The organism is Cupriavidus sp. FW216-B1, from assembly GCF_058789195.1.
Map to the genome: position 1 here is coordinate 225,152 of NZ_JBYTEL010000008.1, position 54,627 is coordinate 279,778.

Genomic DNA, 54,627 nt, shown 5'->3' on the forward strand with positions numbered 1-54,627 from the left:
GCGTCAGCGGCGTCTGAGGTGTTTAAGAGGCTGGCGCCGCCGGCCGCGGCCCAGCCCGCCGCCGCCGCCGACAGCGCGCGCGTCGAGCGCGGCCGCTACCTCGCCAAGGTCGCCAACTGCGCGGCCTGCCATACCGCCCCCGGCGGCGCGCCGTTCGCGGGCGGCCTGCCGTTGCGCACCGGCGTGGGCACGGTCTATTCCACCAACATCACGCCCGACGCCGAAACCGGCATCGGCGGCTACAGCCTCGCGGAGTTCGACCGCGCGCTGCGCGAGGGCGTGGCGAAGCACGGCAAGCGGCTGTATCCGGCCATGCCTTACCCGTCCTACGCCAGGCTGGCCGAGCCGGACGTGCAGGCGATCTACGCCTACCTGCGCGCCGAGGTGAAGCCGGTGCGCCGGGCCGCCGCCGCGCCCGAGATGCGCTGGCCGTTCGGCATGCGCTGGCTGCTGCGCGTGTGGAACTGGCTGTTCCTGGACGGCGGCCCGGCCGAGGCCGGCGCCGGCCAGAGCGCCGAATGGCGGCGCGGCGCCTACCTGGTGCAGGCCGTGGCCCACTGCGGCGCCTGTCACACGCCGCGCGGCACGCTGCTGGCCGAGCGCGGACTGGACGAGCGCAGCCGGCACTTCCTGGCCGGCGCCAGCGTGGACGGCTGGGCCTCCACCAGCCTGCGCGGCGACCCGCGCACCGGGCTGGGCGGCTGGTCGCGCGAGGACATCGCCGAATACCTGCACACCGGCCGCAACGCGCATGCCACCTCGTTCGGGCCGATGTCCGAGGTGATCGCCTCGTCCACGCAGTTCATGACCCGCCCGGACCTGGAGGCGGTCGCCACCTACCTCAAGTCCATTCCAGGCGCGCGCGGCGAGACGCCATACCGCTATGACGCCGCCACCGCCGAGCGGCTGGCCCAGGGCCGCTTCGACGCGACCGGCGCGCGCCAGTACGCGGAGTTCTGCATGCCGTGCCACGGCGCCGGCGGCAAGGGCTTCGCGCGGGTCTTCCCGCCGCTGGCGGGCAATCCGACCGTGATGGACCCGGACCCGTCCGCGCTGGCCAGCCTGCTGCTCGACGGCGCCGTCACGGCCCAGGTCGGCACCGCCGCCACCGACTATCACATGCCCGGCTACGGCTGGACCCTGGACAACCAGGAACTGGCCAACGTGCTGACCTTCATCCGCGCCGGCTGGGGCAACGACGCCAGCCCGGTCGGCGAGGCCGCCGTGGCCGCGCGCCGCGCCGAGCTCGACCGCCGCCGTCAGGCGGCCGGGCGCTGAGCCGCGCGGGCAGGGACACGCAGGGACCGGGCAAAGACAAGCAGCGACAAGCGAAGGCCACACCGACATGACCATCACGCGCAGGGATTTCTTCAATGGCGCCGCGCTCACCATCGCCGCCGGCCTCGCGCCGGGCCAGCTGCTGCGGGCCGCCGAGCGCGGCGCGGCGGTGTATCCGCCGGCGCTCACCGGGCTGCGCGGCAACCACGCCGGCACCTACACGCTGGCGCACAGCCTGGCGCGCGAAGGCGCCAGATACCCCGGCGTGCTCGCGCGCGAAGCGTTCGACCTCGTGGTGGTCGGCGGCGGCATCAGCGGGCTGGCGGCGGCGTGGTTCTACCAGCGCCGCTTCGGCGCCGGCAAGCGCATCCTGATCCTCGACAACCACGACGATTTCGGCGGCCACGCCAAGCGCAACGAATTCACCGTGCGTGGGCAGAAACTCGTCACCTACGGCGGCAGCGCCGATATGCCCGCGGCTGCGCTCGACAGCCGCGCGGTGGCCACGCTGCTGGCCGGGCTGGGCGTGGAGACGAAGCGCCCGCCGGCCGCGCCCGATCCCTACCGCGACCTCGGCATGGGCCGCGCGGTGTTCTTCGACGCCGAGCATTTCGGCCGCGACCAGCTGCTGGCCGGCGACCCGTTCGCCGATCTGACCGACGCGCGCAACGCCGGCAATACAGGCGCGGCGCCGCCGTCGGCCGACGCCTTCAAGGCCTTCCTCGACAAGACGCCGCTGCCGCCGCAGGACCGCGCCGCGCTGGCGCGCCTGGCCGACGGCGGCACCGACTACCTCGCGGGCCTGGGCGAGGCCGAGCGGCTGGCCTACCTCAAGCGCACGCCGTACGCCGCCTTCCTGCGCGACAAGGCCGGCCTGGGGCTGGCCGGCCAGCGCTTCTTCCGCAGCCGCGGCAACGATGCCTACGCGCTCGACGCGGACGGCATCTCCGTGTTCGACGCGCTCGCCATCGGCCTGCCGGGCGGCGCGAACATACCGCGGCCGGGCCGCGACGCGCGCCTGGGCAAGTCGCCGGCTTCCACGCTGTGGTTTCCCGACGGCAACGCCACGCTGGCGCGCCTGCTGGTGCGCAGCCTGATTCCCGGCGTGGCCGGCGGCGCGGGCGCCGATGCCATCGGTGGCGCGGCCTTCGACTACAGCCGGCTCGACACCGACGACGCCAAGGTCAAGCTGCGCCTGAACAGCACCGCCATCGCCATCGAGCCCGACCAGCGCATCACGCGCGTGACCTACGGCTGGAGCGGCAACCTGCACCGCGTGGAAGCCGCGCACGTGGTGCTGGCCGGCTACAACATGATGATCCCGTTCATCATGCCCGGCCTGCCCGAGCCGCAGAAGCAGGCCCTGCGCGCCGACGTCAAGGCGCCGGTGGTCTACAGCAAGGTGGCGCTCGACAACTGGCGGGCCTTCGCCGCGCTCAAGGCCCGCCGCATCCACGCGCCGGCGATGGCCTACACCGACCTGTGGCTGGAAACCCCGGCCGGCGCGCGGCCGTCCGACCCGGTGGTGCTGCACATGCTCTACGTGCCGATCGTGCCCGACAGCGGCATGTCCGCGCGCGACCGTTTCCGCGCCGGCCGCGCCTTCCTGCTCGGCACGCCGTTCGCCACGCTCGAAGCCGGCATCCGCGGCCAGCTCGACCGCATGCTGGCCGGCGGCGGCTTTGCCTCCGGCGACGTGATCCGCGGCATCACCGTCAACCGCTGGGCGCACGGCTACAGCTACCTGCCCAACAGCCTCTACGACGACGCGGCCGCGGCGCAGGCCGCGCTGGAACGGGCGCGCGCGCCGGCGGGCAACGTGGTCATCGCCAATTGCGACAGCGCCGGCAGCCCGTCGCTGACGGCGGCGATCGAGCAGGCGTCGCGCGCGGTGGGCGAGCTGCCCGGCTAGGCGCGGCGGCCCGCGCGGTATCGCACCGGGCCGCGGGAAGTAGGGAGCCGCCGTCAGGCGCGCTGGCGCGCGCGCGCGGCCTGGACCAGCACGAGCAGGAGGCTGGCCGCGGCCAGCAGCGCGCCGACCACCGGCACGGCCTGGTAGCCGAAGCCGGACGAAATGGCGGCGCCGCCCGCGGCCGCGCCGAGCGCGTTGCCGAGGTTGAACGCGCCCACGTTGACCGAGGACGCCAGGCCCGGCGCCTCGGCCGCCGCGCGCATCACGCGCATCTGCAGCGGCGGCACGATGGCGAAGGTGGCGGTGCCCCATACCAGCAGGCCGGCGGCCACGCCCAGGTGCGTGGTGGCCAGCCAAGGGAACACCAGCATGACCGCGCTCAGCAGGACCAGGAAGCCGATCAGGCTGCCTTCGAGCGAACGGTCGGCCAGGCGCCCGCCGGCCACGTTGCCGATCGAGAAGCCGATGCCGATCAGCATCAGCATCGCGGTGACGAAGCCGGGCGAGGCGCCGGTGATTTCCACCAGCGTCGGCGCGATATAGGTATAGAGCGTGAACATGGCGCCGGCGCCGAGCACGGTGGTGGCCATCGCGGCCAGCACCACGGGCCGCGTCAGCACGGCCAGCTCGCCGCGCAGGTCGGGCGCCCGGCCCGCCTGGCCGCGCGGCAGCGCCGACCACAGCCCGATCATGGCGACGACGCCGAGCCCGGCGGTGGCCGCGAACGACATGCGCCAGCCGAGCACTTGCCCGAGCCAGGTCGCGGCCGGCACGCCACCCACGTTGGCGATGGTCAGGCCCATGAACATGGTGGCCACGGCGCTGGCCTGCCGGTGGCGCGGCACCAGGCTGGCCGCGACGACCGAGCCCACGCCGAAGAACGCGCCGTGGTTCAGGCTCGTGACCAGCCGCGCGAGCAGCAGCGCCGTGTAGTTCGGCGCCAGCGCGGACAGCAGGTTGCCCACCGTGAAGATGCTCATCAGCGCGATCAGCGCCGAGCGCCGGGGCCAGCGCGACAGGAGCAGCGTCATCACCGGCGCACCGAGCATGACGCCGATGGCGTAGGCGCTGATCAGCATGCCGGCGGTCGGGATCGACACGTGGACGCCGTCCGCGATCACGGGCAGCAGGCCCATCGGCGCGAACTCGGTGGTGCCGATGCTGAAGGCGCCGGCCGCGAGCGCGAGCAGCGGCAGGGCGGAACGGGGCGCGGCCTCGACGGCGGGGGCGCTGGACGCGGTCATGAAATTCTCCTCGGTTGGGGGCGGATGCGGGGCCATGCCGCGCGGCAGGCGCTCGCCGCGCGTGCTTCGGCGAGCAAAGCGATGAGGCGAAGTCTGCCTGGCCCGCTTCGATTGAAAAACAGGAGTATCGGTGAAAATCTCTTGATTTTCAGTCAACAGTCGGGCTCGGCCGGCGTGTCCCGCTCGCGCCAGCCGATGCGGTGCGCCGCGCCCGTGGCCTGATGCCGCGCGTCGTCCTCGCTGTGCAGGTAGCCGCTGGTGGTGGCGATCGAGGCGTGGCCGAGGTTGTCGCGCACGAAGCGCAGGTCGACCTGGCTGTCGGTCATGTGCGAGCCGGCGGTGTGGCGCAGCCAGTGCGCCGAGGCGCTGGCCAGCAGCTCGGCGCGGCTTTCCCATTGCGGGCCGCGCGCGCGCAGGCGCTCCGCCGCCAGCGCGAACACTTCCTTGAGCACCAGGTGCAGCGCGCCGCGCGACAGCGGCCTGGGCGCGCGCGCCTGCCCGATCACGGGCAGCACCAGCGGCCGGTCTTCGCCCGGTAGCGGCGCCGGCGGCAGGCCGTGGGCGCGCCGGTAGCGCGCCAGTTCCGCCATCAGCTCGTCGCTGGCCGGCACCAGCCGCGTCTTGCTGCCCTTGCCGGTCACTTCCAGCCACCAGCGTTCCACGCCGCTGGCGTCGCGCCGGCTGAAGAACGCGCCCATGCTGGCGCCGGCCACTTCCGCCGCGCGCAGCCCGCCCAGGTACAGCACCGTCAGCAGCCAGCGGCAGCGCGCCGCGTGCAGCCGTTCGCGCTCGCTTTGCCGCGGCATGTCCTCGATGGTGTCCTTCACCGCCTGCCACAGCTCGTGGCTCAGGTAGCGCGTGATGCGGGGCTGCGCATGGCCGCGGCGCCGGCGCGCCAGCGAGAGCGGATTGCCGGCCAGGTAGCCGGCCTCGACCAGCCACGCGAACAGCGCATTGATGATGACCAGCGCGTGCCGCACGCTGGCCGGCGAGAGCGGCCCGGCGAAGGGCCGCCATGCGGGCGCGCCGCGCGCCAGCTTCTTGCGCGAGGCCATGATCCAGCGCGCGGCCGGCTGCGGATCGGCCAGGAAGCGCTCGTACAGCAGCAGGTCCTCGTGCGTCAGCGACGACAGCGGCTTGCCATGCTGCATCACCGCCCACAGCAGCAGGCGCTCGGCCTCGCGCCGGTAGCTCTGCAAGGTCGCCGGGGTGCCGGCATAACGCGCCAGCCACGCGGCGACGGCGGCCACGTCGTCGCGCGCGGCGATCTGCGGGGTGCCGCCGCGGGCGCGGTTGCGTCCTTCGGCGCCCGAGAGGTCGGCAGGCAGCCGGAGCTGTTCCAGCGGCATGGCCGGCAGCGCGGCGAGGGGCGGGGCAGGGACTGGCATGCGTGGGGAGCGATCCAACGGGCGATCCAAATGACGATCCAAAAGCGGTTTGGCCAGCAATTATAGACAGAAGCATAATTATGTCTAAAGTTATCTTGTGAAATCATGGAATATTACGTATTACGTAGTAATATTTGTGTATTCAGTATCTACACCACCCCCGACATGCCAATCCAGCCCGCATCGACCGAATCGCCCGAAACCGCCGGCGCCAGCCTGCAGGCCGACGTGGCCGCGCTGCGCGAGCGTTTCCCCGAAACCCGCGCGCTGTACCGCGAGGTCTGCGGCCTGCTGTTCTTCCGCTACGGCATCACGCCGACCGCCAACAAGCTTTATGGACTGGTGCGCAAAGGCAGCATGGGCACGCCGCTGGAGGTGCTGGGCCAGTTCTGGCAGGACCTGCGCGAGCAGGCGCGCGTGCGGATCGAGCATCCCGGCCTGCCCGATGCCATCAAGCAGGTCGCGGCGGATGCCGTGCAGCAGATCTGGCAGGCCGCCAGCGAGTCCGCCGCCAGCGAGCTGGCGGCGCTGCGCGACGAGGCAGGACGCCAGGCCGGCGAGGCGCTGGCGCAGCGCGACCAGGCGCGCGCCGCGGCGGCGGCCGCCGAGCGCGAGACCGCCGCGGTCGCGGGCGAACTGGAGGCGGCCCGCCAGGCGCTGGCCGCGCTGCGGACGGAACTGGATGCCGAGCGCCAGGCGCATGCCGCCACCCGGGCGCGGCTGGAGGAGGGCAGGAACCAGGCCCAGGCGCAGGAACGGCAGCTGGGCGAGTTGCGCGCGCAGTTCTCGGCGGAACTCGAGCGCGCGCGCGAGCAGGCCGCCGTGGCCCAGGAGCGGGCCGGCGCCACCGAGCGGCGCGCGCTGCGCGAGATCGACCAGGAGCGCACGCTGCGCCAGAAGGGCGAACAGGCGGCGGCGGACCTGCGCGCCGAATTGTCGGCCGCGCAGGCCAGGGCGCAGGAAGCGGCGGTGGCCGGCAGCGCGGAGCGCGCGCGGCTGCAGGCCGAAGGCGAGGCGCTGCGCCAGCGGCTGGCATCGGCGGAGCGGGAACTGGCCGGGAGGGCGCAAGCGCTGGACGCGCTGCGCGCCGAACTCGAAGCCGCCGCGCGCCGCGCCGGGCATGCCGAGGCGCAGGCCGCCGCCCTGCGGCGCAGCGAGACCGGCCGGCGCAAGGTGCCGGTGGCGCGGACCAGGTTCGCGCCCGGCAAGTTGTCGCCGAAGACCGGCGCATGAAGCATGGCCGGGCTTCGGCGCGCCGGCTGGCCGGAATGGCCGCCGCGCGCGGGCAGGGTCAGCGCGGCGCTTCCCCGGCTTCCCCGGCGTCGCCAGTCTCGTCCGCGCGCCGGCTGAAGCGCTGCTCCACCACCACGGTGCCCCACTGCGCGCCTTCCGCCTCGCCGGTCAGCCGGAAGCCGAACGACTCATACAGATGGCGCGCCGCGTCCAGGCCCTTGAAGGTCCAGAGATAGGTCTCGCCGAAGCGCGCGTCGACGAATGCCACGGCCTTGGCCAGCAAGCGCCGCCCGAGGCCCGTGCCGCGCAGCGAGGCGTCGACGATGAACCAGCGCAGATGGGCAACGCCGCCGGCCGGGTCCCCGTCGATGGCGAGCGAAGCCAGCGTCCTGCCGTTTTCCACGTAGAGCCAGAGCGCCTTGCCGGGGGCGGGCAAGGACGCCGCGAAGGCAGCCAGCTCGGTCGCCACCTTCCGCTCGAAATACACGCCGAAGCCCGACGACGCCGCGTAGTAGCGCGCGTGCAGGCCGGCCACGTCGCCGATACATCCGGGCTGGTAGCCTTCGACGATCCGCCCGTCGCCCTCGCTGCCCGCGTGCGCCGTCCTGGTGGCGTTGTCCTGCGCCAGCGCATCGGCGTACAGCGAGAGCGACCGCACCAGCGTCTGCTGGTCGGCCGGCATCAGCTTGCGCAGCGCGCCGGAGACCTGGTCGGTGGCGAAGCGGTCGATCTTGCGGCGCAGCTTCTGGCCGGCCTCGGTCAGGTAGAGCCGGGCCGAGCGCCCGTCGTCGCTCGCGGCCTCGCGCCGCAGCAGGCCGGCGGCCTCCAGCTTGGCGAGCTGCCGGCTGGTATTGGACTTGTCCAGGCGCAGCAGCAGGGCGAGATCGCGTGCCGGGAGGCCCGGCGCGAGGCCGATTTCGATGATGGCGTGCACGGCCGACGGCGAGAGCTCGCTGTCGGCCAGGGTGTTGCGCATGAAACCAAGCTCGCGCACCAGCTTGCGGGAGAACTCGCGCAGTTCCAGGATGGTGCGGTCGCGGGTCTGGGCGGGGAGGTCGACGAAGTCCATGGGCGCGGGATTGAGGTGGCGCGGTGGGCCGGGATACCGGGCTAGCGATCCGGCAATCGCAAGGTTGCGATCCGCAACCAATATACTTGCGATCCGCAACTTGTTCAAGGCGGGCCGGCGCCCGTTTCGAGAACACTGACTTGCGCCGACGGAGCGGCCGCGCCGGGCTCAGGCGTGCCCGTGCTTGTCGCAGGCCGCGCGGATCTCCGCGATCAGGCCGAGCAGCAGCGGCGCGTAGCGCTCCACGTCGCGCCGCTTCTCGCTGGCCTTGTGCGGGAAGCTGATGTTGAGCCCGTACCACTGGTGGTCCGGGCCCTGGAACGCCGCGCCCACGGCGGTCAGGTGGCCGGGCTGGTAGTTGGCCGTGCAGTAGCCCAGGGCCTGCGCCTGCGCGATGCCGCGGGCCACTTCCTTTTGCAGCACCGGACATGGCTCGCCGGCCTTCTCCGTGATCTCTTCCACGAGGTCCGCGCGCACCGCGGCGGGCAGCGCGGCGAGGTAGGCCAGGCCGATCGCGGTGGCTTCCATCGGCACGCGCGTGCCGGGCACCACGCGCCGCGTGCGCGACACGCTGTCGCCGCTGTGGCGCACCGAGGCCAGGTAGACCATCGCGGTCTGGTCGGCCACCGCCAGGCCCACGTTGACCTTCTTGTCCTCGGCGATCCTGCGCATCAGCGGCAGCGCGACCTCCGGCACCACGCTGGCGTGGCGGAAGGCGTCGGCCAGGCTCAGCATCACCGCCGCCAGCCGGTAGGCGCGCTCGGTGGTGTCGTAGCGCAGGAAACCCGCATCGACCAGCGAGCGCGTGAGGCGGCTCACGGTGGGCCGCGGCAGGCCGGTGCGCGCGGCCAGTTCGGCATTGGTCAGGCTGGACGAGCCGACGCGGAACGCGCGCAGCAGCATCAGCCCGCGCTCGAGCGACTGGCTGCCGCCGGTCTGGCGCGTGAAGCGGCCGGTGCTGTGGGTGATCTGGCGCGTGGAGACTGGTGGCGAGGGCGTTGGCATGCGGCCGGCGGCGATGTTGATGGGCCACCCATGATTTCGGTATCCGAAATTGTAGCGTAGCGCCGCGCGGGGCATCGGCGAATACTCTTGGCCAGCGATGCGGCGCCGGCATGTGGCGGCGCCGCGCTTCCTTCCTCACCGTTTACCCGGAGCCCACGCCATGACCCTGGCATCCCCGCCGGAGATCCGCCTGTCGCGCGACCAGCATGTCGCGCAGATCGAGATCTCGCGCCCGCCCCACAATTTCGTCGACGCCGGCCTGATGGGCCAACTGGCCGAAACCCTGCTGCGGCTCGACGACGACGACACCTGCCGCGCGGTGGTGCTGTCGTCCGGCGTGGGCGCCTTCTGCGCCGGCGCGGATTTCAGCGGCGCGGAGCAGGGCGCCGTGTCGCGCGACCCGTCGGCGTTCTACGCCCAGGCCATGAAGCTGTACCGCAGCCGCAAGCCGATCGTGGCCGCGGTGGCGGGCGCGGCCATCGGCGCCGGCATGGGCCTGGCGCTGGTGGCGGACTTCCGCGTGACCTGCCGCGAGGCGCGCTTCAGCGCCAGCTTCAACCGGCTGGGCTTCCACCCGGGCTTCGGCATGAGCGTGACGCTGCCGCGCCTGGTCGGCGAGCAGCAGGCCGCGCTGCTGTTCTACACCGGCCGGCGCATCGGCGGCGAGGAAGCGGTGCGCATCGGGCTGGCCGACGAACTGGTCGCGCAGGACGAAGTGCTGGCGCGTGCGCTGGCGCTGGCGCACGAGATCGCGGCATCGGCGCCGCTGGCGGTGGAAAGCACGCGCGAGACGCTGCGCCTGGGGCTGGCCGAGCGCGTGACCGAGGCCAACCAGCGCGAACTGGCCATCCAGCGCGGGCAGTTCGCCACCGCCGATTTCCGCGAAGGCGTGGCGGCGATGGCCGAGCGCCGCGCGCCCGTGTTCCGGCGCTGCTGAGGGAGGCCGCATGGACAAACCGACCTCGGCAGCAAATTCGGCAGCGGCGCCGGCCGGCCCGCTGGACGGCATCCGCGTGCTCGACCTGACCTCGGTGGTGCTGGGCCCGATGGCCACGCAGGCGCTGGCGGACCTCGGCGCCGACGTCATCAAGATCGAAGGCCCCGAGGGCGACCTGATGCGCGCCAACGGCGTCTCGCGCCATGCCGGCATGAGCTCGATCTACCTCGCGCTCAACCGCAACAAGCGCTCGGTGGTGCTGGACCTCAAGCGCCCCGAGGGCGCGGCGGCGCTGCGGCGCCTGATCGCGGGCGCCGACGTGCTGGTCCACAACATGCGCGTGGCGGCCATCGAGCGGCTCGGCTTCGGCTACGCCGCGGTGGCGGCGCTCAATCCGCGCATCGTCTACTGCGTGGCCACCGGCTTCGGCCAGGACGGCCCGCACCGCGACAAGCCGGCCTTCGACGACATCATCCAGGCCGCCTGCGGGCTGGTGGCGCTGGGCTCGTCGGTGGGCGAGCGCCCCGAGTACGTGCCCAGCCTGATCGCCGACAAGACCACCGGGCTGGCGCTGGCCAACGCCGTGCTGGCCGCGCTGCTGCACCGCGAGCGCCACGGCGCCGGCCAGTCGGTGGAGGTGCCGATGCTGGAGACGATGGCCAGCTTCGTCATGGCCGAGCACCTGGCCGGGCTGACCTTCGAGCCGGCCACCGGCGCCGCCGGCTACGCGCGCCTGCTGCAGGGCGGGCGCCGCCCGGCGCAGACCGCCGACGGCTGGATCTGCGCGCTGCCCTATACCGACCGCCACTGGCAGGCCTTCTTCCATGCCGTGGGCCGCGACGACCTGGCCGACAAGTACGACATCGCCAGCCGCGCCCAGCGCAACGCCAATATCCGCGCGCTCTACCGGCACCTCGGCGAGATCACGCCGGCGCGCACCACGGCGCAGTGGATGGCGCTGTTCGAGCAGCTGGACATTCCCGCCACGCCGATCTACACGCCGGACGAGCTGCCCGGCCATCCGCATCTCGCGGCGGTCGGCCTGTTCCAGCAGACCGAGCATCCCACCGAAGGGCCGCTGCGCGAGATGCGGCCGGCGGCGCGCTTCTCCGCCACGCCGCTGTCGCTGCGCCGCCATGCGCCGGCGCTGGGCGAGCACACCGCGGAGGTGCTGCGCGAAGCGGGGCTGGCGCCGGAGGCGATCGCGCAACTGGCCGGCGGCGTGCCCGCCGGCGCGGCATGACGCACACCACGCACGTCACGCATATCACGCACACCATCAAAACGAGAGGAGACGAGGCATGAACTTCGCGCTGGATGAAGAGCACCAGATGCTCAAGGACCTGGTCGCGCGCTTCGTGCGCGAGCAGCTGATTCCGCTGGAGGCGGACGCGCTGGCGCGCGAGGCGCAGGGCGGCCAGCTCACGCTGCTGCCGCACGACCAGGCGCGGCTCGACGCGCTGTCGCGCGAGCTGGGCCTGTGGGGCCTGGACGCGCCGGCCGAGATGGGCGGCGCCGACCTGCCGGTGGTGGCGATGGTCGGCGTCAACGAGGAACTCGGCAAGACCATCACGCCCTACGACCTGCCGCCCGACTCGCCCAACCTGCGCATGCTGCTCAAGACCGCCGACGCGGACCAGCGCGCGCGCTACCTGGAGCCGTATGCGCGCGGCGAGACCATTTCCGCGATCGCCATCTCCGAGCCCGGCGCGGGCGGCGATCCGGCCATGATGTCCACGCGTGCCGAGCGCGACGGCGACGACTGGGTGCTCAACGGCCGCAAGATCTGGATCAGCCGCGCCGCGCGTGCCGACTGGACCATCGTCATGGCCGTGACCGACAAGGCGCGCGGCGCGCGCGGCGGCATCTCGGCCTTCCTGGTCGACCGCGGCACGCCCGGCTTCAAGGTCGAGCGGCGCATCCCGATGATCGGCGGCGCCTCCACCTACGAGGTGGTGCTGGAGGACTGCCGCATTCCGCACAGCCAGCTGCTCGGCCAGGAAGGCAAGGGCTTCGCGCCGATGCAGGCGCGGCTGTCGAGCCGGCGCGTGCAGATGGCGGCATGGTGCATCGGCCGCGCGCAGCGCGCGCTCGACATGCTGTGCGAGTACGCGCCGCAGCGCCAGACCTTCGGCGCGCCGCTGGCGGACCGCCAGGCCATCCAGTGGTGGGTGGCCGATGCCGCCACGCGCATCCACGCCTGCCGCCTGATGACGTACGACGCCGCCGCGCGCATCGACGCCGGCGACGAGGCGCGCACCCAGGTCTCGATGATCAAGGTGTTCGCCACCGAGATGGCCTGGGACGTGATCGACCACGCCATGCAGGCCTTCGGCGCGATGGGCATGACCAAGGAAATGCCGCTGCAGCAGATGGCAAACGAGACGCGCCTGATGCGCATCTACGAAGGGCCCTCGGAAGTGCACCGCTGGGTCATCGCGCGCGACCTGCTCGGCCTCAGGCGCTAGCGCAGGCGGCCACGGCGCCGCGATTCAACGCCACATCCGCACCATCCGCACCGGGAGGACCCACTGCCGGGCGGAGCATCAAGGAGACAGCATGACCCGATTCGATACCCGATCCACATCCCGGCCCGCATCCCGGTCCACAACCGGGCCGCGCACGCTCTCGCGCCGCCGCTTTGCCAGCCTCGTTGGCAAGGGCGCTCTGGCCGGCGCCGCGCTGGCGGCCTTTCCCGCCGCCGCGCTGGCGCAGCCGCAGGCCTTTCCCAACCGTCCGATCCGCTTCATCGTGCCGTTCCCGTCCGGCAGCGGCACCGACACCACCGCGCGCATGTTCGCCAAGAAGATCGGCGAGCTGACCGGGCAGGGCGTGGTGGTGGAGAACAAGCCCGGCGGCAACGGCTTCATCGGCGTGCAGACGCTGCTCAGCGCGCCGGCCGACGGTTACACGGTCTTCATCGGCAGCAACTCCACGCTGTCCACCAACGCCGCCATTTTCCGCAAGCTGCCCTACGATCCGCTGACCGACTTCACGCCGATCACGCTGTTGTCGCGCGGCCCGTGCCTGATCATCGTGCCCGCGAGTTCACCGTACCGCACGCTCAAGGACCTGATGGAAGACGCCCGCAAGCGGCCCGGCGCGCTCAACTATGGCACCGGTTCGATGTCCTACACGCTGTACAGCGAATGGCTCAACGAGCAGGGCCGCATGAAGACCACCGCGGTGCCCTACAAGGGCGCCGGCGACGCCATCAACGGCGTGATGGCCGCCAACGTGGACTTCGCCGTGGTCGACGCCAGCGGCGCGATCGAGCTGGTCAAGGGCGGCAAGGTGCGCGGCCTCGCCTACACCGCGCCGCAGCGCTCGCCGCTGCTGCCCGGCGTGCCGAACGCGGCGGAGGCCGGCGTGCCGGATTTCCTCGCCTACAACTGGGTGGCGGCCGCGGTCTCGGCCAGGACGCCGGCGCCCATCGCGCGCCGGCTCGGCGAGCTGTTCGCCGCCGCCGGCGCGGCCGACGACGTCAAGGAGTACTACCAGCACCAGTCCACCGCGCTGATCCTGTCGACGCCGGCGGAGCTGCACAACTACCAGAAGGAAGAAATCGCGCGCTGGAAGCGGCTGGCCGAGATCGCGAAGATCGAGTTGCAGTAGGGCGTGCTGCGCGGCGGCGAATGGCAGGGGGAGCCGCGCCGGCTCAGTCCCTTGCCTGGCCCCCGGCCGCCTTCGCCAGCCGCGCCTTGCGGCTTTTCACCAGCGCCGCCAGCAGCTCGCGCGTCTGGTCGAGGATGACCGCCGCCACGCGCTCGGTTTCCTGCTGGCCGATGTTTTCCCAGCCCAGCATGCTGAGCACCTGCCGGCGCATCATGCGGAACACCAGCACCTGGCCGTCGATGGTCAGCGTGCGGATGCGCGTTTCCTCGTCGTCGGCCGGCTTGCCGAGCAGGCGGCCGATGAGGCCGGAGGTGGCCGCGAACAGCCGGCGGTTCAGTCCCTTGTCGATCACGTCGAACGAGGCCGCGGGGCCGAGGCCGGCGCGTTCGCGCGCCATGAACATGCGCCAGTGCACGGCTTCGGGCACGTCGCAGGCGAACGAGGCGAAGCGCGCCTGGATGCCCAGGTAGGCGTCGGTCAGCGCGCGGTCGCCGGCCTGGGCGTCGGCCAGCACGGCCTCGGCGTGCGACACCACGTCTTCGAGGTGTTCCCACACGCGCTCGACGAAAAAGGCGATGCACGCCAGGTAGACGCCTTCCTTGCTGTCGAAGTAGTACTGCAGCGCGGGCGCGTTGACGCCGGCTTCGCGGGCGATGTCGCGGGTGGACGCGCCTTCGTAGCCGCGCTCGCCGAACAGGCGCAGCGCCGCGTCCACGATGCGCGCGCGCGTTTCTTCTCCGCGCTGGTATCCGCCTTCGGCTGCGGGGCGGTGTCTGGCCATGCTCGGGTCTCCTTTGTTGCGTGATGGCGGGGGCGGCGCCGCTATTGTGCGGCATGTGGCCGGTTTGCCGTGGACGGATCGCCGGCCGGCGCGTATTCATGTTGGGGCGGTCCCGCCGGCGCGGCGGCGGGGACGGTGCGCAGGGACGAAAATATACCACTTGACACATTTTTTCCAAATGGAATAATTGCGCCGACGGAACCTGTGAGCACCTATGCCTGCCAACGCCCCCACCGCCGACTCGCTCGGCAACCCGCCGCCGCGCGGCGACGCCGCGACTTCTCCCCGGACCCGGCCCGCCAGCCGCCGCCGCGCGATCCTGCTCGGCCTGCTTGCCGTGCTGGTGCTCGGCGCGCTCGCCTGGGGCGTGCGCTGGTGGCTGGTCGGCCGCTTCATCGAATCGACCGACGATGCCTATCTCCAGGCCGACAGCGTCACCGTGGCGCCGAAGGTGGGCGGCTACGTGGCCGAGGTGCTGGTGCGCGACAACCAGGTGGTCGAGGCCGGCCAGCCGCTCGCGCGGCTCGATGCGCGCCAGTACCAGGCCGCCGCCGACGAGGCGCAGGCCACGGTCGCCGCGCGCGCGGCCGACGTGGCGCGCGCCGAGGCCGACCTGGTGCAGCAGAAGGCCAATATCGCGCAGGCCGCCGCCGAAGTGACCGGCGCGCAGGCCAACGTGCGCTACGCGGCCTCGCAGGTGGACCGCTACGCGCCGCTGGTCAGGACCGGCGCCGAGACCGAGGAGCGCACCGCCGAGCTGCGCAACTCGCAGACCCGCGCCGCCACCACGCTGGCCGCCAACGAGGCGGCGCTGCGCGCGGCGCAGGTCCGCACCGGCACCTTGCAGGCGCAGATCGAGCAGGCGCGCGCGCAGTTGTCGGTGGCGCAGGCCGCCGCGCGCCGCGCCGCGCTCGACCTGCAGGACACCGTGGTGCGCAGCACGCTGGCCGGCCGCGTGGCCGACCGCGCGGTGCGCGTGGGGCAGTTCGCCCAGCCGGGCACCCGCCTGCTGACGGTGGTGCCGGTGCAGGACCTGTACCTGACGGCCAACTTCAAGGAAACCCAGGTCGGCCGCATGCGTCCGGGCCAGCCGGTCGTCATCCACGTGGACGCGCTGCCGGACGGCGACCTGCACGGCAGCGTGGAAAGCCTGGCGCCCGGCACCGGCGCGCAGTTCGCGCTGCTGCCGCCGCAGAACGCCACCGGCAACTTCACCAAGATCGTGCAGCGCGTGCCGGTGCGCATCCACATGGACATCCCCGCCAGCGCGCGCCCGGCGCTGGTGCCGGGGCTGTCGGTGACGGTCGACGTGGATACCCGCGGGCACGAGGTGCGCAGCGCCCGCGCGCCCGCCGCCGGGGCCGCTCATGGCTGAGGCGGCGGCCTCGACCGGCGCCGCCGCGGGCAGCGCCCCTGCCGCGCGGGCCACGGTGGCCAACGCCTCGGTGGCGGACTGGATCGCCGTGGCGGCCGGCTCGCTGGGCGCGCTGCTGGCCACGCTCGACATCTCCATCACCAACTCGGCGCTGCCGCAGATCCAGGGGCAGATCGGCGCGGCCGGCACCGAGGGCACGTGGATTTCCACGGGCTACCTGATGTCCGAGATCGTCATCATCCCGCTCACCGCGTGGCTGACGCGCGTGTTCGGGCTGCGCCGCTTCCTGATGTGGAACGCGCTGCTGTTTACCGCGTTCTCGATGATGTGCGGGCTGTCGCATACGCTGGGCGTGATGGTGATCGGCCGCATCGGCCAGGGCCTGGCCGGCGGCGCCATGATTCCCACCGCGCAGACCATCGTGCGCACGCGGCTGCCGCGCCACCAGCTGCCGATCGGCATGTCGGCGTTCGGCCTGATCGTGCTGCTGGGGCCGCTGCTGGGGCCGGTGATCGGCGGCTGGCTGGCGGAGAACGTGGACTGGCGCTGGTGCTTCTTCGTCAATCTGCCGGTCGCCACGGTGCTGGTGGCGCTGCTGTACTTCGGCCTCAAGACGGACCGCGCCGACTTCAGGCAGTTCATCGACGCCGACTGGCTCGGCATCGTCGGGCTGACCATCGGCCTGAGCTCGCTGACCGTGGTGCTGGAGGAAGGGCAGCGCGAGCGCTGGTTCGAGTCGTCGATGATCGTGTGGCTGTCGCTGATCTCGGCCAGCGGCATCCTGATGATGCTGGTGGCGCAGTTCACCGCGAAGACGCCGATCGTGCGGCTGCGGCTGCTGCTCAACAAGAACTACGCCAGCGTGATCCTGATCGTGTCCACCGTGGGCGCGGGGCTGTACGGCGTGTCCTACCTGCTGCCGCAGTTCCTGGCGAGCATCGCCGGCTACAACGCCGAGCAGGCCGGCGGCATCATGCTGCTGTCCGGCCTGCCGGCCTTCCTGATGATGCCGGTGCTGCCGCGCATGCTCGGCCGCTTCGACATCCGCGTGCTGGTCATCACCGGGCTGCTGTGCTTCGTGGCCAGTTGCTTCCTGGACATCTCGCTGACCGCGCAGAGCGTGGGCCACGATTTCGCCGGCTCGCAGATCCTGCGCGGCTTCGGCCAGATCCTGGCGATGATGCCGCTCAACCAGGCCTCGATGGCGGCCGTGGCCACGCACGAGGCAGGCGACGCGGCCGGGCTCTACAACATGGCGCGCAACCTGGGCGGCTCGATCGGGCTGGCCCTGCTGGGCACGCTGATCGACCGCCGCAGCGCCTATCACGACGCCGTGATCCGCGAATCGGTCAGCGCCAACAGCCCGGTCGGGCAGGAGCACCTGGCCTCGAGCGCGGCGAGCTTCTTCGCCCAGCACGGCGACATGGCGCACGCCAAGCTGCAGGCGGCCGGCCAGATGGCGGCCACCATCGCGCGCGAGGCCGCCGTGATGACCTATTCCGAAACGTTCTACGCGCTCGGGGTGGCGCTGCTGCTGTGCATCCCGCTGGCGCTGCTGCTCAAGACGCCCAGGCAGGGCGCCCCTGTCTCTTCCGGTCACTGATCCATGAAGTTTCGCTTTCAACCCACGATGGCGGCGCTGGCCGTCGCGCTTGGCCTGGCAGGCTGCACCGTCGGCCCCGACTACCGCGGCGCGCCCGAGGTGGCCGGCACCGCCACGCGCGGCGCGTTCCCGCACGCGCCCGCCGGCGTGGACACGCAGGCGGCGCTGGCCGCCGACTGGTGGCGTGCGCTCGGCGACGCCCAGCTGGATGCGCTGATCGAGCAGTCGCTCGCCAACAGTCCCGACATCCGCGCCGCGCGGGCGCGCGTGCGGCAGGCCCGGGCCGGGCTGCGCGGCAAGCAGGCCAGCGAGCTGCCCAAGGTGGGCTTCGACGCGGCCATGCTGCGCACGCGCTCGCCGGACCTGAGCGCGCTCACCGGCGACGGCAGCGGCGGCGGGCGCGGCCCGCTCTCGCTCTATCTGGCCAGCTTCGACGCGAGCTGGGAAATCGACGTGTTCGGCGGCACGCGCCGCGCCATCGAGGCGGCCTCGGCCGAAGCCGACGCCAGCCAGGCCGAGCTGGCCGACGCGCACGTCCAGCTTGCCGCCGAGGTGGCGCAGGCCTACGTCAACCTGCGCGAGCAGCAATCGCGGCTGGACCACCTGCGCGACTCGGAGAAGCTGGAGGCCGACATGCTCGACCTGACCGAGCAGCGGCGCGGCCGGGGCGTGGCCTCGCAACTGGAAGTGGAGCGCGTGAGCACGCAGCTCGACGGCACGCGCTCCGACATGGCGCCGGTGCAGGCCAGGATCACCGAGCTGCTCGACGAGCTCGCCATGCTCAGCGGGCGCGAGCCCGGCGCGCTCGACGCGCAGTTGCGGGACGCGCGCGCCATGCCGGCGATCCCCGCGACCGTGGCGGTGGGCGATCCCGCGGCGCTGCTCAAGGCGCGGCCCGACATCCGCGCCGCCGAGCGCCGGCTGGCCTCGCAGCACGCCCAGATCGGCGCGCACGAGGCGGACTGGTTTCCCAAGCTCTCGCTGCTCGGCTCGCTCGGCTTCAGCGCCGCCGACCCCGGCCACCTCGCGCGCAAGGACAACGCCACCTGGCTGACGCTGCCGCGCCTGCAGTGGAACCTCCTCGACTTCGGCCGCGTGGCCGCCGGCGTGGCGGGCGCCGAGGCCGGGCGCGACGAGGCGCTGGCCAACTACGAAAGCACGGTGCTCAAGGCGCTGCGCGATGCCGACGTGGCGCTCGCGCGCTACGGCCACCAGCGCGAGAACGTGATCGTGCTGCGCCGCCGGGAGGCCTCGGCCGAGCGCGCCGCCGACCTCACGCGCCAGCGCTACCGCGCCGGCACCGCCACCATGCTCGAATGGCTCGACGCCGAGCGCACCCGCGTGCGGGCCCAGCAGGACCGCATCGCGGGCGACGCCAGCCTGGTCGGGGATTTCGTCTCGCTGCAGAAGTCGCTCGGACTGGGCTGGCGGCCGGCGGGCTAGCGCGGGCCGGCCCGTTCAGTTCAGCGACGACGCGCCGCCGTCGCCGTAGTCCTTCCACCAGTCGAACTGGCCGTCGCGCTGGTGGACGTAGAGCACCACGCGGTTCTCCTGCGCCACCGCGGTGCCGGCCTCGATCGCCGCTTCGCGCGAGACGCACGTGGTGACGCGGCCGACGCCTTCCACGGCGACGGTCCAGTATCCTTCGCTGCTCAAAACCACGTGCACATTCGAATTGGCGGACGTGTTCATGTCGGGCGGCCGCCGGGCCGCGGCGCGGGCATGCCGGGAAGCCCGCGTGGCGGGGCCGCGCCATGCGGGCGGAAGTGGTGTATCCGGGGTCTCAAGCCGTCGAGCTCCAGCGCAGGCGAACCGGCGGCTGCCGGTTCCAGATGACGAGTATAGGTGCTGGCGGCAAGTTCACGATCGTGCGCGCGCCCGGCGCGAGGTGGGTGCGAGACGGGTGCGAGACGGGTGCGAAACGGGTGCGAAACGTGCGGCATGCGCTGCTCCCCGGCCTCGCGGCGCCGCGTGCCGCGCCTGCCTTGTCGCAGAGCCCGGTCAGCCTGTGCTTTAGCCGGCCGCGAGCCGCGGATCGAAGTCGAATTCGATGCGGATGCCGCCGGGCTCGCAGATCATGGCGTGCCGCTTCGGCCCCGCGCCCAGCAGCTCGGGCGCGAACTCGACGGTCACGCCGGGCCACGCCGAGGCGCGCGCGAAGACTTCGTCGAGTTGCGCTTCGGTGGCCACGCGCAGCGCGAGGTGGTGCAGGCCCACGTTCGCCTTGCGGTCGAAGCGCGTGAAGGCCGCGGTGTCGGCGACCTGCCACAGCGTCACCAGCAGCTTGCCGTCCGAGACGAACGCCGCCGGGTAGTCCGGCTTCTCGCCGACCTGCTGCCAGCCCAGGCACCGGATGAAGAAGTCGCGCGTGCGCGCCAGGTCCGGCACGCTCAAGCCGATATGGTCGACGCCGAGGGTCAGGGATGCATCGTTCATGGTTCCGCCTTTCCAGGATGGCCAGCCCCCGAGGCGGGGGCACCCGTGCATCCTGTAGCGTCGGTGCGGCGGCGTCAAGGCGCCGCGGGGATCCGGCTGGCTACCGTTCGTCGTAGCTCACGACGACCCGGCTCGACACCGGGTGGCACTGGCAGGTCAGCACGAAGCCATCGTCGATCTCGCGCTGCTCGAGCGTGTAGTTCTTCTCCATCCTCACCTCGCCTTCGAGCACCCTGGCCCGGCAGGTACAGCACACGCCGCCCTTGCAGGCGTAGGGCAGGGCGAGGCCGGCCTTGAGGCCGACGTCGAGCACGCTGATGCCCTCGTAGGGCAGCCGCAGCCGGCGCGTCTTGCCGTCGATGACGAGTTCGAGGTCGGCGGCCGGCATGTCGTCGGGGATTGCCACCTGCGCCACGCCCGCCTGCGGCAGCGGCGTGCCGAAGCGTTCCACGTGCACCTTCCCGGGAGGCACGCCGGCGGCCTCGAGGGCGGCTTCGGCGGCGTCCATCATCGGCGCCGGGCCGCAGATGAAGGCTTCGTCGATCTCGGCGGCCGGCACGAGTGTGCGCAGGAACGCCGCGCACTTGTCCTGGTCCAGCACGCCGTTGAACAGGTCGACTTCCTGCAGGTCGTCGGACAATACGTGATACAGCGAGAACCGGCTCATGAAGCGGTTCTTGAGGTCTTCGAGCTCCTCCGCGAACATGATGGCGTCGACGCTGCGGTTGCCGTACACCAGCGTGAAGCGGCTGGTCGGCTCCATCTCCAGCGTGGTCTTGATGATGGCCAGCACGGGCGTGATGCCGGAGCCGCCGGAGAACGCGACGTAGGAGCGCGACAGGTCGGCGTTCAGGTGCGTGAAGAAGCGGCCGTCGGGGGTCATCACGTCGATCTCGTGGCCCGGGCGCAGCGTGTCGAAGGCGAAGTTCGAGAAGCGCCCGCCGCGCACGCGCTTGATGCCGATGCGCAGCTCGCCGTCGCGGTCGTAGTCGGTGACGCCGACGCAGATCGAGTACGAGCGGCGCGTTTCCTCGCCGTCGAGGTGCGTCTTGAGCGTGACGAACTGGCCTTGCGTGAAGCGGTACGCCTCGCGCAGCGCGTCGGGGACCTCGAACGAGACGGTGACGGCATCGGCGGTTTCGGGCCTTACCTCGCGGATACGCAGCGGATGGAATTGCGGAGTCGCCATGATGTCGGTCCAGGTCAGTACGGTTTGAAGTAGTCGAACGGCTCGCGGCAATCGAGGCAGCGGTACAGGGCCTTGCACGCGGTCGAGCCGAACTGGGCCAGGCGCTCGGTGTGGACGGAGCCGCATTGCGGGCAGGCCGGTGTGGCACCGGCGGCACCGGCGGCACCGGCGCGCGGCACGAAGCGGATGGCGGCCTCGGCGGGCGCGGGCTGGCCGGCGCAGTGGCCCAGCGGCGGCGCGATGCCGTAGCGGCGCAGCTTCTCGCGCGCCTCGGCGGTGATCCAGTCGGTGGTCCAGGCCGGCGCCAGCACGGTGGCGACGCGGTGCGGCACGATGCCCGCCGCGGCGAGCGCCCGCTCGATGTCCTCGGCGATCTGCGACATGGCCGGGCAGCCCGAGTACGTGGGCGTGATGACGACTTCGACCGCGCCGTCGGCGCCGCGCCGCACCGCGCGCAGGATGCCCAGCTCGCGCAGCGAGACCACGGGGATCTCGGGGTCGGACACCGTTTCCAGCACGGCCCAGGCTTGTTCCAGCGTGGCGTCCGGCCGGGCGGTGACGGCGGTGGCGATGGCGGTGATAGTGGCGGCGGCGTTCATGACGGCCTACCAGGTGGCGCCCGGGTGCTGGCGCGCCAGCGACTGCATCTCGGCCAGCAGGAAGCCCATGTGCTCGGAGTGCTCGCCGTGCTTGCCGGCGGTGACGTGCCGGACCGGGGCCGGCGCCGCGAGCGTGGCCTCGGCCAGCGTCGCCGCCACGTCCTGCTGCCACGCGGCCTGGAGGTCCGCGTTGAGCGGGCCGATGCCGGCCGCGGCCGCCGCCGTCTCCACGGCGTCGGCCGAGAAGAACTCCGCGGTGTACGGCATCAGGTAGTCGACCGCGGCCTGCGCGCGCCGGTGCGATTCCGCGGTGCCGTCGCCGAAGCGGACCAGCCATTCGCCGGCGTGCTGCAGGTGATAGCGGGCCTCCTTGAGCGACTTCGCGGCGATCGCCGCCAGCTGCGCGTCGGCGGAGGCGCGCAGCGCGGACCACAGGTGGCACATCAGCGCCGCGTAGAGGAAATTGCGCGTGATGGTCACGGCGTAGTCGCGCGCGGCGCGCGCCGTGCCGGCCAGCGGCCCGGCGTGCGGCAGCTCGGTCAGCGTGTAGTTGGCGAACTCGCGCTCGCCGCGGAAGTAGGCGTAGCTGTCCTCGGTCTTGCGCGCGCCGCCGGCGGCCTCCTCGAGCGCCGCCGCGTGGGAATACAGCAGGCGGGCCTGGCCGATCAGGTCCAGGCTGATGTTGGCCAGCGCGATGTCTTCCTCCAGCGCCGGGCCCTGGCCGCACCATTCGCCGTTGCGCTGGCCGAGGATCAGGGCGTTGTCCGCGAGGCGCAGCACGTAGGACAGATGCGCGGCGGCAGCCGTGGGCATGGTGGTCATGGTGTTCGTCGTGGGCATGGTGGTCGTGGCCCGCCTTACATGTGGTCGACTTCGGCGGGCAGCACGAAGAAGGTCGGGTGGCGGTAGATCTTGTCGCCGGCGGGTTCGAACAGCGATTCCTTGTCGGCCGGGTCGGACGCCGTGATGGCCGCCGACGGCACCACCCAGATGCTCACGCCTTCCTGGCGCCGCGTGTAGACGTCGCGCGCCATGCGCAGCGCGGTGGCGGCGTCGGCCGCGTGCAGGCTGCCGCAGTGCTTGTGGTCCAGGCCCTGCTTGCTGCGGATGAAGACTTCCCAGATCGGCCATTCCTTGCTCATTGCTGTCTCCTGTGCGGTTGCGGGCGGTTGCTGGCGCTGGCGGCTCAGGCGGCTTGCCTGCGCGCGCGCGCCGCCTGCTTTGCGGCGTAGGCCAGCGCGGCCTCGCGCACCCAGGCGCCGTCCTCGTGCGCCTTCACGCGGGTGGCGAGGCGCTCCTTGTTGCATGGCCCGTCGCCGTTGACGACGCGCCAGAATTCTTCCCAGTCGATGGCGCCGTAGTCGTATGCCTTGCGCTGCGCGTTCCATTTCAGGTCGGGGTCGGGCAGCGTCACGCCGAGAACCCTGGCCTGCTCGACGATGGCATCGACGAACTTCTGGCGCAGGTCGTCGTTGGAGATGCGCTTGATGCCCCACCGGAACGACTGCCCGCTGTGGATCGAGTCCTTGTCGCTCGGCCCGAACATCATCAGCACCGGCCACCACCAGCGGTCCACCGCCTGCTGCACCATGTCGCGCTGCGCCTGCGTGCCCTTCATCATCGCCAGCAGGGCGTCGAAGCCCTGGCGCTGGTGGAACGACTCTTCCTTGCAGATGCGGATCATGGCGCGCGCATACGGACCATAGGTGCAGCGGCACAGCGGGATCTGATTCATGATCGCCGCGCCGTCGACCAGCCAGCCGATCACGCCCACGTCAGCCCAGGTGGGGGTGGGGTAGTTGAAGATGCTCGAATACTTGGCCTTGCCGGCATGCAGCGCGTCCACCAGCTGGTCGCGCGACACGCCCATCGTCTCCGCCGCGCTGTACAGGTAGAGGCCGTGGCCGCCTTCGTCCTGCACCTTGGCCAGCAGGATGGCTTTGCGCTTGAGGCTGGGCGCGCGGCTGATCCAGTTGCCCTCGGGCTGCATGCCGATGATCTCGGAATGCGCGTGCTGCGAGATCTGGCGGACCAGCGTCTTGCGGTAGGCCTCGGGCATCCAGTCCCGCGGCTCGATCTTGCCGTCGGCGCGCATCACCGCGTCGAAGCGGGCCTGCTCGGGAGAAACCTCGGTGTTGTCCGCGGCGGCCGGCTGCTGGCCGCCCGGGAGATCAAGGGACTGGGTGTACATGGGGAAGCTTCCTGGGGGACTGGTGACTGAGTATATTGATAAGCCGACCGTTCGGTCGATGAATTATGAAAATTAAATGAGAGAAAACAATAGTTAGTGGCTCTTGCAGGTGAACCAACCGGCACCCAAAACCAGGGCAAGGCGCACGAAACGCCCCGCAAGTTGATTGTTTTTTGTCGCCGAATAAATTTCTATGACTGAATGAAACTAATTATCATTTAGAATGTGCTCCTTCTTTAGCGCCTCTTCAGGCGGGATCAGAGAAAGAAAGGGAGCGTAGTGATGATGGTTGAGAACAGTGTGGCGCAGGCGGCCTCGCGGCGGTTCGCGCGTTGCCTGACGGCGGCGGCGGCGCTTGCGCTGCTGGGGGCGCCCGACGCGCTGCGGGCACAGGAAGCCGGCACGCCGGCGCCGGGCGAGGGCGGCAAGGCCGAGGTGACGCTCGACACGGTGCAGGTCACGGGCAACTGGCTCGGCACCGGCCTGGAGAACAGCGTGCGGACCTTCCCGGGCGCGCGCACGGTGGTGGAGGCCGAGTCCATCCAGGAATCGGGCGCGACGAGCATCAGCGACGTCATGCGGCGCATTCCCGGCGTCCAGGCGACCGACAATTCCGGCACGGCGGGCAGCGCCATCTCGCTGAACATCGGCGTGCGCGGCCTGACCGGCCGCTACACGCCGCGCTCGACGGTGCTGCTCGACGGCATCCCGATGGCGGTGGCGCCCTACGGCCAGCCGCAGCTCTCGTTCGTGCCGGTCAGCCTGGAGAACATCGAGTCGATCGACGTGGTGCGCAGCGGCGGCGCGGTGCGCTACGGCCCGCAGAACGTGGGCGGCGTGATCAACTTCACGACGCGGCCGATCCCGACCACGCCGGGCCTGAGCGGCGATGCCTCGGTGCGCCAGAACATCTACACGCAGGGCGGGGGCCTGAACACGCAATACAGCGCCTTCGTCGGCACGCAGCTCGACAGCGGCCTGGGCCTGGCGCTGCTGTATTCCGGCATGACGGGGCGGGAGTGGCGCGCGGGCAGCGACGACAACGTCAACGACCTCGCGCTGAAGTACCGCTACGCGATCAACGGCACCTCGGAGGTGTACGGCAAGTTCTCGTACTACGACGTGAAGTCGCGCACGCCGGGCGGCCTGACGGTGGCGCAATACAACGCCAACCCGTTCCAGAACACGCGCCCGACCGACTACTGGAGCGGCAACCGCACGGCGTTCGACATCGGCTACATCAACACCTTGTCGGACGCGCAGGAATTCGAGATCCGCGCCTACTACAACGACAGCTATCGCCAGAGCACGCTGATCAGCGGCGCGCAGCTGTCGCACCAGCCGCGCAACTACCAGACCTTCGGCGTGGAGCCGCGCTACACCCAGCGCATCGGCCTGGGCCCGACCACGCATGACGTGACGGTCGGCTATCGCTACATCCGCGAGCGCGGCGACGACAACAGCTTCAACCAGAGCCTGTCCACCGGCATCAGCGGCCCGACCACCACCTTCGACAATGCCACCGACGCGCACGCGGCGTACATCGACGACCGCATCGCGTTCGGCAACTGGCGCCTCACGCCGGGCCTGCGCTTCGAGCACATCGAATCGACCCGCCAGCAGCGCGGCACCGCGCAGCAGTTCGACACGGTCAACAACAAGCCGCTGCCGTCGGTGAACCTGTCCTACCTGGTCAACCATGCGTGGACGATCTTCACCGACTACAGCACGTCGTTCGGGCCGGTGCAGAACCTGCAGCTCAACTCGCAGACCGCCAGCAATCCGCTGCAGCCGGAAGTGGCGCGCACCTTCGAGGTCGGCACGCGCTGGCAGGACAGCAAGATCAAGGCCGAGCTGACCGCCTTCAAGATGAAGTTCGACAACCAGATCCTGCAGGTGCCCGGCATCGTGCCGGCCACCTTCCAGAACATCGGCGCGACGCACCACGACGGCGTCGAACTGGCGCTCGACTACACCTTCGACCGCAAGGGCCCGCTGTCCGGCCTGAACGTCTACGCGAACTACACCTACACCAGGGCGATCCAGAAATCGGGCGCGACCTCGGGGCTCGACGTGCCGTTCTACTCGCGCAATACCGACACGCTCGGCGCGCGCTACGCACTGCGCAACTGGACCTTCAACCTGTCCACCACGCACCAGAGTTCGCAGTACTCCGACCTCGCCAACACCGTGGCCGAGTCCGCCGACGGCAGCGTGGGCCGCATCCCGGGCTTCCGCCTGTGGAACATCCAGGCCATGTTCAAGGTGCCGCAGCACAAGAACAGCGAAATCAGCATCGGCCTGAACAACCTGTTCGACAAGCGCTTCTATACGCGCAACGTCGACGGCAACGCGGGCCGCATGGTCGGCGCGCCGCGCATGGTGTACGTGCAGGCGCGCCTGGGGTTCTGAGGGACCTCGGCGCAGGGGCTCCGGCCACCGGGGCATGCCGTCCGGCGCGAGCCTGGCGGATGCCTCGCCCGGCTGGCCCATACAGGCCGTGCTCCGTCCGGCGGGCTCGCCTTGGCGCCCCGATGGCGGGCTATTCGCTGGGCGCGCCGCGCTTGTGCGCGACCAGCTGCATGAGGCGCAGGTCGCGCCAGGCCTGGCGCGCCGCGCGCTGGTCGGCGGGCAGTTCGGCAAGGCGCTCCTGTTCGAGCTTGCCGATCAGCGCATCGTCCCATTGCCGCGGCGTGGCCTGCTTTGCGATGTCGAGGTAGAGCGGGCCATAGCGCCCGCAATAGTCGCGCAGGCCGCCCGGCGCGTTGAGGTCGATGGTCTCCATCGGCCCCATGAACGACCAGCGCAGGCCGAGTCCGTCCTTGACCGCCTTGTCGATGTCGGCTCCGCTCACATAACCGTCTTCCACCAGCCGGAACGCTTCGGCGAGCAGGGCGCCTTGAAGGCGGTTGACGATGAAGCCCTGGATCTCGCGCTTCACGATGATCGGCACCTGGCCCGCGCGCGCATAGATGGCGCTTGCGCGCTCGATCACGTCCGGGTCGGTCCACGGCGCCGGCACCAGTTCGACCAGCGGCACCACGGACGGCGGATTGATCGGATGGCCGACGAAGTAGCGCCGCCGGCCGGCCAGGTCCTCGGTGAAGCTCGACGCCGGAATGCCCGAGGTCGAGCTGGCGATCAGCGTGTCGGGCCCCGCGAGCTTGTCGAGCAGCGCGTAGACTTCGCGCTTCGCGGCAACGGTTTCCCGCACGTTTTCCTGCACGAAGTCCGCGCCGCGCATGGCTTCCTCGAGCGACTGCGTGACGCGCACCCGCTCGATCACGGATTCCGGCGCTTCGCCGATCAGGCCGAGCTCATGCTGCCCGGCCAGCGCGGCCAGGATGGTGCCGCGCGCGGTGGCCACCGCGTCCTTGTCGACGTCGTACAGCGTCACCGTGTGGCCGGCGCGGGCGAACACCGATGCCCAGGCGCAGCCGATCAGGCCGGCGCCAATGATTGCGATTTTTTCCATCGTCGAGTGTTCCTGTTGTTGCGGCTGTTGTTGCAACTGTTGTTGCGATGTTCCCCAGCGGGAACGATTGGCGGGGGAGGTTGCGCGCCGGCCTGCGCCGCGCCGGCGCGGCGGGTCAGTTCATGGTGATGTGCCCGTCCTTGATGACCTTGCCCCATTTGGCGATCTCGGTATCGACGAACCTGGCCAGCTCCTCCGACGAGCCGCCGCCGGCCTGCGCGCCCTGCTCGACGAGCGCGGCCTTGAGCTCGGGGCTGCGCAGCACGGCGTCGGCATCCTGCTGGATCTTCTTCACGATCGCCGGCGGCGTGCCGGCGGGCGCGAACAGCGCGCTCCAGGTGTAGGCGCTGAAGCCGGGCAGGCCGCTTTCGGCCACGGTCGGCGTGTCGGGCCAGGACGAGTCGCGCTGCTCGGTGCCGATCGCCAGCAGCTTGAGCTTGCGGTTCTTCACCTGCGGCCCGGACGACAGCGCCGCGTCGAACAGGATGTGGCAGGTGCCGGCGATGGTGTCGACGATGGCCGGGCCGCTGCCCTTGTAGGGCACGTGCGTGAGCTGGGGCAGGGCGGCCATCGACTTGAAGAGCTCCCCGGCCAGGTGCGAAGGCGACCCCGGGCCGATGGAGCAATAGTTGGCGGTGCTCTTGTTCGCCTTGGCCCAGGCGATGAACGACTTCACGTCGTTGTAGGGCGCGTTGGCCGGCGCCACCATCAGCAGCGGGATCGTCATGCCGCGCACGATGGGCACGAAATCCCTGACCGGGTCGTAGGGCAGTTTTTCGAACAGGCTGACGTTGATCGTATGCGGGCCGTTGCCGTTCATCAGCAGCGTGTAGCCGTCCGGATCGGCGCGGGCCGCGACCTCGGTGCCGATGATGCCCGATGCCCCGCCGCGGTTGTCGACCACGACGGCCTGGCCCCAGCGCTTGGTCAGGCCCTTGGCGAGCAGCCGCGTGAGGATGTCGGTGGAGCCGCCGGCCGGGTAGGGCACCACGATGCGGACCGGCTTGTCCGGATACGGCCCGGCCGCCTGCGCGGCGCCGGCGCCGAGCACAGCGCCGACCAGGCAACTGGCGAGGGCGAACTTGGATTTCATGTTGTCTCCTTCTTGGCCGCTTCTGTCGAGCGTGCCTGTTGTATCTGCTGTCGGGCTTTGCCGCGAACGGGGGTCAGGCCGCGGCGCGCTGGGCCCACAATTCCGGCAGGACGTCTTCCAGCCCGTCCACGAGGGAGGCGGAAATGGTGGTGCGCACGATGGAGCGGGGCAGGGTTCCGCCCCAGGGGCGGCCGCGGTGCATCGTGGCGCGGTTGTCCCACATGATCACGTCGCCCGGGCGCCAGGCGTGCACATAGGTATGGCCGGGTTCGGTGGCGCGCGCGACGAGGCTCTCCAGCAGCGCCGCGCCCTCCTGCGGCGCCATGCCTTCGATGGCGCCCGCGTGCGAGGCGAGGTACAGGGCGCAGCGGCCGTTGACCGGATTGCGCCAGGTCAGGCGGCGGCGCACCGGGGGCAGGGCAGCGTGCTCCTCCGGCGTCATCATGCCGGGATCGATCTTGTTGCGCGAGGTGGCGTAGCTGTGGATGGCGACCGCATCGCGCAGCCGGGACTGCTCCGCGGCGTCCAGGCGCTCCCAGGCGGCGCGCGTGGAGGTGAACTCGGTCTCGCCGCCCTGTTCGGGAATGACGCGGGCCGACAGCACCGAAGCCAGCGCCGGCAGGCGCTTGAACGAGCTGTCGGTATGCCATAGCTGGTTGGCGCGCGCCACGATCATCGCCATGTCCCGCAGCGGCACGACCTGCCCGTCGGGGCCGATGTTGTTCATCCGCGAGTAGAACGTGCCATGCCCGACGGAGCCGACCTTGACCAGCTCGAGCGGGCCGAAGCCACGCGAGAAGGTGGCCTGGATGTCGTCGCTGATCGGCTGGTCGCGCCAGACCAGCAGCGAATGCTCTTCGAACGCGGCGCGTACCGCCGCGAAGGCATCGGCATTCGATACCGCGTCGATCAGGTTGATGCCGCTGATCTCCGCCCCAAACTCTTCGTGCAATTGCTCGATGCGCATGACTTGTCTCCTTTTCTTGTGCGTAGCGGGGCGCCATCGCGGCGCCCGGTTACGTGGCAAAAAGTCTAGCACCGCGCCCTGGGCGGACAGGCGGGAAAGGCGCCTCCCGCCTGCATTTACACATATATGAAAGGAGGGGAAGCGGTCAGCAGGGAGCGGCTTCGGAACGAGCGGTGCCGGCGGGGACTTCCAAGCCGCCGGCCGGCCGCGGCGCGGCCGTGTCCAGTGCCGCGATGCCCTCGCGCATCGCGTGTATGACACGCTCCTGGATGGTCTCCAGGCGCTCGACCGGGCCGGAGACGGCCAGCGCGAACAGCCGGCCGAAGCGCCGCTCGGGCAGCACCATGCAGATGCCGCCGGCGCCCGGCTCGAGCGTGTGCTTGTTGAACAGGTAGCCATCGCGGCGGCCCTGCTCGACATGCGCCATCAGCTCGGCGAGCTTCACCTTCCGGGCCGGATCGGGCTCGTGGAAGTTGATGCGGCGCACCAGCTCCTCGATCTCCGCATCGGTGCGCGCGCCCAGCATGATCCAGCCGCTGCCGGAGCGGGCCAGGGGCCGGATCGTGCCGATCGGGACCGAGTACCAGATCGGCAGGCGCGAGGGAATCAGGTAGACGTACTGGACGTAGAGGTCGCTCTGCGCGCTGAGCGTGATGCACTCGCCGAACGCCTCCGACAACTGCTGCATCAGCCGCAGCACTTCTTCGTTCTGGCCGAAGATGGCCTGCTGAATCCAGTTGCCCAGCGAGGTGATGCGCATGGTGGGCATGTAGGTGCGCGAGAACCGGTCGTAGTCCAGGTAGCCGAGCGCGACGAGGCTCTTGAGCACCGCGGACGCGCTCGACGGCGGATAGCCGAAGCGCTGGGTGAAGTCCTTCAGCGCCATAGGGCGCTGCACGTTTTCAAACGCCTCGAAGATTTCGAAGACGCGTTTCGATGTCTTGATCGGAGATTCGGGCATGGCTGGGGGCTAGGGCACTAGGCGGGCCGATCGGCCTCTTTGGCGTGTTGCCCATGATACGAGCCTTTGGCACCGGTACGGAACCGAGGGTTGTACTAGGCCGGCATCGCGGACCCGGCATGACAAGCGGTCGATGGGCGTCTTTTCATTTGTTATTGACACATCGATCCATAATCACTATCGTTGCCGGCATGGTGAGACCACGGGAATTCGATCGCGACGCCGCGCTGGCCACGGCAACCAGGCTGTTCTGGGCCAAAGGCTTCGCCGCGACGTCGACCGACGATCTGCTCAAGGCGATGGGCATCGGCCGGCAGAGCATGTACAACGCCTTCGGCGACAAGCGGCAGTTGTACCTGGAAGTCCTGCAGACCTATCAGCAGAACGTGCTGGCGGGGCATCTGAAGCGGCTGAACGCAGCCGCGTCGCCGTTGGACGGCATGCGTGAACTACTCCGCGGGCTTATTGCCGACGACGACGGGCAACGGGCGCTGGGCTGCCTCGGGGTGTGCGCGGTGGGCGAGTTCGGCACCACGGATGCCGAGGTCCTCGACATGGCGCATCGCGTCGCCGTGACACTCGGGGCACGCATCGTGGAGCGGATCCGGGAAGCGCAGGAGATCGGCGAGATCGATCCCGCTGCCGATCCCGCGCAGGCCGCCGCCTTCATCCAGACGACGATGGCCGGTCTGCAGGTTGCCGCCCGCGCCGGCGCCGACCGGGAAGCGCTGCACACGCTCGCGGAATTCGCTGTTGGCCGCCTCAAGGCGGTTTGAGAATCTGGCGCGCGCCTCGCCAGCGAGGCAGGCGCTTTTTTTTTGGTCTGTTATTGACTGATTGATCCATAAAGGAAGGAAAAATGAACCAGGCAAGTGCACAGGCACGCAAGGCAGCACTCGTATTCGGCGGCTCGCGCGGCATCGGCGCGGCAATCGTCGACCGTCTCGCCACGGATGGCTTCGCTGTCGCATTCACCTATGTGTCGAGCGCCGACAAGGCGAAAATCCTCGTCGATCGCATCGCGGAGCAGGGCGGCCAGGCACTCGCGATACAGGCCGACAGCGCCGACCCGGCCGCGATCCGCAACGCCGTCGCACAGGCGGTGGAGCGATTCGGCGACATCGACGTGACGGTCGTCAACGCGGGCGTCTTCCGCATGGGCACCATCGACGCGGTCAGCCTCGAGGATCTCGACCTGATGCTGAACGTCAACGTCCGCGGCGTGTATCTGTCGATCCAGGCCACCGTGCCGCATCTGAAGCCCGGCGCGCGCGTGATCACGATCGGCAGCAATGTCGCGCTCCACACCCGCACGCCCGGCGCCAGCGTGTATCAGCTAACCAAGACCGCGCTCGCCGGCATGGTCAAGGGCATCGCGCTCGATCTGGCGCCGCGAGGCATCACCGTCAACAACATCCAGCCCGGCCCCACGGAAACGGACATGACCGCGGGCGCGCTCGACATGCTGGCGGGAATGAATCCGCTGAAACGAGTGGCGCAGCCCGGGGAAATTGCCGGTCTTGTTGCTTATCTTGCGGGGGATGAGGCGGGTTACGTTACCGGGGCAAGTCTGACTATTGATGGGGGTTTTACGCTGTAGCTTTAGCGTGGGGGCGCGGCCGTCGCTTTGCTGCCGGCTTGCGTGGGCGGGTTCGGTGTTGGGGGATGGTGGATTTTGGGTGGGTGCGGTTTTCTTGAGTGCCTGGAAGCTGGGGTTGGTCATGGTGGTTCTGGCATCTGATTTTCGCATAATGATGATTATGTCAAATCGTAGGCGACTTTGGCAGGCACTACAAAAGGCGATCCGAGCAATCCAAACAAGCCCGAAACTGGCACCGAGCTGACCTGCAACAGGCCAACAAATCCAACACCTCCCTCTTTGAAACGCCTGCATCTAGCAGGCGTTTTTTCTTATGTACGATCTTCCGGTAGTATCGACGTCGAGCTGCATCCTGAATCCCACGCCGTAGCGTCCGAATGAAGTAGTACAGATGCCGAATCTCCCTTGCCGTCTCTCGCTTTTCCTCTTCCGACATGCACCCCCGTCAATTTCTAGCGCTGGCTCTAATTCTCGTGTCGAGCCTAGCAAACGGCACAACCAAGTGCCGCAATGGAAACAAAATACTCTATATCGATGACGTTTGCCCAGCCGGCTACACCAACATCACCACATCACCAGGGGGCAGCGTTTCCACAGTCGGCAAGAGCGCAATCGTCAAACAACAAGAAAAGGCATACCTCGCCAGCCGCGAGTCAGAACAACACGCCTACCAGACTCAGATAGCGCGCGATCAAGCGCAAATAGCACAGACAGAAAACAGCCGCAGAAGCCAATGCGACGCCATAGAGAGCGGAATACGAGCCAACGAAAACGCTATGCGACAGGTCAATGCATGGCAAAACATGGACCACCTCAAACGAAACCACCAGTCTCTACGTGATCAGCAATTTCAGCTCAGCTGCGGCCGCGGATAAACACAACTAGGAACGCAAGAGCGCCACGAGCCCTCAGAGCAACGCCATGAGAGCACAAACGCGGCGGGAGATTGGCCTTCGGCCCGGCTTGCAGAGAGAGGGGGTCAACGGCTCGCGAGCTGCGACGCCAAATGAAAAACGCCCGACTGATCGGACGCTTTTTCGTTACCGTTTCCGTTACGCTCACTTTTTCGTTACTGCCTTGCGCGTAACGGTTTCGTCCTTCTCCCACCCAGCCAGAATTTCCGCCGTGGTCTGCCCCATCACAGCACGCTCAAGATCTTCGCGCAGCCCCTTCGACAACGCCAGCTCACCGGCCACAAGCTCAGGCCAAGCCGATGCCTTAACGATACGCGCCACCGACTCACTGCGACGGACCTTGCACGCCTCATCCAGCAGCGACAGCAACGCCTCAAACTGCTGCGCATTTACGTTACCAGCAGGCGTAACGGATTTTTCGGCGTCCTTCTTCGCAACGGCCAGCTCGGCCTGGAGCTTGTCCACGGCAGCAAACGCCTTGCTCCGCTCCTCTTCAGCATATGCCAATTGACCCTGCAGCTGACCTATCTGCGACACCTTCCGATGGACCGTATCCGACAGATCTTGGATCTTCTTACGATCCACCTCGCCGCCTTCATCTACGCGAGCCTGCATAGCCCGCAGTGGCACGAGTTCGTCAGTCATCTCATCGATGGTCTCGTACGCTTCGGCCAGCTCGGCACGCAAATCCTCGACCTCGAGGCGGCACTCATCGTATGTGTCGACCAACGTCGATGCCTGCGAGACAGATAACGTTACGTCTCGAGAGTTACGAATATTCGCCTTGCGAGCACGGTAAGCAGCCTGACGTTGCGCATTGGTCAACGCCCCTTCCTTGCGCGGACGGCCCCGGCCACGCTTCACCGTCACCTCAAGCTCACCAGTCACATTATCCGTTACGTCACGCATATTCGGCTCCCTGTCTATGTTTGTATTTTACGTTACCCGTAACGATAATTCAATTGCCGTTACACTTTACCCGTAACGAAAATTACGCACCAGCAGCCTGACTCGGCTGACGCTAGACGCCTGAAACGCCCTGCAGCTTTCTCGATACATACACGACCACAGCACATGCGAACCCAATACCGACGCCACCCCAAAACGTCCATCCATGCTCTATCCGAAGATTCGTGCCATAGAACAACGCCACAATGAAGGCGACCTGCCCAAACAGGTACGCAACAATCTCCACCAGCACCTTACCCATCTACCCCTCCTATTTCGTTACGCCTTGCACGTAACGGAAATCACGCCCCGACACCTGCCTCGCTAGGCTTCGGCCTCTGCGTCAGCGTACCGTCGCCGGGCGTCACGCCGATCTGCGGCGCGTCGCATACCGCCACAATCTCAACCTCGCCATAGGTCAGCCCCATCGCGCAATCGCTGATGCGCTTGACCCTGTAGCCCGCCTCCACCAGCTCCACCGAGGTAGTGCTGAAAATGCGCTGCCCGTTCTGCGACATCACCACCGCATAGAAGCGCCTACCCCCAATCGCGCCATAGCCCGTCACGTGAATACCAAGGCCCGCGAACGGATGCCCCTTGGACTCCGCATGACGCCCTGGCACACCTCCGGCCGCCCCCGCCCCCTCGCCGTGCTCATCCTTGCGCACGGCAGATGAAGGCGCGGCCGGCACGACCGCAGATGCGGCAACAGGTGCCGGCTTCGCTTTCGTGACCACATGTTTCGGCACAGGCGCCTTCATCGGATTCAAGTCCTTGCCGCTAGCCAATATCCCAAGGAACAGCAGCACACACAGCGCCAAGCCGATAAACGGCCAGCGCTTCCACAGCGGCACAATGTCATTGGCCGCCAGCTCGGCGCCGGCCTGACTAGTCTTGGTGTGCGACTTGTAGAACTTGAAATAGCGCTTGTCGTACTTGCGCACGCTGGTGTTGACGCAATCCCCCTTGACGCCATCAAACACCTTACGGATGTAGCCATTGTTCGAGCCGAAAGCCGTCGCCTTGCGCACCCGATAGCAGACCTGCACCAGCTCGATCACATCCCGGTGCACCTTGCCGTAGCTCTGCGTAATCAACAGCACGTCAGCCAGCTCATGCCGATGCAACGAGTACCACTCGCGCACCTTCCGCAGCGTCTTTTCCCGCGGCAGGCACATGTGACACTCATCAATGACATACAACGGGCCAGCCCCGTTATCCGGATGCCGCCAAGGATCGCCATAGCACTCTGGCGTGGAGAACGGTCGACGCAACACTTCATCGTCCTCATCCTCCACACCCTTCAACAGCCCCGGATACCCGGCAAGCTCCACGTCATCAATACCCGCCCCCGACCGACGCGGCGCCTTGCCCCTAGCCTCCGTGCGAATATCCAGCAACGCACGCTGCTCAGGCGGAAATTCATCCAGCACCAGCGGCAGATTCGTGATGACCTTACGCCCGGTGTTGAGCGCTACCAGCACGTGAAAGGCTACCGCCTCATACGACTTACCACCGCCCGGCGCACCCAGCAACAGGTTAATCATCGTCGTATTCCCCGGCTTCCTCGCGCGCCTCAGAAAGCGAAACCAACGCTTCCTGAATGTTGAAGAACTTCGCCATGAGCGACTGCTGTCGAGCCTCCAACACCTCGCGCAACGGCTCGCGCATCACCTCATCATTTTCATCAAGCCGGTCTAGCTGGTCCTGCACATCGTCCAGCCTTTCCTGCACTTGAGATTCGAAGCCCCGCAGCGCCTCATAGGTGTACTCACTCATCGTCGTCCCCACAATCGCGATCACGCAACGACTCGATACGGTCCGAGATCAGCTCAAGCTTGCGCGCAAAGGCATAGACCCGCCCACCCAACCAGTCCTCTGTGTCCTCCTTGTCCATGAACTTGCTGTACGGATCGTTCCCGCTGTCCTCCAACTCATCCTTCCATTCCTGGTAGGCCGCCACCGCATCCCGATACTCTTCGGTCAACTCGGCATGTAAGTCCAGCAGTTTTTCCAGAAGCTTTGCACGCGCACGGCGTGCCCGAATCCCGAACAAATCCATGCCTTAGCTCCCCAACCGTGTAAAAGGTATGACCTGCAACACCAACTTGATAGCGATCGCCGCGAGAATAATTGCGAGCCCTTCCCCCACTCGCATCAGGCCAATCATGTTCACCAGATCAGCCGGCGCGCCACTGATGTATTGAGCCGGGTTGAGAGCCGAAAACGCATCCGCACCGGGCAGACCATTCAAAATGGTCTGCAACACCTTCAAGGCCCCTTCCATGACCCAGCAGACCACATCCGTGCCCAGCAGCCAGAACGAGGCAAAAGCAGCCGAGACCAACGCACCAACCCATGACGCAAGCGCAACGATCTTCGTCAGCACCGCCGAAAAAAATGCACCCATGCCCCCTCCCCTCAGAACAGGATTTTCCGTGCCGTGAAGGTGGCCGTCGCGAGCATGACCAACCCAAGCGCCTGAAAAATCCAACACGGCACAGTCAGATCACCGACGCCGAAATTACCCGCCGCGCCCAGGTTGAACGACATGTGCCACACGGGACACTGACCCGCACCAAAGCTCGGAAACATGCTGGCGACGCCCTGATAGAACGCGGTGCTTTTCACATCCGGCTTATTGGCCTCCCACACGCCGGCGATGCCCTCCGGATACTTCTGCTCATAGAGCTTGGGAACCTCAGGCATAGGCGAATCCGCAATCTCGCCCTTTTCCATACAGCCAACGCGCGTCTCATGACCCACACACGGGTCCTCTTGCTTTTGCGGCGCCACTGGTGCCCCAGACGCATCCGTAACCGGTTGCCCTGTCGCAGGGTCAACCTCTTGCTTAGCGACCTGCACATCCGCCGTCTGACCATCCGGCGAGGGCGTGATATAGGCCACGTCCTCCATCGTCTTGCCCGTTACCGGGTCCTTGTACGGACTCGACAGCGGCACCACCTGACGACGCGTATCCACCATCGGCGAATCCAACGGCAGCTTCACATCACCCTTCAAAATGTCTTGCGCCACCGCATCCGTCAGATTCCACGCCTTGGCATCCCACACAGCCTGATCCGCTGGCGTCCACTGCGCTGGATACTGGTTCGCCATACGCACCACAGCAGTATTCGAGTAGGGATACTGCTTCGTGCCGCCCACCTTAGCCGTCAACGTCACGGTACACCGATACGCCGCGTCGACAGCCGTCGACATGCCCCAATTCGGCCAATAGGCCGTCGCATTAGCCCACCACAAATCCCCCAGCTTCTGACACGCCTCAGCCGGGCTAGGCGCCATCGTCGCAACGGTCCCGTTGTAGTAGTACCCCGTGCCCGGCGCATCCCCGGGCGCGCCCACCACAGCCGTTTGCCATTGGTCATTGATCCACTGGATGCCGTACTGTGCAGCCCACGACAACAGAATCGACGTGCCCAAGCCAATCGGATTCAGCCGAAGCGCTGCTGCTGCGACACGAGGCGCATTCGACGCCAGCCGCCACGATGCCGGCACCGTTATCAACTTGCTCGATACTTGCGTCGTCAAATTAGCCGTCACAGCCCCCCCGGCAACCGTCGCAGTTTTTGTCGCCACAGACCCCGCTGCCGTCGACATCACAGCATCCGGCCACGTCAACGGAACAACAGACGCATGAGCGCCACGCACAAAGAAAAACAGCGCTAGAAACAGCGCTGCAATGACCCAACCAACCGATTTTTTCATCATGTTGCCCGCCCCCGAAAAGCGAGGATGAAACAAAGGGCGCTGATACCGCCGAGCATAGCGACCAGCACATAGAACAGCGCCACCAACGCCCCCGTGGCCATGACTGCTTAGGCCTTGTTCACGCCGCGCTTGGCCAGGCTGATGCCCTTGAACGCGAGCGCGATACCGACGATCAGCACGCCGGTTGCGCCCACGAAGGTAGCCACCGTCGACAGATCCACTGCGGCGAAGATTTCGGTCATTTCATTTCTCCCTGAGACTAGGTTGCCGAGGAAACCGCCCCGGCCACGGTCGGGCTTATGCCCTTACACCTTACGAATCACATCTACCGCCACACCCACCGCGAAGCCAAACGACCATGCCGTCAGCACCGCCGCAAAACCCCACTTGTACGCATAGAGCACGTCAGCCGGCGTGATGCCAATCGCTGCCAACTGCGCGACGGTGCAACACGTATCGCCCACAATCAGCCCCCTTTCCCTTCATTGACCACCGCGATCACGTCGAATGCCTCATCACAGTGATCGCAGGCGGTCTCAAATGCCTCTTCGCGCGTATCAAACGTGCCCGCGTCCTTGAGGCGGTGCGTGAAGCCCACGTCCCCGGTGTACGGGCACAGGAACTGCCCCGACTCCACCTCTTGCACCACGAACACGACCGCGCTCATGGTCAGCCCTGCTTCGCGACCGGCGCCGGCACGAGGCTGTGCACGATGGTCTTGGACGTCTTGCCGTTGCTGACGATTTCCATGTCGGCCATCGCCATGAACGGGAACGGCAGCTTTTCGTACTTGGCGAACTCATCGGATGTGCCGATGGTGTACTCGCCTGCCGCCATGCCCTTGGCCGTGCCCTTGGACGAATCCAGCGGTGTCACGATGTAGGCCTTGGTACTGTCATACGTCTGGCCGTTATCCATCGCGCCCTTGCTCGACTTCATGCCGAGCACCTGCACTTCCGTCTTGAAACGCATCAGAAACCCCTTCCCCGCGGCTATGCGACCGTGCCCAGCGCGCCGCTATAGTCGCTGGGGTCGAGTTTGAATTCGTTGAAAGACTGGCGGCGCTCTTGCCGATGTACTGGCGTGTCCGCATAGAAGTAGTCCGGCACCTTCAGGCGCTTGGGCCACTCGCCCAACCGGTTGCGCACCATCTGGACGAACTCATCCGCACCGTAGAAATCAGCCAGCACACCGATGTACTTGCCGTACTGCGTGCAGATCAGCTTGATAGCCACGTCCACACTGTTCTGTGCCGTCTTGCGCTTGATCTCGGCCCGTTGCGGCGTCACCGTCAATGTCAGGTGCGCGAATGCCTTGCGGTACGCGCCCATGAAATAGCCGCTCGGATCGAGCAGCACGCCAAACGGAATCAGCCGGGATTTGTTCGACATCTCGACCTCGCCCCGCACCCACGGTGACGTGGTATCGCCCTGTTCCATCCCTTTCTCATACCCCCGGAACATCAGGCCCGCCTTGCGCGTGCCGATATACACCGTGCGACCCTTCCCGTTGGGAAACTTCCAGTTGCCCGCGTGCTGGCAATCGGGGATGGTGTAGGCATTCGTGAAGAAGCCCTCGGTATGCATCTGATCCAACTGATCAACCGTGACCTCACCATCGAACCAGTCATGCGCGAGGTCCACGCGCGTAATCACCGGACGCTTCGCCCGCGATACCAGGAAGGCATGAAGCCGTGCTTCCCAACCCGGCTTGGCCGCGATGCTCCCCTGCCCCGACAGCGACACCAGAATCGTCGCGTTCTGCTTCGCACCACCGAAGCCCACATGCCCCCAGTTGTCGCCAAGCTCCCACGTCTCGCCGTAGAAGTCTCGACGCTGGCCGAGGTTGCGCGTCAGCCCGAAGCCGAAGATGCCTTCCAACGCCTCGCTAGTGGCCCGCACATACGCTTCGTCATCCACGCCATCGGCCACGCCCGCGAACGTCTCTTCACCGATCACAAAGCGCATACCGTCGATGATCGCGATCTGGCCATTGACCGGCACCCGGACAGACACCACTTTCAACTCGCCCGTATCGGCCATCACGAGGCGCACATCATCGTGGCCCGCAATGGCTGGCTCTTCCAGTTCCCCCCTATTAGTGAGGGGAGAACTCCGCACGTCCGACATGGAGGGGTGTCCCGCAAGCGGGACGCCTCCGGCGTGCTCATCCTTGCGCGCGCCTCCGGCGTCCCGCACCGGCCCCACCGCCACACCCGCTACCCGAGCGGCAACAGCTTTCCCACTTGCTGACAACTCCGACATGCGACCCATTACAGCCCCGCCGAAGAAAGGACCCACGAGTTAAAAATCACGAACGCAACCGCCAGCAGCCCGTAAAAGAAAAAGTCCCGCAACATCACAATCCCCGCCTGAAAAAGCGAACCATCGCAGGCACGCCAACCAGAACGATGAGCAAGACCCCCGCAACCAACCCGATCAATTCGAAATCGGTCAACGAACGCGACGGCGCACCTTCCGCCGAACCAAGCAGGTAGCCAACGAGAAATTGCAGCATCACGCGCCCCTCCGAACGTCCACGAGCGCCGAGGCGATGCGCGTCGCCACCCACAGCCCCGCCCACGCACCAATCGCGGCAGCAGCGCCTACGCCCACTGCAAACGCCAGAAACAGCCCGGCTTGGCCCATTCGTTTACCCCTCTCGGTTTACCCGCTATGCTTCGGTTACGGTTATATCCGTAACCGGTTATGACCGTAACCTAAGTTATGGCCGTAACCGCGTCAAGTACTACTTTCGAGGGGTAGGCATGCGAAGCACAAAATATCTAGACGCCGTGGTCGAACGCCACGGCTTGAAGAACGACGCAGAACTAGCCCAACACCTGGGCCTAGTGAAAAGCGCGATCAGCCACTACCGGACCGGTCGCAACTTCATGAACAACGAGGTCTGCCTGAAGGTCGCGCAATCGCTGGAAATTGACAATCCACTGCCGATCATCATGGCTGCCGACATGGACCGAGCCGAACGCGCCGGCCAGCGGTCGCTGTGGGAAGTTTTTTCGAAGAGGATGGCGGGTAGCGCGACGCCGGCCACCCTCGCCCTGCTGGTCGCCTTTGTCACAAATTTTGTGACGCCCGCCCCTGCTCAAGCTGCACCGGCATTGCACCAGCGCGCTGAAGGACTGATGATTATGTCAAATCATGAAGAGACCAAACCAAGATGGACCTAGATATCCCCATCCGGAATCCGATACACCGCAATCGCGACGTCCCCGCTCTCGTCTTCGATGACCTCCAACGCATGGTTGATGAGATCAGGCATGGTTTCAAGTTCCTGAATCGCATATCTGAACAGCTCGCGCTGGCGATCCGTGGTCATCGGGAACGGAGACACCAGGCAAACCAGGCCCGCATGGATGGGTTCCCTGGCGTGAAGGCCTGTCCGTGGCCCTCCGGCCGGGCCGCGAAAGTCCACCGCATTGTGGGTGACGAGCGTGAAGTCCGCAGCCACCGCATGGCGGATCAACTGATGATCTTTCGCGCCCGACCAGCCTCGATCCCTCACGCACGTCGATTCCGGATACCCCGATTCGCGAGCGATTTGCGCGAGTCCTGGCCAAAGGCACTCGTCTATGAGGAATTTAAAGGTCACGCCGGTTCTGTCCGCGGCGGACAACTTTGTGCGACACGAGAGCCGCACCGGTATCGATGTCCGTAATGCGGCGCGGGCGTCCCGGCCGGGGATGGGCCTGGACATAGACACGCGCGTCGTCGATCAAGCGCTCGTTCAGGAACGGATAGGCTTCCTGCAGTTCCGCTATGGTTGCGCCGGCTTCGGTCGCTGCCACGATATGGGCCACCGGCAATCGCGTACCGGCAAAACATGGCGTACCGCTCAGAATCTCGGGATCTTCGACGATGCTCTTTTCCGCTTCCTGGACCCGGCTGGCCCGGTTCAGTGCCGTTTCAACGCATCGGTCCAGTGTCACCGTCAGGAAGTCGTGATGTATCGACCAGTCGAAGTCGGCGTGGAGCACCGTTGTATTCAGGGCCAGAAACGCATCGAAATCGGGGCGGCGTTCCAGGCGCGCGGTCAGGTCCCAGATCACTTGTCGGCGAGCCGAACGAGTGAGTTCATCCTGCGTTTGAAAATAGAAGGAGGCAAAGGCGGCGGTCAGTGGCGCGAAGCGTCGGCCATGATCCCGAAGAAACAAGGCTCGCGGTAGTACATCGGTATCAACCAGCCGATTGATATCGGTGTCGGTTACGTCGGCCATGAACGCGACATGCGCGGCGGACACGGACTTGCCAGCGGTCAGCATGAGGTGCTCCTTTCATTTCCCGCAACAAGAAATCATTCCCTGAGGCGGGAATAGTTTATCTCAAGTCGACAGGGCTCGTTCCATGCCTCAAACCGCAGCAGTCTGCCGCCCTTCCCTCACGGCCATCACCGCCTCGCTCACCCCGCCACTCCCCAGCAACGTCCTCCGGAAACTCTCCACCAGCGGCCGCAGGTTGATCCTGTGCCACGCGGCCCACAGCGGCGTGCGGTAGCTGAACCACGACAGTTCGCGCAGCACCACGCCGGCGGGCGCCTGGTGGCGCAGGCTTTGCTGGATCATGGTCATGCCGAGGCCGGCGGCGACCAGGCCGAGGGCGGCTAGCGGTTCGGTGGCTTCCATCGTGATGTCGGGCGTGAAGCCGGCGCGCGCGCAGGCGGCGACGAAGGTGTCGTGCCGCAGCGCGCTTTCCTTGTGCATCACGCCGATCCACTTCTGCGCGGCGAGGTCGTCGGGCGTGAGGCGTTCCGTGGCGGCCAGCGGATGGCCTTCGGGCAGCGCCAGCAGCATGGGGTCGTTGAGCACCTGGGCGGCGTCGAGGTCGGGGTCGTCGGCCGGCGGCGGCTCGCAGACCAGGGCGATGTCGAGGCTGCGCTGCCGCAGGCCTTCGAGCTGCGCCTCGGACTGCTGGTTGTACAGCGCGATATGCACCGCCGGGCGTTTGCCGCGCAGGTCGCGCAGGGCATTGGGCAGCACGCCGGAGTGCATCGCGTATTCCAGGTAGCCGATGCACAGGCCGCCTTCGTCGCCCTTGCCGAGCCGGCGCGCGAGCGATTCGAGGCGGTTGGCATGGGTCAGGAAGGCGCGCGTCTCGGCCAGGAACGTGCGTCCGTCGGTGGTCAGGCGGATGCGCTGCTGGGAGCGCTCGAACAGCGTCAGGCCGAGTTTTTCCTCGAGCTGGGCGATCTGCCGGCTTAGCGGCGACTGCGAAATGTGCAGCCGCTCGGCGGCCCGGCCGACGTGCTCGTCCTCGGCGACGGCAACGAAATAGTGAAGCTGGCGGATGTCTAGCATGTCGGGCTCTCTTCGGATCCGGTCATCGGTCCCAATCAGACCTATAAGACCTGTCAGACCAATAAGACCTTATGGGACTCAAGTTAGCCATATTCTGTCTTGGACAGACTTAACTTGCAACCCTAGACTTGCCTCACCCAAGTCCCTCCTTCACCGGACTTCACTGGAGCAAGTCATGAGCATCAAAGACAAACTGCCTGCCGGCACCCTCCTCGGCTTTGGCACCGCGCCGCTGGGCAACATGTTCCGCGACATCCCCGAGGCCGAGGCCGCCGCCACCGTCGACGCGGCCTGGGACCACGGCATCCGCTATTTCGACACCGCGCCGTTCTACGGTGCCGGCCTGTCGGAGATCCGCCTGGGCCGCGCGCTGGCCCGGCGCAACCGCGACGACTACGTGCTCAGCACCAAGGTCGGCCGCCTGATCCTGGACGAGGTGGAAGACGCCAGCACCCGCGATCTCGGCGAGAAAGGCGGCCTGTTCGCCACCGGCCGGCCCAACAAGATGGTCAACGATTATTCGGCCGACGCCACGCTGCGCTCGATCGAGGACAGCCTCCGGCGCCTGGGCACGGACCGCCTCGACATCGTCTGGGTGCACGACATCGCCCAGGATTTCTACGGCGACGAATGGCTCGCCAGATTCGAGAGCGCGCGCACCGGCGCGTTCCGCGTGCTGACCCGCCTGCGCGAGGAAGGCGTGATCAAGGCCTGGGGCCTGGGCGTGAACCGCGTCGAGCCGATCGAGCTGACGCTGGACCTGGCCGAGGCGCAGCCCGACGGCTTCCTGCTGGCCGGCCGCTACACGCTGCTGGATCATGCGCGCGCGCTGCAGCGCCTGATGCCGGCGGCGGCCGCGCGCCGGGCCGAGATCGTGGTCGGCGGCCCGTACAGTTCGGGCATCCTGGCCGGCGGCGCGCATTTCGAGTATCAGAAGGCGCCCGCGGAAATCGTCGCCAGGGTCGAGCGCATCAAGGCGGTCGCGCGGCGCCACGGCGTCGGCATCAAGGCCGCCGCGCTGCAGTTCTCGCTGGCCAACCCCGCCGTCGCGGCGGTGATCCCCGGCGCGAGCCGACCCGAGCGCATCGCCGAGGACATGGCGGCGCTGGCGGAGACCATCCCGGCGGAGTTCTGGCGCGAGATGCGCGAGCAGAAGCTGGTGGCCGCCGACGCGCCGCTGCCCGGCGATCACGCCTGAGCCGGGAGCCCGACATGGCAAGCGCTTCCGCAACCATCACGATCCCGGCTTCGCCCGAGCGGGTCTGGCAACTGATCGGCGGCTTCAACGCGCTGCCCGACTGGCTGCCCTACATCCCGAGCAGCGAGCTATCCGAAGGCGGCCGCGTGCGCCGCCTCGCCACCCCCGGCGGCGACGTCATCGTCGAGCGCCTGCTGGCATTCGACGAGGCGAACCGCAGCTACAGTTACGCGATCCTCGAAGCGCCGTTCCCGGTGACGGGCTACCGCTCCACGCTGCAGGTGCGGCCGGCCGGTGACGGGCAAGGCGCGCGCGTCGACTGGTCCGGCGAGTTCACGCCGGCCGGCGTCGGCGACGCCGAGGCCGAGCGCCTGTTCGAGGGCATCTACCGCGACGGCCTGCAGGCGCTGGCCGCCGCGTTCGCCGGCGGCGGGCCAGGCGCGGCGTCCTGACGGCGGGCGGGCGCCCTCTTCCGCCTCTCGATGTCCGGCCATCACCAGTTCTGGTGATGCCGCGCCGGGCCGCCCACGGCAATAATGGAACAGCCGCATCCCCCACGCCGGCCGCCCGCGACGGGCCGCTGGCGGGCGGCGGGTCCCGCCCAGGGCGTACCGAACCGCAAGTGCCTTCTCCCCGATACGACAATGTGCAACGTCATCAACCCGGCCGCCACCGGCGGCTCGCGCTCCTACGGAGAACTGGTGGAGATCGCGTCCGGCGCGCTGCTGATCGTCGGGCGCATGCGCAACCTCGAAGCCGGCATCTCTTCCGTCGCCAACGCGGTCATGTACAAGTCCGGCACGCGGCTGGTGGTGATCGACGTGGGCGCGACCGCGGGCTTTCGCGCCTATCTGGACGAAGCCGCCCGCCGGCTCCAGCCCTATGACCGGGTCACGCTGATCTCCACGCACGGGCATTGCGACCACACCGGCAACAACGGCTGGATCGACACGCTGGGCGTGCCCGCCGAAGCCTATATGTCCGTGCGCGACCTGGCGATGATGCGCGACCAGATCAACACCTTCGTGCCGATGTTCGACGAGGCCCGGCCGTTCGTGCCGGGCATGCCGGCGGGCCGGGTGCTGGCGGAGAGCGCCATCGGGCAGTTCGGCACGCTCGATGTCGAGACCCGCTCGCTGACGCTGCTGGAATCGCTGCCGTCCGAGGAGATCCGCATCGGCAGCACGTTGTGGAATGGCTGGCGGCTGTTCGGCGGCGAGGTCGTGGCGCTGAAGACCCAGGGCCACACGGTCGGCCACGTGGCCGTGCTGCTGCCGGCCATCGGCCATCTCCATCTTGCCGACGAGACCACCAGCTATTACCAGGCGTTCAGCGGCGGCAGCCCGGAAACCAACCTGCTCACGCTCGAGCGCACCGCGCAGGCGCTCAGGGAGGGCGCGATCCACTCGCTCACGGACGGGCATTCGTTCGAGTTCTACCCGCGCGAGCAGGCCACGGCCTACCTCGAGCGCCTGGTAGGCAGCGCCCTCGCCTTCGATGCTGCGATCACGCGCATCCTGCGCGAGCACCCCGGCGGCATCCGGGTTCCCGACCTGATGGCGAAGCTGCGCGCCGCGCCCGAGATGGAAGGCGCGCCGATGTCGGCGGAAGCCAACCCGATCCTGCCGGTCATGCAGTTGCTGAACAAGATGAAGGAGCTCGGCGTGCCGGTGCCGGCGGAAGGGGAAGGACTGCTGCGCTTTCCGCGCTGACGGATTTTTCCACCCCGCGCTAGATCAGCATCCCGGCGATCGACTCGAACTGCCGCAGGTTGCTCGCGCCCATCTTGCGCAGGATGCTGCGGATCTGCGTGCGCACGGTGTCGGGCGAGACGTTGCGGCTGCGCGCCACCTGCGCGGCCGTGGCCCCGCCCGCCAGCGCCGCGGCCACGGCGGCCTCGACCCGGGTCAGCCCGAACAATTCGGTCAGCGCGCTCTGGCGGCGCGCGGCGGCATCCGCGAGGTCGCGCAGCATGACCACGGCCATGCCGGCCGCCGCGCCGCCTCCGTCATCCGCGGCGCCCGGCAGGCGCCGCCACGGCACCGGTGTCACCAGCAGTTCGACCGGCGCGGTGGCCTCGCCCCGGACTCCCAGGCGCAGCCGTCCGCCCGCTCCGCCGTGCGCGGCGGTGGCCGCCAGCGCGGCCAGGCGGGCGTCCTCGCGCGCGTCGCGCAGGACCAGCCGCACCGGCTGCCCGCCGGCAGCGGGGCCGGCCGCCGCCATGCGCAGGCTGGCCTGCGGCCGCCGCGCCAGCGCGCCGGCCGCTTCGTTGGCGAACACCACGCGCATGGCGTCGTCCACCACCACCACGGCCAGCGGCATCGATTCGAGCGCGGCGAGCCCCGCCAGCGCGCGCTGCCGGTCGGCGGCGGGCCAGCGGTCTTGCGCCGCGGCCGCGTCGTAGATGTCGCCAATCAGTCCCGGCAATGCCTCGTTGGTCATTTCTGCTCCGGCGCGGGCACGAACGCGATCACAAGCATGATCACGCACGATCACAAGCGCGATGAGGCGGGAACGACAGCCGGCACGCGCATGCCGCGCGTGCGGCGGGCGGCATATCGACAGGGCAAGCTTATACCGGGGCCGGTGCAAGTCAAAGGTGTCCGCCGGGCAGCGTGCGATGGCGGCGCGGCCCGGAAACTCCCCTTCCTTGATGCCCGTCAGCCAACCGCGCGATTCGCCTTGCGGCCACCGTCGCCCTGCCTAGACTGGCAGCAGGCCGGCGCGGCAGAGCGCCGCGTCGTTGCCGCCGTCCTTGCCGTTTTCTTCGCTTTCTTGCTCCGGGGATCACCCATGTCCGTCAAGCAGGTCCGCTTTCCCAAGGCCACCCCTTCCTACTGCTCGGCCGAACTCTGCCTCGCCTGTCCCGCCTGCGTGGACGGCGCGCCGGCCCGCTACGCGATCACCGCCGAGGCGCTCGAAGACCACTTCGGCGCGCGCTCGCACCGCGAGGGCGACCTGATACAGGCCTTCGAAGGCCACCGCGACGACATCGAAAGCGTGGCCCGGCAATTGTTCGAGATGACGGCGGCCCACAACATCGTGCTGCATAGCGGTCATTTTCGTTTTGCGGTGTAGCGCGGACCGGGGCATTCCCCGGTATCTGCATTGGCTGCAAGGGCGGAGCCGGAACCGCGCTGGCAAGGCGGCCATCCGCCGGCACGGAACTTGCCAGCTTTGATGCAGCCCGGTGCCGCATGCACCGTTGCCGGGCGAGCCACGGTAGACCCCTTTCAAGCATGGAGAGACGCGCCATGAACGATCTGCGCAGGCGGACGGAGACAAGCGGGCGGCCCAGCCCGAGCCAACGCGGTTACGCCGAGCAGCCCGGCGAAGGCCGCAAGACCAGCCAGCCGGGCGAGCGCGACCCGCAGAACGGCCAGCCGGCGGACCGGCTCGGCCAGGGCGCGCGCCACTGCCCGCAGCAGTAGCGCGCCCGCCGCCGCGCGGCGTGGGCGCCGCCCGCCGCCGTGCGTGCAGTTGTTACCTGCGGTGTAAATCCGCGCTGCAGATGTGAAAATGGCACGGGCGGCGCGGACGGGCGCGCGCGCAAAACCACAGGCGAGCCATGAAGACATTCCACTGCGGAAAATGCGGCAACCTCGTGTTCTTCGAGAACGTCTCGTGCGAGCGCTGCAGCGCCCTGCTCGGCTATGTTCCCGAACTCTCGCAGATCTGCGCCTTCGAGCCCGCCGGCGACGGCGTATGGCGCTGCCTGAACGACGAGGCCGCCGGCGCGCTCCACCGGCAATGCCACAACTACGCGGTGCAGGACGTCTGCAACTGGATGATCCCGGCGGACGCCGGCGACACGCTGTGCGCGTCCTGCGAGCTGACCCGCACCACGCCGTTCCTGGCCACGCCGAACAACCGCCTCTACTGGTGGCGGCTGGAGACCGCCAAGCGGCGGGCGCTCTATACGCTGGCGGCGCTGGACTTGCCGGTGGTCTCGCGCGAGGTGGACGCCGAGGGCGGCCTGCAGTTCGATTTCCTCGAGGACGTCGGCGAGGAGCGCGTGATGACCGGCCACGACAACGGCCTGATCACCATGAACATCGCCGAGGCCGACGATGCGCACCGGGAAAAGACGCGCTCGGAGATGAGCGAGCCCTACCGCACGCTGCTGGGCCATTTCCGGCACGAGCTCGGCCATTATTATTTCGACCAGTTGGTGGCCGGCACGCGCTGGACCGAACCGTTCCGCGCGCTGTTCGGCGACGAGCGGGCCGACTACGCCGAGGCGCTGGCGGCGCACTACGAACAGGGCGCGGCGCAGGGCTGGGAGCAGGCCTACGTGAGCGCCTACGCGACCATGCATCCGTGGGAAGACTGGGCCGAGACCTGGGCGCACTACCTGCACATCGTCGATACCGTGGACACCGCCGCCGCGTGCGGGCTGGCGCTCAAGCCGAGCACCGCGGGCGAGCCGGTGCTGACCGACCAGACGCCGGTGGAAGTGTCGAGCTTCGACAGCCTGATGCACCGCTGGTATCCGCTGACCTATGTGCTCAACAGCCTGAACCGCAGCCTGGGCCTCGCGGACGGCTATCCGTTCGCGCTGTCGCCCAAGGTGGTGGAGAAGCTGCGTTTCGTGCACGAGGTGGTGGCGGCCGGGCCGCAGCCGAAAATCGTGGAGGCGCCGGTTTCGCCGGAGCCGGTGGAAACCGTGGAAGCGACGGAAGCGACGGAAGCGACGGAAGCGACGGAAGCGACGGAAGCGACGGAAGCGACGGAAGCGACGGAACCGGCTGAAATGGTGGAAACGCCTCAAACGCCCGCGGCGGCGGAAATGCCGGCTGCGCAGCCCGCTGCCGGCACGGCCGCGGGCGGTGGCTCGGCCACTCCATCCTGACCTCTCGCACCCTCTCCATTTCCCTCGATTGTCCCGACTGGCGAGACTATATGTCGCGCCAATCCGGGTTTATCGCCTCGTCCGCAGGCAATAAACTCCGCCGTCGACCCCGCCGCCAGATGCGCAAAGCACAGCGGCGCCGGCGTACCGGAGAAACCTCGTGTCAGCCCCCCTCCCCGCTCTGTTCATATCGCACGGCGCGCCCACCTTTGCCGTCGAACCCGGCCTGGCCGGCCCGCAACTCACCGCGCTCGGCCGCGCGCTGCCGCCGCCGGCGGCGGTGCTGGTGGTGTCGCCCCACTGGATGACGCGCGGCGGCGCCGGCGTGGGCACCGCGGAATATCCCGAGACCATCCATGATTTCGGCGGCTTCCCGCCCGCCCTGTACGCGCTGCAATACCCGGCCCCGGGCCATCCCGAACTGGCCCGGCGCGCCGCGGCGTTGCTGGCCGAAGCCGGCTTTGCGGCGCGGACCGACGCGCAGCGCGGCCTGGACCACGGCGCGTGGGTGCCGCTGCTGCACCTGTACCCGGACGCCGGCGTGCCGGCATTCCAGGTGTCGCTGCCGCAGCCGCTGGACCCCGCCGGCGCACTCGCGCTCGGCCGCGCGCTGGCGCCGCTGCGCGCGCAAGGCGTGCTGATCGTGGGTTCGGGCAGCCTGACGCACAACCTCCACGAATTCCGCGGCGATGGCGGCGATGCGCCCTACGTGGCCAGGTTCACCGGCTGGGTGCGCGAAGCCGTGCGCAAGGCCATGCAGGACGGCGACATGACGCCGCTGCTCGACTACCGCCGCCAGGCGCCGGACGCTGCCCGCGCCCATCCAACCGAAGAGCACTTCCTGCCGCTGCTGGTGGCCCTCGGCGCGGCCACGGCCGGCGATCCGGTCCAGGTCATCGACGGCGGCATTGTCTACGGCATGCTGTCGATGGAGTCGTATGTGTTCGGCTCGCTGCGAGCCGGGCGGAACTGAACGACAATATCGCCGCCGGCTTCCGGCCGCATCGCCCCGACACCCCTATCCACGCGCGCGCCGCCCGGCGGCGCCGCGCGGATTCCAGCATTCATTCCACAGGCATGTACAAGAAAGGCACCGCAATCGAACTGCAGTTTTCCCCCGCGCGCCTCAACGACGGCGCCGGCGATCCGTACTGGATCGACCTGACCACGGAGGAAGCGCGGCAACTGCTGGCCGTGCTGCAGGACAAGCTCGCCCACCACGGGCAAGGCACGGACGCGCCCGCGATATTCAGTCTCGACGAGCCCGGCGCGGCAACCGCGCCGCCATCCGCGCCGTCCGGCGCCAGCGAAGCGCCGCCGCCCGCCGCGCCCGCTGACGAGTTCCGGCAATGGGTTTGCATCATCTGCGGCTGGGTCTACGACGAGGCGGCCGGCCTGCCCGAGGAAGGCATCCCGCCCGGCACGCGCTGGGAAGACATCCCCGACGACTGGCGTTGCCCGCTGTGCGACGTGGGCAAGGAAGACTTCGCGATGGTCGCGTTCTGACGCGCGGCCTGCCTTGCCGGCGGCGGTCCGCCGGATCGCCGCCCTGTCGCGTCTATGGTGATTGCGGCATTTGTGGTGCTTATGGTGCTTATGGTGCTTGTAGCGCTTGTAGTGCCTAGAGCGGATCGACCAGGCTGCGCACCACTTCCGCCAGCCGCGCGGCGCGGGCGCGCCCTTTCTGGTCCAGCCCCAGCGCGCTGCCGGCCGCCAGCGCTTCCAGCGCAAAGGCCGCGTCGGTCATGTCGCGCCACGAGGGGTGGTCCGCATGGATGGCGCCCAGCGCGCTGGCGCCCGCGGCCAGCCGCTTGCCGTCCGGCTGCGCCCCGGCCGCGAGGGCTTCCAGCACTTCGGCTGCGTCGAGCAGGCCTTTGCGGTTCATTTGTCTTCTCCCTGGATGGTCCGGCTGGAGCGGGCATGCGCTTTTGACTGCATGTTAGAGGACAAAGCAGACATTTGCTGCCCGGTTTTCCCCGGGGGCCGGCCGCCGGCGCCCTTTTTTGAGCGCGAGCAAGCCGGTTTTTCCGCCCTTGTTCCGGCGATTGGCCCGGGCCGCGTGCCTTTACGATCTTGAGCGTGAAGAGTTAAGCACACGGCAGCGGCTTTCCCCCCGGTCAACCGCCACCGTGTCGAGCGCTCTTCCGGCAGGTCGCGGACAGGATCGATGCGCGCCTGCGTCATCCTCGACCCGACCGCATCAAGGGCGAGCGACCGCCAGCGGCCGGCACCGGATCACCTGCCTGGCGCCGGCACCCGTCGCAATACGGCGCCTGCCTTGCGGGGCGTCATCATCTGTTCGCCCGGGAAACACCCCGCGTGCCAGCCATTCCATCTGCGCGCGCCGGGGCCTCCTGAATATCCGGACCGCCAGGGCGGTGCGGCTGATTTTCCCTCCAACGCATTATCAGAGGCTGAAATATGGCAATTTCCTCGATAGGTGTCGGATCGAAACTTGATCTGGGCACTCTGCTAACCAATCTGGAAGAAGCGGAAAAGAAGAAGCTCGATCCGCTCGTCAACCAGCAAACCGTCCACACCAACAAGCTGTCCGCCTACGGGCTGCTGCAAGGCGCGCTGTCCTCGTTCCAGGCCGCCGCCGCCGCGCTCGGCAAGGCAAGCCTGTACAGCAGCACGACCACGTCGTCGAGCAACAAGGACGTGCTGACCGTGTCGGGCGACAAGACCGCCACGGCCGGCAACTACGCGGTCAACGTGTCGCAGCTGGCCACCTCGCAGACGCTGGTGTCCAAGGGCGTGGTCGACAGCAAGGGCATGCCGCTGGGCAGCGCCAAGATCAAGATCGAATTCGGCATCACCGAAGCCGGCGTTTTCACGCCCGGCAGCGCCAAGGCGGCCGAGATCAACATCAACGGCACCAACAACACGCTCGAAGGCATCCGCGACGCGGTCAACGCATCGAACTCGGGCGTCACCGCGAGCATCGTCAATGACGGCGGCAGCACGCCATACCACATCGTGCTGACCTCCAACACCACCGGCGCCAAGTCCAGCATGCGCGTCTCGGTCGCGAGCAACGGCGTGGGCGACCCCAGCATGATCGCCGACCTGATGACCTACGACCCGGCCGGCACCAAGTCGATGACGGAGAACATCAAGGCGGTCGACGCCAAGCTGACCGTCAACGGGCTGGCCATCACGAGCGCGTCCAACACCGTGCAGGAAGCGGTGCCGGGCCTCACGCTGAACCTGCTCAAGACCGGCGACAGCACCGTCATCGCCTCCACCGACACCGGGTCGATGGCCTCGGCCGTGCAGAGTTTCGTCACCGCCTACAACACCCTGCAAAGCACCGCGGCCAAGCTGGCGAGCTTCGACAAGAACACCAAGAGCGCGGGCATCCTGCTCGGCGACGGCGCGCTGCGCTCGATCCAGAACCAGCTCGCCTCGGTGTTCAACAAGCCGCAGGACGCCGCCGGCGACAACAGCCTGGTCAACCTCACGCAGGTCGGCATCACGTTCAAGTCCGACGGCAGCATGGCGCTGGACACGGTCAAGCTGAACAAGGCCCTGACCGCCAACCGCACCGGCGTGGCGCAGCTGTTCAGCGGCACGGACGGCAAGTCCGGCTACGGCAACCAGCTGTCGGCACTGGCCAAGTCGTTCAACGACCCCAAGGGCACGCTGACCACGGCCTCCGAGGGCGTGCAGGCCAACATGAAGAACCTGGAGAAGACGTACACGAAGGCCCAGGCCGCCATCGACGCCACCATGGCCCGCTACCGCACGCAGTTCCAGCAGCTCGACCTGATCGTGTCCAAGCTGAACTCGACCAGCACCTACCTCACGCAGCAGTTCGCCGCGATGAACAACAGCAGCAGCAACAGCAAGTAAGGCTGCAAGCAAGGCCGCAGGCAGGGTCTCATCGATCCCGCCAGACCGCGGCAAGTGCCGCTGCCGCCCCCGTCCGGAGGCGGCGGCAGCACTCCCCCGCCGCGCGCTTCGCGCCTCGCTGCCGCCCGCTGGCATAACCGGGCGATGCCGCTACACTATGGGCCTTCCCCGGGGCTTTCACGTCCCCCGCCACCCGCCAGCACAACGAGACACCGCCAGCCATGAGCGAGCCACAAAAGAGCGGCAGCACGCATTCCGCCTCCCAGCCCCAATCGCAGTCCCAGTCCCAGTCCCAGCCCGCGCGCGCGTCTTCCCTGCGCCACGCCGCCAGCATCCTGGTCGTGCGCGACGGCGCCGCCGGCATGGAAGTCCTGATGGTGCGCCGCGCCGAGCGCAACGACGACCGCAGCAGCGGCGCCTTCGTCTTTCCGGGCGGCACGCTGGACCCGCAGGACAAGGCGCTGCACGCATGGTGCGCGGGGCTCGACGACAGCGCGGCGAGCCAGCGCCTGGGCGTGCCCGACGGCGGCCTCGACTACTATCTGGCGGCGGTGCGCGAATGCTTCGAGGAAGCCGGCCTGCTGTTCGCGGCCGGCGCCGACGGCGCGCTCGCCCCGCTCGACGCGCTGCAGGCGCGCGATGCGCGGCAGCATGGCTGGCTGCGCCAGCCCGCGCGCGGCGGCGGCCCGGGCATGGCGCAGATCTGCGAGCGCCTGGCCGTGCGGCTGGCGGTGGACCGCCTGGCCTACCACAGCCACTGGCTCACGCCGCCGGGCCTGCCCAAGCGCTTCGACACGCGCTTCTTCGTGGCCCTCGCGCCGGCCGGGCAGACCGCCGTGCACGACGGCGAAGAGGCGATGGCCCATGTCTGGGTGCGCCCGGCCGACGCGCTCGATGCTGCCAGCGGCTACAAGATGGTGCCGGTGACGCGCCGCACGCTCGCCTCGATCGCCCGCTTCGAGAGCGCGCAGGCCTGTTTCGACCACGCCGCGCAGCTGCGCGGCATCGCGCGCATCATGCCGCGCCTGGCCCAGGGCGGCGGCGGCCTGCGGCCGGTGCTGCCGAGCGAGCCGGCCTATGCCGAGATCGAGCGGATCGACCCGCACGGCGAAGGCCATGCCCGCTACGAGCTCGCCACCGGGCAGGCCGTGCGCCTGTCGGCGCGCGTGTGGCGCGTGACCGCCGGCAACGGCAACGTGATGACCGGGCCGGGCACCAACACGTATTTCGTCGGCGACCCCGACGAAAACCAGTGGGCCGTGATCGATCCCGGCCCCGACGACGACGCCCATCTCGCCGCCGTGCTGGCCGCGGCGCCCGGCCCGGTGCGCTGGATCCTGGCCACCCACACCCATCTCGACCACTCGCCGGCCACGCCCCGGCTCAAGGCCGCCACCGGCGCGCCGGTGCTGGGCCGCCCGGCGCCGGCCACGCCGCGCCAGGACCAGACCTTCCAGCCGGACCGCATTCTCGAGCACGGCGAACGGCTGGCGCTGGGCAACGGCTGCACCCTGCGCGTGGTGCACACGCCGGGGCATGCCTCCAACCACCTGTGTTTCCTGCTCGAAGAAGAAAAGACGCTGTTTACCGGCGACCACGTGATGCAGGGCTCCACGGTCGTCATCAACCCGCCCGACGGCGACATGCACGCCTACCTGGCATCGCTGGCGGCGCTCCAGCACGAAGACCTGGAATGGCTGGCGCCGGGCCACGGCTTCCTGATGGCCAGGCCGGCCGATGCGATCCGCACGCTGATCCGCCACCGCCTGCAGCGCGAGGCCAAGGTGCTCAACGCGCTGCGCGAGCTTGGCGACAGCGTGATCGAAGTGCTGCTGCTGCGCGTGTACGACGACGTGCCGGAACGCA

General features: G+C 68.5%; 57 protein-coding genes (1 of these 57 running past the window's edge). 24 read left to right on the forward strand and 33 right to left on the reverse strand.

All coding sequences use genetic code 11. The features are described 5' to 3' along the window. Nucleotides 1-18 precede the first annotated feature (18 nt). Both AC3WXD_RS19070 and AC3WXD_RS19075 read left to right on the forward strand, forming a co-directional pair. A complete protein-coding gene (locus AC3WXD_RS19070) occupies nt 19-1,278 on the forward strand; it encodes a c-type cytochrome (protein WP_492324432.1) in 1,260 nt (419 codons plus the stop codon). Between the two features lie 67 nt (nt 1,279-1,345). Then, nucleotides 1,346-3,190, forward strand: a complete 1,845-nt coding sequence (locus tag AC3WXD_RS19075) for a flavin monoamine oxidase family protein (protein WP_492324433.1) — start codon at nt 1,346-1,348, stop codon at nt 3,188-3,190. Nucleotides 3,191-3,243: 53 nt separating this feature from the next. Here the strand turns inward: AC3WXD_RS19075 and AC3WXD_RS19080 are convergent, their stop codons facing one another. Continuing rightward, nucleotides 3,244-4,434 carry an MFS transporter gene (locus tag AC3WXD_RS19080; protein ID WP_020205977.1) on the reverse strand — a complete coding sequence of 397 codons (1,191 nt, stop codon included), beginning with the start codon at nt 4,432-4,434 and terminating at the stop codon, nt 3,244-3,246. 152 nt (nt 4,435-4,586) lie between these two features. Continuing rightward, nucleotides 4,587-5,822, reverse strand: a complete 1,236-nt coding sequence (locus AC3WXD_RS19085; protein WP_492324434.1) for a tyrosine-type recombinase/integrase — start codon at nt 5,820-5,822, stop codon at nt 4,587-4,589. 165 nt (nt 5,823-5,987) lie between these two features. On the opposite strand from AC3WXD_RS19085, the gene AC3WXD_RS19090 reads away from it, so the two are divergent. Further along, a complete protein-coding gene (locus tag AC3WXD_RS19090; protein ID WP_492324435.1) occupies nt 5,988-7,055 on the forward strand; it encodes a DNA-binding protein in 1,068 nt (355 codons plus the stop codon). A gap of 58 nt (nt 7,056-7,113) precedes the next feature. Here AC3WXD_RS19090 and AC3WXD_RS19095 read toward each other — a convergent pair whose 3' ends face one another. Further along, entirely contained in the window at nt 7,114-8,124 is a 1,011-nt protein-coding gene (locus AC3WXD_RS19095; RefSeq protein WP_492324436.1) for a bifunctional helix-turn-helix transcriptional regulator/GNAT family N-acetyltransferase, read from the reverse strand. 168 nt (nt 8,125-8,292) lie between these two features. After that, nucleotides 8,293-9,129 carry an IclR family transcriptional regulator gene (locus tag AC3WXD_RS19100; protein ID WP_029044235.1) on the reverse strand — a complete coding sequence of 279 codons (837 nt, stop codon included), beginning with the start codon at nt 9,127-9,129 and terminating at the stop codon, nt 8,293-8,295. 160 nt (nt 9,130-9,289) lie between these two features. Between AC3WXD_RS19100 and AC3WXD_RS19105 the strand changes: the two genes are divergently transcribed. The 4 genes from AC3WXD_RS19105 to AC3WXD_RS19120 all read left to right on the forward strand — a co-directional run bounded on the left by AC3WXD_RS19105 (nt 9,290) and on the right by AC3WXD_RS19120 (nt 13,681). Further along, entirely contained in the window at nt 9,290-10,066 is a 777-nt protein-coding gene (locus AC3WXD_RS19105; RefSeq protein WP_020205972.1) for an enoyl-CoA hydratase/isomerase family protein, read from the forward strand. A 10-nt stretch (nt 10,067-10,076) separates the two neighbouring features. Further along, on the forward strand, nt 10,077-11,309 hold the full coding sequence (locus tag AC3WXD_RS19110; RefSeq protein WP_059412715.1) for a CaiB/BaiF CoA transferase family protein: 1,233 nt from the start codon (nt 10,077-10,079) through the stop codon (nt 11,307-11,309). Between the two features lie 58 nt (nt 11,310-11,367). Further along, nucleotides 11,368-12,534: an acyl-CoA dehydrogenase family protein gene (locus tag AC3WXD_RS19115; RefSeq protein WP_020205970.1), complete on the forward strand. Its 1,167-nt coding sequence runs from the start codon at nt 11,368-11,370 to the stop codon at nt 12,532-12,534. A gap of 91 nt (nt 12,535-12,625) precedes the next feature. Continuing rightward, complete coding sequence (locus AC3WXD_RS19120; protein WP_492324437.1) at nt 12,626-13,681, forward strand: Bug family tripartite tricarboxylate transporter substrate binding protein; 1,056 nt, start codon at nt 12,626-12,628, stop codon at nt 13,679-13,681. 43 nt (nt 13,682-13,724) lie between these two features. Here AC3WXD_RS19120 and AC3WXD_RS19125 read toward each other — a convergent pair whose 3' ends face one another. Further along, on the reverse strand, nt 13,725-14,462 hold the full coding sequence (locus AC3WXD_RS19125) for a CerR family C-terminal domain-containing protein (protein WP_492324438.1): 738 nt from the start codon (nt 14,460-14,462) through the stop codon (nt 13,725-13,727). 214 nt (nt 14,463-14,676) lie between these two features. On the opposite strand from AC3WXD_RS19125, the gene AC3WXD_RS19130 reads away from it, so the two are divergent. The 3 genes from AC3WXD_RS19130 to AC3WXD_RS19140 are packed head-to-tail and all read left to right on the forward strand — an operon-like array spanning nt 14,677 to nt 18,883. After that, nucleotides 14,677-15,837, forward strand: a complete 1,161-nt coding sequence (locus AC3WXD_RS19130) for an HlyD family secretion protein (protein ID WP_059412713.1) — start codon at nt 14,677-14,679, stop codon at nt 15,835-15,837. Beyond that, nucleotides 15,830-17,440 carry a DHA2 family efflux MFS transporter permease subunit gene (locus AC3WXD_RS19135; RefSeq protein ID WP_492324439.1) on the forward strand — a complete coding sequence of 537 codons (1,611 nt, stop codon included), beginning with the start codon at nt 15,830-15,832 and terminating at the stop codon, nt 17,438-17,440. The genes AC3WXD_RS19130 and AC3WXD_RS19135 overlap by 8 nt, the downstream gene beginning before the upstream one ends. A gap of 3 nt (nt 17,441-17,443) precedes the next feature. After that, nucleotides 17,444-18,883, forward strand: a complete 1,440-nt coding sequence (locus AC3WXD_RS19140; protein ID WP_492324440.1) for an efflux transporter outer membrane subunit — start codon at nt 17,444-17,446, stop codon at nt 18,881-18,883. 15 nt (nt 18,884-18,898) lie between these two features. On the opposite strand, the gene AC3WXD_RS19145 is transcribed toward AC3WXD_RS19140, so the two are convergent. From AC3WXD_RS19145 to paaA, 7 genes are all read right to left on the reverse strand, one after another. Further along, entirely contained in the window at nt 18,899-19,132 is a 234-nt protein-coding gene (locus AC3WXD_RS19145; RefSeq protein ID WP_020205964.1) for a DUF2188 domain-containing protein, read from the reverse strand. A 321-nt stretch (nt 19,133-19,453) separates the two neighbouring features. Beyond that, nucleotides 19,454-19,876: a VOC family protein gene (locus AC3WXD_RS19150; RefSeq protein WP_020205963.1), complete on the reverse strand. Its 423-nt coding sequence runs from the start codon at nt 19,874-19,876 to the stop codon at nt 19,454-19,456. A 100-nt stretch (nt 19,877-19,976) separates the two neighbouring features. Next, on the reverse strand, nt 19,977-21,065 hold the full coding sequence (paaE, locus tag AC3WXD_RS19155) for a 1,2-phenylacetyl-CoA epoxidase subunit PaaE (RefSeq protein ID WP_492324441.1): 1,089 nt from the start codon (nt 21,063-21,065) through the stop codon (nt 19,977-19,979). A 14-nt stretch (nt 21,066-21,079) separates the two neighbouring features. Next, nucleotides 21,080-21,664 (reverse strand): 1,2-phenylacetyl-CoA epoxidase subunit PaaD, encoded by a 585-nt coding sequence (paaD, locus tag AC3WXD_RS19160; protein WP_492324442.1) that lies wholly within the window; start codon nt 21,662-21,664, stop codon nt 21,080-21,082. 6 nt (nt 21,665-21,670) lie between these two features. Next, on the reverse strand, nt 21,671-22,486 hold the full coding sequence (gene paaC, locus AC3WXD_RS19165; protein ID WP_492324470.1) for a 1,2-phenylacetyl-CoA epoxidase subunit PaaC: 816 nt from the start codon (nt 22,484-22,486) through the stop codon (nt 21,671-21,673). Between the two features lie 35 nt (nt 22,487-22,521). Further along, on the reverse strand, nt 22,522-22,806 hold the full coding sequence (gene paaB, locus AC3WXD_RS19170) for a 1,2-phenylacetyl-CoA epoxidase subunit PaaB (protein WP_020205959.1): 285 nt from the start codon (nt 22,804-22,806) through the stop codon (nt 22,522-22,524). Between the two features lie 44 nt (nt 22,807-22,850). Beyond that, nucleotides 22,851-23,855, reverse strand: coding sequence for a 1,2-phenylacetyl-CoA epoxidase subunit PaaA (paaA, locus tag AC3WXD_RS19175; RefSeq protein ID WP_492324443.1), 1,005 nt, complete (start codon nt 23,853-23,855; stop codon nt 22,851-22,853). Between the two features lie 282 nt (nt 23,856-24,137). Here paaA and AC3WXD_RS19180 point away from each other — a divergent pair, with 282 nt between their 5' ends. Next, nucleotides 24,138-26,267: a TonB-dependent receptor family protein gene (locus tag AC3WXD_RS19180; RefSeq protein WP_492324444.1), complete on the forward strand. Its 2,130-nt coding sequence runs from the start codon at nt 24,138-24,140 to the stop codon at nt 26,265-26,267. Nucleotides 26,268-26,397: 130 nt separating this feature from the next. On the opposite strand, the gene AC3WXD_RS19185 is transcribed toward AC3WXD_RS19180, so the two are convergent. The 4 genes from AC3WXD_RS19185 to AC3WXD_RS19200 form a co-directional block, all read right to left on the reverse strand. Then, a complete protein-coding gene (locus tag AC3WXD_RS19185) occupies nt 26,398-27,330 on the reverse strand; it encodes a 3-hydroxyacyl-CoA dehydrogenase (protein ID WP_020206921.1) in 933 nt (310 codons plus the stop codon). Nucleotides 27,331-27,445: 115 nt separating this feature from the next. Beyond that, nucleotides 27,446-28,423, reverse strand: a complete 978-nt coding sequence (locus AC3WXD_RS19190) for a tripartite tricarboxylate transporter substrate binding protein (protein WP_020206922.1) — start codon at nt 28,421-28,423, stop codon at nt 27,446-27,448. 73 nt (nt 28,424-28,496) lie between these two features. Beyond that, complete coding sequence (locus AC3WXD_RS19195) at nt 28,497-29,390, reverse strand: TauD/TfdA dioxygenase family protein (protein ID WP_492324445.1); 894 nt, start codon at nt 29,388-29,390, stop codon at nt 28,497-28,499. A gap of 145 nt (nt 29,391-29,535) precedes the next feature. Continuing rightward, entirely contained in the window at nt 29,536-30,351 is an 816-nt protein-coding gene (locus AC3WXD_RS19200) for an IclR family transcriptional regulator (protein ID WP_492324446.1), read from the reverse strand. A 119-nt stretch (nt 30,352-30,470) separates the two neighbouring features. Here AC3WXD_RS19200 and AC3WXD_RS19205 point away from each other — a divergent pair, with 119 nt between their 5' ends. Beyond that, complete coding sequence (locus AC3WXD_RS19205) at nt 30,471-31,127, forward strand: TetR/AcrR family transcriptional regulator (RefSeq protein ID WP_492324447.1); 657 nt, start codon at nt 30,471-30,473, stop codon at nt 31,125-31,127. An 83-nt stretch (nt 31,128-31,210) separates the two neighbouring features. Next, on the forward strand, nt 31,211-31,951 hold the full coding sequence (locus AC3WXD_RS19210) for an SDR family oxidoreductase (RefSeq protein ID WP_492324448.1): 741 nt from the start codon (nt 31,211-31,213) through the stop codon (nt 31,949-31,951). 1,058 nt (nt 31,952-33,009) lie between these two features. Here the strand turns inward: AC3WXD_RS19210 and AC3WXD_RS19215 are convergent. The 12 genes from AC3WXD_RS19215 to AC3WXD_RS19270 all read right to left on the reverse strand — a co-directional run bounded on the left by AC3WXD_RS19215 (nt 33,010) and on the right by AC3WXD_RS19270 (nt 40,059). Then, nucleotides 33,010-33,774: a hypothetical protein gene (locus tag AC3WXD_RS19215; protein WP_492324449.1), complete on the reverse strand. Its 765-nt coding sequence runs from the start codon at nt 33,772-33,774 to the stop codon at nt 33,010-33,012. Between the two features lie 112 nt (nt 33,775-33,886). Continuing rightward, complete coding sequence (locus AC3WXD_RS19220; protein ID WP_492324450.1) at nt 33,887-34,075, reverse strand: hypothetical protein; 189 nt, start codon at nt 34,073-34,075, stop codon at nt 33,887-33,889. Between the two features lie 40 nt (nt 34,076-34,115). Further along, nucleotides 34,116-35,360: a zonular occludens toxin domain-containing protein gene (locus AC3WXD_RS19225; protein ID WP_492324451.1), complete on the reverse strand. Its 1,245-nt coding sequence runs from the start codon at nt 35,358-35,360 to the stop codon at nt 34,116-34,118. Beyond that, nucleotides 35,353-35,592 (reverse strand): hypothetical protein, encoded by a 240-nt coding sequence (locus AC3WXD_RS19230; protein WP_492324452.1) that lies wholly within the window; start codon nt 35,590-35,592, stop codon nt 35,353-35,355. The genes AC3WXD_RS19225 and AC3WXD_RS19230 overlap by 8 nt, the downstream gene beginning before the upstream one ends. Further along, nucleotides 35,585-35,875, reverse strand: a complete 291-nt coding sequence (locus AC3WXD_RS19235) for a hypothetical protein (protein WP_492324453.1) — start codon at nt 35,873-35,875, stop codon at nt 35,585-35,587. Before AC3WXD_RS19235 ends, AC3WXD_RS19230 begins: the two co-directional genes overlap by 8 nt. Nucleotides 35,876-35,878: 3 nt before the next feature. Beyond that, nucleotides 35,879-36,223, reverse strand: a complete 345-nt coding sequence (locus AC3WXD_RS19240; protein ID WP_492324454.1) for a DUF2523 family protein — start codon at nt 36,221-36,223, stop codon at nt 35,879-35,881. Between the two features lie 11 nt (nt 36,224-36,234). Next, entirely contained in the window at nt 36,235-37,542 is a 1,308-nt protein-coding gene (locus tag AC3WXD_RS19245; RefSeq protein ID WP_492324455.1) for a hypothetical protein, read from the reverse strand. 107 nt (nt 37,543-37,649) lie between these two features. Then, nucleotides 37,650-37,784, reverse strand: a complete 135-nt coding sequence (locus AC3WXD_RS19250) for a hypothetical protein (RefSeq protein WP_492324456.1) — start codon at nt 37,782-37,784, stop codon at nt 37,650-37,652. Nucleotides 37,785-38,008: 224 nt separating this feature from the next. Then, complete coding sequence (locus tag AC3WXD_RS19255; RefSeq protein WP_492324457.1) at nt 38,009-38,209, reverse strand: hypothetical protein; 201 nt, start codon at nt 38,207-38,209, stop codon at nt 38,009-38,011. 2 nt (nt 38,210-38,211) lie between these two features. Beyond that, nucleotides 38,212-38,514: a hypothetical protein gene (locus AC3WXD_RS19260; protein WP_492324458.1), complete on the reverse strand. Its 303-nt coding sequence runs from the start codon at nt 38,512-38,514 to the stop codon at nt 38,212-38,214. Nucleotides 38,515-38,534: 20 nt separating this feature from the next. Beyond that, a complete protein-coding gene (locus AC3WXD_RS19265; RefSeq protein WP_492324471.1) occupies nt 38,535-39,584 on the reverse strand; it encodes a replication initiation factor domain-containing protein in 1,050 nt (349 codons plus the stop codon). Between the two features lie 316 nt (nt 39,585-39,900). Continuing rightward, a complete protein-coding gene (locus AC3WXD_RS19270; protein ID WP_492324459.1) occupies nt 39,901-40,059 on the reverse strand; it encodes a hypothetical protein in 159 nt (52 codons plus the stop codon). A 250-nt stretch (nt 40,060-40,309) separates the two neighbouring features. Here AC3WXD_RS19270 and AC3WXD_RS19275 point away from each other — a divergent pair, with 250 nt between their 5' ends. Beyond that, nucleotides 40,310-40,732, forward strand: coding sequence for a Cro/Cl family transcriptional regulator (locus AC3WXD_RS19275; RefSeq protein WP_492324460.1), 423 nt, complete (start codon nt 40,310-40,312; stop codon nt 40,730-40,732). Here the strand turns inward: AC3WXD_RS19275 and AC3WXD_RS19280 are convergent. The 3 genes from AC3WXD_RS19280 to AC3WXD_RS19290 form a co-directional block, all read right to left on the reverse strand. Continuing rightward, a complete protein-coding gene (locus AC3WXD_RS19280; RefSeq protein WP_029044389.1) occupies nt 40,729-41,154 on the reverse strand; it encodes a DUF5615 family PIN-like protein in 426 nt (141 codons plus the stop codon). The genes AC3WXD_RS19275 and AC3WXD_RS19280 overlap by 4 nt on opposite strands. Further along, nucleotides 41,144-41,824 (reverse strand): DUF433 domain-containing protein, encoded by a 681-nt coding sequence (locus AC3WXD_RS19285; protein ID WP_020206684.1) that lies wholly within the window; start codon nt 41,822-41,824, stop codon nt 41,144-41,146. Before AC3WXD_RS19285 ends, AC3WXD_RS19280 begins: the two co-directional genes overlap by 11 nt. 87 nt (nt 41,825-41,911) lie before the next feature. Beyond that, nucleotides 41,912-42,856: a LysR substrate-binding domain-containing protein gene (locus AC3WXD_RS19290; protein ID WP_454731580.1), complete on the reverse strand. Its 945-nt coding sequence runs from the start codon at nt 42,854-42,856 to the stop codon at nt 41,912-41,914. A gap of 175 nt (nt 42,857-43,031) precedes the next feature. Here AC3WXD_RS19290 and AC3WXD_RS19295 point away from each other — a divergent pair, with 175 nt between their 5' ends. From AC3WXD_RS19295 to AC3WXD_RS19305, 3 genes are all read left to right on the forward strand, one after another. Then, nucleotides 43,032-44,054, forward strand: a complete 1,023-nt coding sequence (locus AC3WXD_RS19295; protein WP_492324461.1) for an aldo/keto reductase — start codon at nt 43,032-43,034, stop codon at nt 44,052-44,054. A 14-nt stretch (nt 44,055-44,068) separates the two neighbouring features. Continuing rightward, nucleotides 44,069-44,506 carry an SRPBCC family protein gene (locus AC3WXD_RS19300; protein ID WP_020206681.1) on the forward strand — a complete coding sequence of 146 codons (438 nt, stop codon included), beginning with the start codon at nt 44,069-44,071 and terminating at the stop codon, nt 44,504-44,506. Between the two features lie 192 nt (nt 44,507-44,698). Continuing rightward, nucleotides 44,699-45,766 (forward strand): MBL fold metallo-hydrolase, encoded by a 1,068-nt coding sequence (locus AC3WXD_RS19305; RefSeq protein ID WP_492324462.1) that lies wholly within the window; start codon nt 44,699-44,701, stop codon nt 45,764-45,766. Between the two features lie 19 nt (nt 45,767-45,785). Here the strand turns inward: AC3WXD_RS19305 and AC3WXD_RS19310 are convergent, their stop codons facing one another. Further along, the gene (locus tag AC3WXD_RS19310; protein ID WP_492324463.1) at nt 45,786-46,496 is read right to left on the reverse strand and encodes a LuxR C-terminal-related transcriptional regulator; all 711 of its coding nucleotides are present in this window, start codon (nt 46,494-46,496) and stop codon (nt 45,786-45,788) included. Nucleotides 46,497-46,847: 351 nt separating this feature from the next. Here AC3WXD_RS19310 and AC3WXD_RS19315 point away from each other — a divergent pair, with 351 nt between their 5' ends. The 5 genes from AC3WXD_RS19315 to AC3WXD_RS19335 all read left to right on the forward strand — a co-directional run bounded on the left by AC3WXD_RS19315 (nt 46,848) and on the right by AC3WXD_RS19335 (nt 50,412). Then, entirely contained in the window at nt 46,848-47,132 is a 285-nt protein-coding gene (locus tag AC3WXD_RS19315) for a DUF1488 family protein (protein WP_059412698.1), read from the forward strand. A gap of 176 nt (nt 47,133-47,308) precedes the next feature. After that, the gene (locus tag AC3WXD_RS19320) at nt 47,309-47,485 is read left to right on the forward strand and encodes a hypothetical protein (protein WP_020206677.1); all 177 of its coding nucleotides are present in this window, start codon (nt 47,309-47,311) and stop codon (nt 47,483-47,485) included. Nucleotides 47,486-47,622: 137 nt separating this feature from the next. Further along, on the forward strand, nt 47,623-48,906 hold the full coding sequence (locus AC3WXD_RS19325; RefSeq protein WP_492324464.1) for a zinc-binding metallopeptidase family protein: 1,284 nt from the start codon (nt 47,623-47,625) through the stop codon (nt 48,904-48,906). Nucleotides 48,907-49,066: 160 nt separating this feature from the next. Then, the gene (locus tag AC3WXD_RS19330) at nt 49,067-49,879 is read left to right on the forward strand and encodes a dioxygenase family protein (protein WP_492324465.1); all 813 of its coding nucleotides are present in this window, start codon (nt 49,067-49,069) and stop codon (nt 49,877-49,879) included. 104 nt (nt 49,880-49,983) lie between these two features. Next, on the forward strand, nt 49,984-50,412 hold the full coding sequence (locus tag AC3WXD_RS19335; protein ID WP_020206674.1) for a rubredoxin: 429 nt from the start codon (nt 49,984-49,986) through the stop codon (nt 50,410-50,412). 115 nt (nt 50,413-50,527) lie between these two features. Here AC3WXD_RS19335 and AC3WXD_RS19340 read toward each other — a convergent pair whose 3' ends face one another. Beyond that, nucleotides 50,528-50,791, reverse strand: a complete 264-nt coding sequence (locus AC3WXD_RS19340) for a hypothetical protein (RefSeq protein ID WP_059412695.1) — start codon at nt 50,789-50,791, stop codon at nt 50,528-50,530. A 536-nt stretch (nt 50,792-51,327) separates the two neighbouring features. Here AC3WXD_RS19340 and fliD point away from each other — a divergent pair. Together fliD and AC3WXD_RS19350 are read left to right on the forward strand one after the other, a co-directional pair. Then, a complete protein-coding gene (gene fliD / locus AC3WXD_RS19345; RefSeq protein ID WP_454731547.1) occupies nt 51,328-52,761 on the forward strand; it encodes a flagellar filament capping protein FliD in 1,434 nt (477 codons plus the stop codon). A 221-nt stretch (nt 52,762-52,982) separates the two neighbouring features. Next, nucleotides 52,983-54,627, forward strand: partial view of an MBL fold metallo-hydrolase gene (locus AC3WXD_RS19350; RefSeq protein ID WP_492324466.1) — the 5' portion only. 107 nt of this gene lie beyond the right edge of the window; only the first 1,645 of its 1,752 coding nucleotides appear in the window; its start codon is at nt 52,983-52,985; its stop codon lies off the right edge, out of view.

Bases quoted from the DNA above. Each gene is read 5' to 3' on its own strand.
- AC3WXD_RS19300 (WP_020206681.1), top strand. From the start codon at position 44,069: ATGGCAAGCGCTTCCGCAACCATCACGATCCCGGCTTCGCCCGAGCGG.
- AC3WXD_RS19205 (WP_492324447.1), top strand. From the start codon at position 30,471: ATGACAAGCGGTCGATGGGCGTCTTTTCATTTGTTATTGACACATCGA.
- AC3WXD_RS19335 (WP_020206674.1), top strand. From the start codon at position 49,984: ATGTACAAGAAAGGCACCGCAATCGAACTGCAGTTTTCCCCCGCGCGC.
- AC3WXD_RS19080 (WP_020205977.1), bottom strand. From the start codon at position 4,434: ATGACCGCGTCCAGCGCCCCCGCCGTCGAGGCCGCGCCCCGTTCCGCC.
- fliD (WP_454731547.1), top strand. From the start codon at position 51,328: ATGGCAATTTCCTCGATAGGTGTCGGATCGAAACTTGATCTGGGCACT.
- AC3WXD_RS19120 (WP_492324437.1), top strand. From the start codon at position 12,626: ATGACCCGATTCGATACCCGATCCACATCCCGGCCCGCATCCCGGTCC.
- AC3WXD_RS19305 (WP_492324462.1), top strand. From the start codon at position 44,699: ATGTGCAACGTCATCAACCCGGCCGCCACCGGCGGCTCGCGCTCCTAC.
- AC3WXD_RS19150 (WP_020205963.1), bottom strand. From the start codon at position 19,876: ATGAACGATGCATCCCTGACCCTCGGCGTCGACCATATCGGCTTGAGC.
- paaC (WP_492324470.1), bottom strand. From the start codon at position 22,486: ATGACCACCATGCCCACGGCTGCCGCCGCGCATCTGTCCTACGTGCTG.
- AC3WXD_RS19225 (WP_492324451.1), bottom strand. From the start codon at position 35,360: ATGATTAACCTGTTGCTGGGTGCGCCGGGCGGTGGTAAGTCGTATGAG.
- AC3WXD_RS19220 (WP_492324450.1), bottom strand. From the start codon at position 34,075: ATGGGTAAGGTGCTGGTGGAGATTGTTGCGTACCTGTTTGGGCAGGTC.
- AC3WXD_RS19245 (WP_492324455.1), bottom strand. From the start codon at position 37,542: ATGATGAAAAAATCGGTTGGTTGGGTCATTGCAGCGCTGTTTCTAGCG.
- AC3WXD_RS19085 (WP_492324434.1), bottom strand. From the start codon at position 5,822: ATGCCAGTCCCTGCCCCGCCCCTCGCCGCGCTGCCGGCCATGCCGCTG.
- AC3WXD_RS19200 (WP_492324446.1), bottom strand. From the start codon at position 30,351: ATGCCCGAATCTCCGATCAAGACATCGAAACGCGTCTTCGAAATCTTC.
- AC3WXD_RS19135 (WP_492324439.1), top strand. From the start codon at position 15,830: ATGGCTGAGGCGGCGGCCTCGACCGGCGCCGCCGCGGGCAGCGCCCCT.
- AC3WXD_RS19130 (WP_059412713.1), top strand. From the start codon at position 14,677: ATGCCTGCCAACGCCCCCACCGCCGACTCGCTCGGCAACCCGCCGCCG.
- AC3WXD_RS19105 (WP_020205972.1), top strand. From the start codon at position 9,290: ATGACCCTGGCATCCCCGCCGGAGATCCGCCTGTCGCGCGACCAGCAT.
- AC3WXD_RS19185 (WP_020206921.1), bottom strand. From the start codon at position 27,330: ATGGAAAAAATCGCAATCATTGGCGCCGGCCTGATCGGCTGCGCCTGG.
- paaA (WP_492324443.1), bottom strand. From the start codon at position 23,855: ATGTACACCCAGTCCCTTGATCTCCCGGGCGGCCAGCAGCCGGCCGCC.
- AC3WXD_RS19265 (WP_492324471.1), bottom strand. From the start codon at position 39,584: ATGGCCGATACGGGCGAGTTGAAAGTGGTGTCTGTCCGGGTGCCGGTC.
- AC3WXD_RS19115 (WP_020205970.1), top strand. From the start codon at position 11,368: ATGAACTTCGCGCTGGATGAAGAGCACCAGATGCTCAAGGACCTGGTC.
- AC3WXD_RS19230 (WP_492324452.1), bottom strand. From the start codon at position 35,592: ATGAGTGAGTACACCTATGAGGCGCTGCGGGGCTTCGAATCTCAAGTG.
- AC3WXD_RS19315 (WP_059412698.1), top strand. From the start codon at position 46,848: ATGTCCGTCAAGCAGGTCCGCTTTCCCAAGGCCACCCCTTCCTACTGC.
- AC3WXD_RS19340 (WP_059412695.1), bottom strand. From the start codon at position 50,791: ATGAACCGCAAAGGCCTGCTCGACGCAGCCGAAGTGCTGGAAGCCCTC.
- AC3WXD_RS19075 (WP_492324433.1), top strand. From the start codon at position 1,346: ATGACCATCACGCGCAGGGATTTCTTCAATGGCGCCGCGCTCACCATC.
- AC3WXD_RS19180 (WP_492324444.1), top strand. From the start codon at position 24,138: ATGATGGTTGAGAACAGTGTGGCGCAGGCGGCCTCGCGGCGGTTCGCG.
- AC3WXD_RS19320 (WP_020206677.1), top strand. From the start codon at position 47,309: ATGAACGATCTGCGCAGGCGGACGGAGACAAGCGGGCGGCCCAGCCCG.
- AC3WXD_RS19125 (WP_492324438.1), bottom strand. From the start codon at position 14,462: ATGGCCAGACACCGCCCCGCAGCCGAAGGCGGATACCAGCGCGGAGAA.
- AC3WXD_RS19240 (WP_492324454.1), bottom strand. From the start codon at position 36,223: ATGGGTGCATTTTTTTCGGCGGTGCTGACGAAGATCGTTGCGCTTGCG.
- AC3WXD_RS19145 (WP_020205964.1), bottom strand. From the start codon at position 19,132: ATGAACACGTCCGCCAATTCGAATGTGCACGTGGTTTTGAGCAGCGAA.
- paaB (WP_020205959.1), bottom strand. From the start codon at position 22,806: ATGAGCAAGGAATGGCCGATCTGGGAAGTCTTCATCCGCAGCAAGCAG.
- AC3WXD_RS19260 (WP_492324458.1), bottom strand. From the start codon at position 38,514: ATGCGTTTCAAGACGGAAGTGCAGGTGCTCGGCATGAAGTCGAGCAAG.
- AC3WXD_RS19255 (WP_492324457.1), bottom strand. From the start codon at position 38,209: ATGAGCGCGGTCGTGTTCGTGGTGCAAGAGGTGGAGTCGGGGCAGTTC.
- AC3WXD_RS19140 (WP_492324440.1), top strand. From the start codon at position 17,444: ATGAAGTTTCGCTTTCAACCCACGATGGCGGCGCTGGCCGTCGCGCTT.
- paaD (WP_492324442.1), bottom strand. From the start codon at position 21,664: ATGAACGCCGCCGCCACTATCACCGCCATCGCCACCGCCGTCACCGCC.
- AC3WXD_RS19310 (WP_492324463.1), bottom strand. From the start codon at position 46,496: ATGACCAACGAGGCATTGCCGGGACTGATTGGCGACATCTACGACGCG.
- AC3WXD_RS19270 (WP_492324459.1), bottom strand. From the start codon at position 40,059: ATGCTGCAATTTCTCGTTGGCTACCTGCTTGGTTCGGCGGAAGGTGCG.
- AC3WXD_RS19235 (WP_492324453.1), bottom strand. From the start codon at position 35,875: ATGGATTTGTTCGGGATTCGGGCACGCCGTGCGCGTGCAAAGCTTCTG.
- AC3WXD_RS19100 (WP_029044235.1), bottom strand. From the start codon at position 9,129: ATGCCAACGCCCTCGCCACCAGTCTCCACGCGCCAGATCACCCACAGC.
- AC3WXD_RS19285 (WP_020206684.1), bottom strand. From the start codon at position 41,824: ATGCTGACCGCTGGCAAGTCCGTGTCCGCCGCGCATGTCGCGTTCATG.
- AC3WXD_RS19210 (WP_492324448.1), top strand. From the start codon at position 31,211: ATGAACCAGGCAAGTGCACAGGCACGCAAGGCAGCACTCGTATTCGGC.
- AC3WXD_RS19250 (WP_492324456.1), bottom strand. From the start codon at position 37,784: ATGACCGAAATCTTCGCCGCAGTGGATCTGTCGACGGTGGCTACCTTC.
- AC3WXD_RS19290 (WP_454731580.1), bottom strand. From the start codon at position 42,856: ATGCTAGACATCCGCCAGCTTCACTATTTCGTTGCCGTCGCCGAGGAC.
- AC3WXD_RS19275 (WP_492324460.1), top strand. From the start codon at position 40,310: ATGCGAAGCACAAAATATCTAGACGCCGTGGTCGAACGCCACGGCTTG.
- AC3WXD_RS19195 (WP_492324445.1), bottom strand. From the start codon at position 29,390: ATGCGCATCGAGCAATTGCACGAAGAGTTTGGGGCGGAGATCAGCGGC.
- AC3WXD_RS19325 (WP_492324464.1), top strand. From the start codon at position 47,623: ATGAAGACATTCCACTGCGGAAAATGCGGCAACCTCGTGTTCTTCGAG.
- AC3WXD_RS19090 (WP_492324435.1), top strand. From the start codon at position 5,988: ATGCCAATCCAGCCCGCATCGACCGAATCGCCCGAAACCGCCGGCGCC.
- AC3WXD_RS19190 (WP_020206922.1), bottom strand. From the start codon at position 28,423: ATGAAATCCAAGTTCGCCCTCGCCAGTTGCCTGGTCGGCGCTGTGCTC.
- AC3WXD_RS19110 (WP_059412715.1), top strand. From the start codon at position 10,077: ATGGACAAACCGACCTCGGCAGCAAATTCGGCAGCGGCGCCGGCCGGC.
- AC3WXD_RS19215 (WP_492324449.1), bottom strand. From the start codon at position 33,774: ATGCGTGACGTAACGGATAATGTGACTGGTGAGCTTGAGGTGACGGTG.
- AC3WXD_RS19095 (WP_492324436.1), bottom strand. From the start codon at position 8,124: ATGGACTTCGTCGACCTCCCCGCCCAGACCCGCGACCGCACCATCCTG.
- paaE (WP_492324441.1), bottom strand. From the start codon at position 21,065: ATGGCGACTCCGCAATTCCATCCGCTGCGTATCCGCGAGGTAAGGCCC.
- AC3WXD_RS19295 (WP_492324461.1), top strand. From the start codon at position 43,032: ATGAGCATCAAAGACAAACTGCCTGCCGGCACCCTCCTCGGCTTTGGC.